We start from the raw sequence: 42,131 nt of genomic DNA, 5'->3' as shown, positions 1-42,131 counted from the left end.
CAATGTCGTTAAGTTAAGGTTATAAGGGTTTATAATTCATATAATATTGTTTTTTAGTTTTTTTCTTGCGTTCAACCGACCTATTTTTTCTAATGATTTCCCTTGTTTTATATACCATTTCATCAAAATAGGCTAGAAATTCATTTAGCTTCCTTTTTATAAATATTGGAATAAGCATATCAGATAAGGTTGCTAGTGCGTGGGTTTTATTTGGTTTTTGAGCATGTTTAGTTTTTCTTTTTTCTTGGTTATATTCTTCTCTTAATTTTTCTTCAATAGGGAAGGCATATGCAGAACACAATGTCATTAAAAACACTTTTGCGTGGAAATCCTGTCTAACAGCTTTTGCTGTTTTACCTGAAAATTTTTCCAACTCTATCCTGCTTTTTAGCAATTTATAGGCTTCCTCTTCATTCCATCGCAAATGGTATAATGTCTTAAATTCTTCAATTTTATATTCTAATGTGTCTGTCAATGAAGTACATAGAATTTCAATTTCTCCAGTTTCTAATTCAACCTTTACCAACCTACATTTTATTTCTTGGTCAATTATTTCAGGGTAGGCAGATAATTTTTTATAATCTTTCTTTGGAAGTTTGAAACTTACAATTCGTTCCATATCCTTCGAATTTGTAAATGTCTCCACAATTTTCCACCAGTCATTTTTCATCCTTACACAAAAATCAACACCTTTTGCCATTAACAGAAAAAATAGCCATTTACTTGGATAAAACCTGTCCAATAACAATAAATCTCCCTGCTTTACGTGTGCTAAATGTCGTTCTAGCAAATCCAATTCTGAAATATGAATGCCTTCAATTTCAGAATCTAAACACAATTGGTTTAAAACATCATATAATATTGAACCTAAAGCCATTGATTGTTCACTATCGGCTTTTGGACCATAAAAAGTTGAACCAAACTCTTCTTTAATAGTATCGTGTTTTGGAAGTAAAAGTTTTGTACCATCAGCTGACAAAAGCCTTTTTCCGTGCCAATTCAAAAATGGAGCTTGTTCATAAAAAGTATCTACAGCAACTTGATTTAAACGCTTAAACGCCCAAGGATTTAATTTTGCTCTTGCTTGAGTAAAAGCACTTTTTGATACTTCTCTAACGGAGAAATCATTACTAGTAACTGTTTTTACAAACCTGTCTAGTTCTCTTTGAGTTGCACTTTTAAAGTTCATAATAATAAAAACTAAATCCCTGATAGTCAGTTTTCTATCTCTAGTAAATACCCCTTCACTGCCGTCTTTTGAACAGCTGACGAATGCTTCGTTATTAAGCTCATAGTCAATATTTAATGTTAAATTTTCTCTATATTCTAATGTTTTTAATGCAATAGAGTTACCCCCTATATACCCTGTAAATGTAAATATAAAAATTATAACTACAAAATAAATCAAGTAATAAATTCAGAAAAAGTGCCTATTCTATTGGCTTTTTTATACATTTGCTTAACTTAACGACATTGGTTCATAATAATAAAAACTAAATCCCTGATAGTCAGTTTTCTATCTCTAGTAAATACCCCTTCACTGCCGTCTTTTGAACAGCTGACGAATGCTTCGTTATTAAGCTCATAGTCAATATTTAATGTTAAATTTTCTCTATATTCTAATGTTTTTAATGCAATAGAGTTACCCCCTATATACCCTGTAAATGTAAATATAAAAATTATAACTACAAAATAAATCAAGTAATAAATTCAGAAAAAGTGCCTATTCTATTGGCTTTTTTATACATTTGCTTAACTTAACGACATTGACTAAAATATATTAAAAAATATACAAACCAAAGCATAAACCCACAAGCGACGCAAAAAATAATTTATGATGAATGAATAAACAAAAATTTAGTTTATTATGTAAATCTTTTACTACTATTGATAAAAAAATAAGGAGTATTCAATAGTTTTTTCAGCAAAGGTATAACATTAATCATTACACACAAGAAATAGAATAAATTTTAATACAAAATAATAAATATAAAGCCACAAAAAGCATAATATTATTAAAAATAAGAACTATTGTAACTGATCAAAAAACATCAATTGATGGTTGGTCAAAAGCTCGGGATGCAAAATTTTAACCAAATCAAGCAATACCAAATCGGGTCTGTTTGGTGCCATTTCATAATACAGCACACCGCCAGTTGGGCCTTTTTTGGTGCTAAACGTATAGATTTGCTTCTTTTTATAAGCGTCAAATTGGGTATAATGTATGTTTTTTTGTGGCATATCCGCCAGTGATGTAGCATCGCCAGGGCCAATCCAAAATTGGGCTTTTTGGGCTTTTTCCAACACCGCCTCAAATGATAAAGACAAGCTACCAGTACCGTGAGTATTGCCCCACAAATATGTAGCATTGGCCTCTTTAATAAACAAACTTCCCCAAGAATCGCCTTGTGGCATAAACCATTGATTTTCGATCATGGCACCACACAAAACGGTTGGTTTTGAGGCTGCTTGTGCTGCTAGTTTTTGGGTTTTTTGATAAGATTTTTCTATTTTTTGAAACCATTCATTGGCCTTTTTTTCCTGATCAAATAACAAACCATATAATTTAAGCCACTCTGCTTTCCCCAAAGGGCTTTGTTCGTTCCAGTCGCCATTTACAATTACTTTTAAGCCACTTTTTTGTAAATTTTCCAACTCTGGATTATGCTGATCTATCCCATAAGCCATTACAATATCGGGGTTCAAATCGATAATCGTTTCTATATTTAAGGCTTGATTGTTTCCCAATTCTTTTACAAAACCCGCCTCAATTCGTTGTCTTACTTTTGGCGACGAAATATACTCTAAATGCGGAAAACCAACCAAAGCATTTTCTACATCAAGCATTTCTAAAGCCGATACAAATGTGGTAGAGGTGGCCACTAATGTTTTGATAGGAACTGGTATAGCAGTAAATTTTTTTAAAGAATCGGGTACAACAGCATTTTTTTTATAAAGTATATACTTAAATTTTTCTGTGGCGTGGGGCCAAGCGTCCTCTATGGTAACTACGGCTACATCTTTGTATTGGACTATAGAAAGTCCTTTGGCATATTTAATTATAGCATTAGGTTTATGGGGTTTTGATGGTTTGCTATCGGTTTTGCTTTGACAACACAGCAACAAAAATAGACCTAAATACAACAGTACTTTTTCAATAAATAATTTCATGGACTCATTTTTATGAATTTGCAAATATAAAAGTTATTTGGCTTTAAAAATAAAAAAAAAGTTATAGCTTTGCACCCGAATTGAGGTTGTTGTTATTTCTTACGAAAAAAAATAACAATATTAAAAGGGAATCAGGTGCAATGCCTGAGCTGTACCCGCAACTGTATGCTAAAAAGCTTGTTGTAATCTACAAAACCACTATCAAAAAAATGATGGGAAGGTACACAACAAGACGCAAGCCAGGAGACCTGCCCATTTCAAAACGAGTATCAAACTTTCGGGAAAAAAGGTTTGGGTATGGGTAAATTCCGTGCTTTTCTCCCATTTTTATGATTTAAAAATGTTTAAAAAAATGAACAAAAAAAAGGTTCAAATCAGTGTAATTACTGCATTGATGAGTGTTTGCGTGTGGTCGCAAGAAAAAAAAATTGAAAACACCACAACGTTAGACGAAGTAGTAGTATTGGATTCAAAATTTGCCCTATCTAAAGAAAAATCGGGTAAAGTGATTACAAAAATTTCGAGTGAAGCACTTCAAAATTTTGCTGGGCAGTCTGTTGCCACGGTGCTCAATACCGTTGCTGGTATCGAAATGAATGGCAATCAAAGTGGCAATGGCAAAAACTTGGGGTACTACATTAGAGGAGGCAAAAACAATCAAGTTTTGATCTTGATAGACGGGCAACCCGTTGTGGATGCCTCTGGAATTAGTATGGAATTTGATTTAAGATTATTAAGCACAGAGGCCGTAGAAAGTATCGAAATCATGAAAGGGTCCGCCAGTACCTTGTACGGATCGGGTGCTGCAACAGGAGTAATTCATATTACTTTGAAAAAAACAGGAAATCAAAAAATACAAGCCAAAGCTTATTTAAATGGCGGTACAAACAATACCGCTTGGACAAAAAAAAGCAGCCCAGAAGACATCAACGCTGGTTTTTCTTTACAAGGTAAATACCAAAAAATCAACTATTTAGCCATGATAAATAGTACGGAAACAAAAGGTATTTCGCAAATTGCCGAACCCGAAAAAGGAATAGTTTATGAAAGCGATCGGTTGTCTAAATTGAATTATTTAGGTAAAATAAACTACAAATTAAATGCCGCATTACAAGTGGATTTTTTAGGACAGTTTGACAAAGTAACTTCTTATTTTGATGGTACCTACAACCATTCTAATACCAATGATACCGATAAAAACGTATCTAAATCAGAGCAAATTCGGTTTGGTATCAGTCCAAAATGGCAATATACAAAAGGTGCACTAACCTTACAAACGGGCTTTACTACAATCAAAAGGGATTATCAAACGTATTATAGCTTTTTAAATGATGTATCACAAGATGCTTATGCTTCTAAAAATGTAAATGTAGATGCGTTTAATAAATATGTTTTTTCTAAAAGTTTTTTCCTAATAACAGGTACTCAATTCCAGTTCAATAATATGAACTATACCAGCTCGTATAGCAACATCATGGCCGAAAATGCTAAATTTAACATGGCCGACCCCTATTTTTCTGGGGTTTACAACAGTATTTTTGGATTAAATGTCAATGTGGGGGCTAGACTCAACCATCATAGTCAATATGGTAATCAATGGGTGTATCATATCAATCCGTCTTATACTTTCAAAAAAACACCCATCAAACTCATCAGTTCTATCTCAACCGCTTTTCTTACGCCAAGTTTGTACCAACTGTATTCTGAATATGGCAACAAAAACTTGACTCCAGAACGAAACAAAACTGTTGAAATGGGTTTTGAAACTACTTTTTTGAAAAACAAAGGGCAAGTAAATTTAGTAGGTTTTTACAGAGAACAAGAAAATTTTATAGGTTTTTATACCAACCCTGTAACTTATGAAGGAATGTATGTAAATATTGATGGCAACAACAAAGCTCGAGGCATCGAAACCGAATGGGCATATCGCTTCAACCATCAGTGGTCTTGCCAAGCTAATTATACTTATATTCATGTAGATGAAGCCCTCAACCGATTGATTCCAAAACATAAAGTAAATGTTGCATTAGATTATCAAATTCAAAAACGTACCCATATCAATCTGAATTATCAATATGTGGACAGCAAAAACGATTTTTATTTTGATGAAAATTATCAAAAAGTGGATGCCGTTTTAGCTTCCTATCAATGGGTAAATGGTTCCATTAGGTACCAATTGATAAAAGATCGTTTGGATGTATTTAGTAATATTACAAACATTTTTAATGAAAAATTTGTAGAAAATATCGGATACAATACCAGAGGCCGCAATTTTAGATTTGGTTTAATGATAAAGTTATAATGTATCATTTGTTTTTTTTAATCAATAAAAATGTTTTTTTAAAAATTTTATTATTTATATTTGCTAATAAAATAAAAATTTAATTATAAAACTCAATTACTTGACTATGCAAACTCATTTTTTTGATACCAACCATTACTTTATCGATGAAAAAGTACAATTTTTCAAATTTGAAAACAGCTATAAAATATACAACGAACACGGCGACCAAATTGGAATAATCAAACAAAAATTAAGTTTTGGACAAAAAATGTTACAATTAATCATCAATAAAGCCATGATGCCTTTTGAGTTAGAAATTACAGACAACCAAGGGCAAATTGTAGCTTCAATTAGTAGAGGTTGGACTTTTTGGATGTCGAAAATCATGATCAAAAACCAACAAGGGAATGAAATTGGCATGATAAAACAAAAATTCAAACTTTTTAAACCAAAATTCATGATAACAGACCTTCAGGATACTTTAATTGCAGAAATTTCTGGCGATTGGAAAGCCTGGGAATTTAATATAACCGATCCAAACAATGAAAATATTGGCAGTATTTCAAAAAAATGGAACGGCATGGTAAAAGAATTATTTACATCGGCAGACAAATATAAAGTCGAAATCAACCCCAATTTGAACCATCTGGATCATAAAGTTGCTATTATTGCCAGTGCCATTACAATTGATATGGTGTTGAAAGAACGTAAATAAAAAGATTTTTTTATTTTAAAAAAAAGTAATTCTAAAACTTTTAAAGAAAAATCATATTTTACTATACAAAAATCCCATAAAATATGGTGATTTTTAATAAAAAAAACAGCTTCTTCTTAATAAATTTAAGTTGAAGCTTTTTTTTAATCAGGAAATGAAATTTTACCCATAGAAACCGAAGGAACACCTTGCTTGTTACCAAAATTTGTTGTGCCTCCTACAAGGGTTTCATTGGCCAAAATGGCAAACAAAATCGCTTCTTTAGCATCGCCATTTATGCCTAAATCATCTGTTTTTTGAAAGGCAATAGAAGGCAATAACGAGGCTAAATGCTGCATCAACAATGGATTGTGCATGCCGCCTCCAGACACATATACAGTGTATTTTTCGTTTGAATCATGCTGTTGGTTTATACAATATTCAATGGCCTCTGCAGCTGTTTCGGCACTAAATCGGGTTAGGGTTGCCAACACATCTTCTGTAGCAAGCTGTTGTGTTTGGCTTTTGCTTAATGCCTCCTGAACATATTGTATATTAAATAGTTCCGGCCCTGTTGATTTTGGAAACGGACTTTCAAAAAAAGGATGGTTTTTTAAGGCCTCTAACAGCAAAATATTTACAGTTCCTTTTTGAGCCAATTGAGCATCTTGGTCAAAATTCAAGCCGGGAAAACATCGCTTAACCCAAGCATCTATAAGGGTGTTGCCCGTTCCAGTATCTGTAACAAACACTTGTTCTGGATTTTGATTTTGGGGCAAAAAAGTAAAATTACCAATTCCGCCAAGGTTGAGCATGATGCGGTTTTCTGTAGATGTTCCAAACAAAAAATAATCGCCATACACTGCCAGTGGTGCCCCTTCGCCTCCTGCGGCCACATGTTTTTGCCTAAAATCCGAGAGGGTTATGATACCCGTTTGAACCGCAATATGATCGCCATCGCCAATTTGCAAAGTGGCATTTGGACTATTTTCTATTTGATGTAAATGACTAGGCGAGTGCATCACGGTTTGCCCGTGCGAGGCTATTAAATCGACAGTGTTTGGGGCTCTATTCCATTTTTTTAAACAATCTAAAATCAGGTTGGCATGCCACAAGCCAATCTGCTCATTAAGTATTGCTAAATAGGGAAAATCAATTTGCTTTTTCGCAAAAACCTTCCGAATCGCTTCTTTTGTCTGCTCTGTATAAGGTAGGGTTTCAAATTCTATCAAAGTTACTTTGGTATTCTGGCCAGAACCCGTTATTTCACACAAAGCCACATCTAGTCCGTCGAGCGAAGTTCCAGACATCAGTCCAATAATCGTTCTAATCGGTTTTTGTGCTATTTCATATAACGAAAGTATATTTTTGTTCATATTGATTTACATTTATAAATACATCTATTTAAAACTTAGTGTATTAAAATTAAAAAAATATTATATTTTTTGAATTATATATAATAAAATTACCAACAAATAAAAAAGTAGCATCGCTCTATTTGGGCGTTCCCCAAAGGTCGGGCGATCCGTTTCAAACGACGTTCATTGAACTCCAAAAGAAATGAAATATTGTGAAATAATTTTTTTTGAGGCAAAAAAAGCCTCAAAAAAGGATTTCTACTACTATCCCAAATGCAACAAGTCTTTCTGAATAACAGCGGCACTACATACAATTATAACCTTTTATCTATAAAACATCAGTATAAAAAAAGTCCTTTGAGTTTTAATTGTATTTCCAACTATAAATGGCAATACAAATATAATGCAAAAAATGGTTTTATTAAAAAAATAATATATTTTTGTAACCACAATATATGCCAATCAATACAAAAAAAGGGGGTTTAACCCGAAAATGTGTTGTTTAAAACAAATAGGAACACCTTACAAAAAACTAATGAAAACAAAACTTATCATAATAACAACGCTGTTGTCCTATATGGCAATCGGACAAACAATACAAGTCGAACAAAACAATTCCAATCCAAATTATAATAAAATTTTAGCCGAAAAACTAGGTGCCAATCAATATGGAATGAAAGGATATTATTTTGTGATACTTAAAACGGGGCAAACTCAAATTGCAGATCAAAAATTAATCCATGATATTTTCAAAGGTCACATGACCAACATCAATAAATTAGTCAACGAAGGTAAACTCATAGTGGCTGGCCCTTTTGAAAAAAATGATAAAAATTATAGAGGTATCTTTATATTACACAATATACAATCCATTGAGGCAGCAAAAGACCTCCTACAATCCGATCCTGCAATAAAAAACGGTTTGTTAGATTATGATGTTTTGTATTGGTACGGCTCGGCTGCTTTGCCAGAATACCTTCCAATTTCAGATCAAATTTGGAAAGAAAAACCTTAAAATAATAAACATGAAAAATGTAAAAATTGAAATGAAATGGGCATTGCTCTTTAATTGTATCGTGGTGCTTTGGATGCTATTGGAAAAACTTTTGGGCTTTCATGATAAATACATAGATTATCAAATGTATGTTACAAACTTTTTTGCAATACCAGCTATTATTACAATGGTATTTGCAATAAACAACAAAAAAAAGCAATATTACAATGGAATTATGAAATACAAACAAGGTTTGAAATCCGGAGTAATATTATCAGTATTTATAGCTATTTTAACCCCAATTTCACAATGGGTAACTACTTATATAATTTCTCCATCTTATTTTCCTAATATGATCAAACGGTCTGTTGCGTTGGGTTATTATCCGTCTGAAATAGATGCAAAAGCCTATTTTAATTATTATAATTATACAATACAAGGCACCATTGGAGCTTTGGTTATGGGGATTGTTACAACTGCCATTGCAGTAATTTTTTTACATTCAAAAAAGAAAAAACAAACTAATATTTAAAATTACAAATAAAAATCTATCTCATAATGTTATTTTAAATGAGATACAAATTAAGTCAAACATTGTACTATTTTTATACATTCTATGGCTTCTTTTACATCGTGCACACGCAAAATTTTAGCCTGTTTTTGTAAGCCTATTGTATGCAAAACTGTTGTCCCATTTAAGGCTTGGGTTGGGGTAGTTTCTAGCAATTTATAGATCATTGATTTTCTGGAAATCCCAACTAAAATAGGCAAATCATGAATATTTAAAAGCGATAAATGCTGCATCAAATGGTAATTTTGTTGTAAGGTTTTGGCAAATCCAAATCCAGGGTCGATGACAATATCAGTAATACCGTGTTGTTTGGCTTTACTTATTTTTTCAGAAAAATATTCATTTATTTCTTTAATTAAATGATTATAATGTGTTAAATTTTGCATGTTTTGAGGTGTACCCCGTGTGTGCATCATAATATAAGGTACTTGCAAATGAGCCATCGTTTCAAACATTTTTTCGTCTAATGTCCCTGCGGCAATATCATTAACCATACAAGCCCCATTTTCTACTGCAAATTGTGCAACACGACTACGAAAAGTATCTATAGAAACCAATATTCCCGGAAATTCTTTAATAATATGCTTAAGGAAAGGCTTTAGTCGGTTTATTTCATCCATTTCAGAAACAAATTCGGCGTTTGGTTTACTCGAATAAGCCCCAATATCTATAAAAGTAGCCCCTTCTTGAAGCATTTTTTCCACTTGATGCAACACTTGATTGTGGTTTGTAAAATGTCCTCCATCGTAGAAAGAATTGGGCGTGAGGTTTAAAATGCCCATAACTTTTGGGATAGACAAATCAATTAATGTACCGTTACAATTCAAGGATTGTGAAGTTTGTAATGTGTTGTTTTGAAAATTCATTTTATAATATCAAAAAAATGATTAATTTTGACACAAATATACAAAATAAAAATGAAGGATACCTCAAAAGAATATGATGCTGTAATAGACATTTGTAAGTCGTTGTATATCAATAAATTGAAGGATTATGGTTGTGCATGGCGGATTTTAAGATTGCCTTCGCTAACAGATCAAATATACATTAAAGCACAAAGAATCAGGAGTTTACAAGAAAATCAATCCAGAAAAATTGACGAAGATGAAACGGGCGAATTTATAGGCATTATCAACTATGCCGTAATGGCATTGATACAATTAGAATTGGGAGTGGCCACACAACCCGATTTAGAATTGGCCACTTCGATACAACTATATGAAGCCAAAATACATTGGACAAAAAATTTGATGGAAGCCAAAAATCACGATTATGGCGAAGCTTGGCGAGACATGAGGGTGAGCTCCTTAACCGATTTAATTTTGCAAAAACTACTAAGAGTCAAACAGATAGAAGATAATTTTGGAAAAACAATCGTATCCGAAGGCATTGATGCTAATTATCAGGACATGATAAATTATGCTGTTTTCGCTTTAATTTTAATGAATTTTAACTTACAAAAATAAAAAATATGAATGCAAATAAAAATTATATTACATGGGCAATTCGTATTGTAGTTGCCTTATTGTTTTTACTTTCGGCAGTGGCCAAATTATACCCATCGCCTTATTTTGCCATTTCAACATTTGAGGTCAAACAGTTGTATAGTTTGGGATTTTCAGAACAAGTAGCCCCTTATTTTTCTAGAATCCTCATTGGAATAGAATTTGCTTTAGGTTTTTTGTTGCTTCAAAAAAATTACCTTAAAACAATTATTATACCAGCTACAATCCTTTTGCTTGTAGTTTTTGTAGGACATTTAAGCTACGTAACCTTTTTAACTGGTGGTAATTCTGGTAATTGTGGTTGTTTTGGAGAATTATTACCTATGACTCCTATCGAAGCCATCATCAAAAACATAGTAGCTATAGGATTGTTGGGGTATTTGTATAAAATTTATGAAAATTTAAGTTTTTCAAAAGGCAATTTTTGGGTTTTAACTACCGTGTTGCTGGGCTGTATTTTGGGACTATTCATGCTGGCTCCTATACAACCTGTTGCATCAAAATACAGCGTAAGCCCCATAGAACCAACTGAAATTGATAGTGTTAGCATAGAAGTACCAACTAAAAAAACCGTTACGCTAGACAGTACAATAGCTGCAATAAAACCAACTGTAAAAGCAAAAGACAGTGTAACAAAAGTTGAAGAAAAAACACAAAACGAACCTAAAAAAGTTAAATCAGGGTTTAAATCCTATTTTTCGCACATAGATCAAGGTAAAAAAATAATGTGTTTGTTTGTACCTGGTTGCGAGCATTGTAGAGCCGCTGCAAAAGAACTTACGGCCATGAGGCTAAAAAACCCTTCGATGCCGCCTTTGTCGGTAATATTTATGAATGAAGAGGCCGATTTGATACCTGACTTTTTTAAAGAAGCGGGAGCAAGCTATCCTTATAAAATTGTAGAAATCATTCCGTTTTGGAAAATTTTAGGCATGGGCAAAGACACGCCTGGCATCAAATATTTATGGAATGGCAACGATATTAAATTTTATTATGGCATTGGCGATCAAAAATTCAATGGAGAGGAGCTAACCACTATAATAAACCAATCCTACGAAGAATTAAAGAAACACAATAAAAACCTTTAATCCATTATTCTAACGTATTTATGAATAAAGAAATAGCTGTAATTATTGGAGGGCCAGGAACTGGTAAAACATCGCTAATCAACCATTTAACCCAACAAGGGCATTGTTGTTATCCTGAAATTTCCAGACAAGTAACCTTAGAAGCACAACAAAATGGCATTGCCCAACTTTTTTTAGAACAGCCTTTGCTTTTTAGCGAAATGCTATTAGAAGGTCGTAAAAAACAATTCGAAAATGCCCAAAATGAGACAGCCCATTTGGTGTTTATAGACCGAGGTTTGCCCGATGTTTTGGCTTATATGCACTACATTGGCGACAGTTATCCTAAACATTTTATAGAGGTTTGCCAAAAATATCAATATACCAAGATATTTATTTTACCCCCTTGGGAGCATATCTATGTGAGCGACAATGAAAGATACGAAAATTTTGAACAATCTCAATTAATTCACAAGCATTTGGTAGCAACATATCAAGATTATGGCTACCAATTGATAGAAGTACCCAAAGATACTGTAGCAAAAAGAACAGCATTTATTTTAAATCATTTTTAAATATTAATAAAAAAATTAAAATATTAACGTATAAAATGTAGATGACATCAATTGAAATATTACAAAAATATTGGAAGCACGATGCCTTTCGTGAACCCCAAGAAGCGATTATAAATTCGGTTGTTTCAGGACAAGATACGTTAGCCATTTTACCTACAGGAGGGGGAAAATCGATTTGTTTTCAAATTCCAGCTTTACTGCAAGAAGGATTGTGCCTTGTAATTTCGCCATTAATAGCATTAATGAAAAATCAAGTAGAAAACTTACAAAAAATAGGCCTCAATGCCATCGCATTAACAGGGGGCATTTCTGAAAATGATACCCTCATTTTGTTAGATAATTGTAGATTTGGAAATTATAAATTTTTATACATTTCGCCAGAAAAATTACAAATCGACTGGCTTTTTGATAATATTAAAACACTCAATATCAACACAATAGCCATAGACGAAGCCCATTGTGTATCGCAATGGGGGCATGATTTTAGACCTGCTTATTTAAAAATTGCAAAACTCAAAACATTTTTTCCAAAAATTCCATTTATAGCCTTAACAGCATCGGCTACATCGAGGGTAATATCTGATATTTTGGTTCAGTTAGGCATAGAAAAAGCTACGGTTTTTCAAAAATCTTTTGCCAGACCTACTTTGGCTTATATGACTTTTGAAATAGAGGACAAACTGTTTAGAATTCAACAAATATTAAATAAAAACAAAGAATCGTCAATAATATATGTTAGAAATAGAAAATCATGCCATGATTACTTAAATAAATTAACACAAATGGGGTTTACAGCTTGTATTTATCATGGTGGCCTGCATCCTAGTGAAAAACAAAAAAACATGTCGCTTTGGATGACGGACAAAGTGCAAGTAATGATAGCTACCAACGCCTTTGGAATGGGAATTGATAAACCAAATGTAAGAACAGTTATACATGTACAAATCCCTGATAATTTAGAAAATTATTATCAAGAAGTGGGACGAGCAGGCAGAGATGGCCAAAAAGCGTATGGCATTTTGCTATTTCATCATGCTGATTTTTTACAATCAAGAGCGCAAGTAATAGACATTTTGCCCGACAAAATATTTTTGACAGAAGTTTATATAAAACTATGCAATCATTTACAAATACCTTATAGCGAAGGTTTTAATGAAAGCTATTCGTTCAATTTGAATCAGTTTTGCACCAAATATCAATTTCCAATTACAAAAACATATCAGGCAATACAATTTTTAGACAGACAAGGCATTATCACATTATCCCATGAATATTCAGAAAAAACTGCTATTCATTTTATTATTTCTTCCAAAGAAGTCATTCGATACCGCAGTTTAAACCCAGAGGAAGATGCCTTGATTGTTCAAATTTTGAGGAACTATCCTGGTGTTTATGAAGGTTTAACCTATATCAATACCCATTATTTAGCACAAAAACTCCAAATCGAAGAAGCTAAATTAAAATTGATTTTAACCAAATTACATCAAAAAGGAGTTATTGCATTGGCACATAAAAATAATGATGCCCAATTGATCATGAATGAAATTAGAGAAGATAAACTTACAATAAATAAAATTTCAAAACATTTAGCCACACAAAATCAACTTAAAATAGCACAATTTGAAGCTGTTTTACAATTTATAACCAACAAAACCGATTGTAAAAACAAATTGATTTTGAATTATTTTGGCGAAAACACCGAAACAAATTGTGGCATTTGTTCCAACTGTATCTCGAAACAACAAAAAGCAACACCCAATCAAAATTCAATAAATAAAATAATCAAATTATTACAAGTTCAAGAGATGGATTCGAGAGAATTAGAAATTTATAGCAAACTCAATTCGAATGATCTTATAAATGGATTGAAAGTTTTATTAGATTGTAATCAAATATCACTATTAAAAAACAATAAATACAGTATAAAATGACAGAAAAATTAAGAATCGTTTTTATGGGTACACCAAACTTTGCAGTAGGAGTTTTGGATCGTATCCTATCAGAAGGTTATGATGTGGTTGGTGTAATTACTGCTGCAGATAAACCAGCAGGGCGAGGTAAAAAAATTAAATTTTCGGAAGTTAAAGAATATGCTTTGCAAAAAAATCTTAATATTTTGCAACCAACAAATTTAAAAGACAGCATTTTTCTTGAACAATTGAAAAACCTACAAGCCAATTTACAAATAGTTGTAGCCTTTCGAATGCTGCCAGACGTTGTTTGGAAAATGCCAAAATTTGGTACTTTTAACTTGCATGCATCCTTGTTGCCGAATTATAGAGGAGCCGCACCAATAAACTGGGCCATCATCAATGGAGACACTACTACTGGAGTAACTACCTTTTTTATAGATGAAAAAATTGATACAGGAGCAATAATTAGGAGTAAAGAAATAAATATCCATTCAAACGAAAATGCCGGAAGCTTGCATGATAAATTACAAACAATTGGAGCTGAAACAGTTATAGAAACTTTAAAATTAATAGAATCAGGAAGCGTTCAAACTACAATTCAAACAGAACAAGAATCCTTAAAAACGGCCAACAAACTAAACAAAGAAAATTGTAAAATCAATTGGCAAGATACAGGTATCAATATTTACAATAAAATTAGAGGTTTAAGTCCTTATCCTGGAGCATGGTGCCAGTTTGAAGATGACATCCATCAATTTGACATCAAAATTTTAGAAACCGTTTTTATCAAAACGACGCATGATTTTCGTATTGGGCAAATAATTTGTACAAAAAAAGACATAAAAGTAGCCGTCGTAGATGGATTTATACATCTGAACGTACTTCAAATGCCTGGAAAAAAACAAATGAAAGCATTTGAAATATTAAATGGGATGAAAATTAGTGATAAAGCAAAGGTTTTTTAATGAAATAAAGAAAAAAAAGAAGTCTTTGCGAAATGTTATTAACAAAACGAACAAGTTATTAACAAAATGAATAAAATTTTACAAAGATACTTGCAAAGAACTTTTAAAAAACTAAATTTGTTTTTTATATCATAAAATATTTTACCAACAATTAATAACAATTATTTATGAACAAAACAGAATTAATCGATGCAATTGCTGCAGATGCAGGAATTACTAAAGCAGCTGCTAAATTAGCATTGGAGTCGTTTCTAGGAAATGTAGGAAAAACTCTTAAAAATGGAGATAAAGTCTCTTTAGTAGGATTCGGATCTTGGTCGGTTACAAAAAGAGAAGCTAGAGAAGGTAGAAATCCACAATCAGGTGCTACGATTCAAATTGCAGCTAAAAATGTAGTGAAGTTTAAGGCTGGTGCAGAATTAGAAAATGCAGTAAACTAAATTTGTAATAAAAACATCAAAAAAACCTTTCACAAAATGAAAGGTTTTTTTTTGACAACTAGTAATATGGGTTTAAAACACTTCAAAAAAGGTTGTTTATTAATAGCCGAGCCTTCGCTTATTGGCGACAATATTTTCAATCGAGCCATTATCCTTTTGGCCGAAAACAATGCCAATGGTGCTTTGGGATTTATTTTAAATAAACCATTAGACTTAACCGTTCAAGATTTTATTCCTCAAATAGATACATCATTTAAAATATATAATGGCGGACCTGTCGAACAAGATAATTTGTATTTTATACATACAAAACCTGAATTAATTCCAGATAGTCAAGAAATTTCAGACGGTATTTATTGGGGTGGGCAATTTGAATTGGTCATTAATTTAATCAATCAAAAATTAATTCAAAAAGACGACATCCGATTTTTTTTAGGTTACACGGGATGGAGCAAAAATCAACTGGAGGATGAAATTAAAGAAAAATCATGGTTGATTACAAACAATTCAAATCAAAAAAATATTTTAAGCATCAAAAGTAAAAACATGTGGAAACAAAAAATAACTGAAATTGGAGGTAATTATTTGATATGGAGCAATTTACCCGAAGATCCTTTGCTAAATTAAATAAAAAAACCGTTAATTATTGCTAATTAACGGTTTGTTTTCGTGACCTTGATAGGATTCAAACCTATAACCTTCTGAGCCGTAATCAGATGCGCTATTCAGTTGCGCCACAAGGCCTTATTGCGGGTGCAAAGTTAATCGATTTTTTTGATTAAACAAGCATTTTAATTCCTTTTTTAAATAAAATATTCGCAACAAATATAACCAGCTGTTTTTCAATAATTTACTTATTTCAAACTATTTTTAGTTACATAAAATCGCCATCCTATAATCAAAAGTTGCCATTTTTGAGCTTTTGCAAGATCTAATTTTTGTTTTGTAAAACTAGGTAAAAGTATTTTGTTTATTTTTGCTAAAATTTGAAACATATTTTTTTTTCAAAAATACAATTTTAATGTATTCTGTTCAAATAAAGTTTTAAAACCGTTTCTTATATAGTAAAAACAATAATCAAATTACAAAAAATACATATTTTGACATCTAAAATCAATACAAATGAATAAAATTTTAGTTATTTTCTTATTTAGTGTAGTCCAAATGGCTTTTGCACAAAATCAAATTGAAATAGCTCAAAAGGCACAAACAGCTTTAAATCTCTTCTATAAAAACCCAACAACTAGTCCGCTTCAAAAAGCAGATTTGAAAACCTTCAACCATTTGGACTTTTATCCTATAAGCGACAAATATATTGTGGAAGCCCGTTTTGTAAGAGCCCAAAAAGACTGCATTTTTGAAATGAAAACATCAGGCAGTCGTTTACCAAAATATACAATATATGGTAGTTTGTATTTTGAAATCGAAGGAAAATCATTCAAATTAAACGTATATCAAAACAAAGATGCCAACAGAAAAGCCGAATATAGCAATTATTTGTTTTTGCCATTTTCAGACAGTACATGTGGACAAACAAGTTATATTGGCGGGCGATACATGGATTTGCAACTCCCTCTAAAAGAAACAGTTATCCTTAATTTCAATACAGCATACAACCCGTATTGTGCCTACAACCACCAATATTCTTGCCCCATAATTCCGCTCGAAAACGATTTGCCTATTGCCATATTGGCAGGTGTTAAAAAATACCACGATTAATGCAATTAATCAACATCCATACACATTATCATAACAATGAAGCAGATGTAATAGCTGTTGTCAATCAGTATCCTATGTCGTTTGACTCAACAATTTCTAATTTTACAATAGGAATTCATCCATGGTATATTATAAAAGACCGTTTAGAGCAAGAATTAACAATATTAGAAAAAAATATTAACCATAAAAATTGTATTGCAATTGGAGAATGTGGACTAGATAAAAAAACAAACATTCCGTTTGATTTGCAGCAAATGGTGTTTGAAAAACAAATTTTATTAGCAAAAAAATATCATAAACCCTTAATTTTGCATTGTGTAAAATCGTTTGATGAAATTATAAGATATAAAAAATTATTACAAATAGAGGTTCCAATGATTGTGCATGGATTTTCAAAAAACAAAACTGTGGCTCAAACTTTGATAAAACATGGATTTTATTTGTCGTTTGGACATCATTTGTTAGTAAAAAAAGATTTAGAAAATGTACTACAAAATATAGCTTTAGAAAAAATATTTTTTGAAACAGATGATCAAAAAATTTCAATTGAAAGTATTTATGACAAAGCAGCCACCGTGTTAGGCATCAAAAATACCGATTTAAAAGAAAAAATATATACTAATTTTAATACAATAATTAATACTTAAATTTTAATAAAAATGAAAGTTTGGCAAGAAAGAGCAGCTTTATTATTTAAAGAAGAAGGTTTACAAAATTTAAAAAAAGCACATGTTTTAGTAGTAGGACTAGGTGGTGTTGGGTCGTTTGCTGCAGAGTTTTTAGCACGAGCGGGTGTTGGCAACATGACCATTGTTGATGGTGACGTGGTAGATATTACCAATATCAACAGACAATTGCCTGCATTACATTCTACCGTTGGAATACCAAAAATAGAAGTAGTGGGCAGCAGACTTTTAGACATTAATCCTGATTTAAACCTTATAAAAATACAAGAATTTCTTTCGCCAGAAAAAGCATTTGACATTATTTCTGCTGAATATGATTATGTATTAGATTGTATAGACAGTATAACTCCAAAACTCAATTTGATTATTGGCGCCAAACGAAAAAAAGTTAAAATCATATCGAGTATGGGAGCAGGTGGCAAAATGGAGGCAGCAAAAGTAAAAGTGGCCGATATTAGCAAAACCCAAAATTGTTATTTAGCAAAAGCCATCAAAAAAAGGCTAAGAGGTGTAAGGATAGACAAAGGAGTAAAAGTTGTTTTTTCTTCTGAAATTCAGGACGAATCTAGTCTTAAAATTACAGATGGTACAAATTATAAAAAATCTTTTTACGGAACAAACAGTTATATGCCAGGCCTTTTTGGCTTATATGCTGCCGAAACCGTGATAAGGTATTTGGTTCAAAAAGAAGATTCAAATATATAGCTGCTTTACCTAAATTTATTCTATTTTTGCATTAAATTCAAAACAAAATGAAAAACCTTTCTTGGTTCAACAAAATCATGTTTTTTTTAAATATAGTGCTTACTATACTTACATTTCTTGCTTATGTTTTACCTTTTTTGGCTCCAAAATTATTTCCATTATTATCTGTACTTACATTAATATTGCCTTTTTTTCTGATTATTAATGCTATTTATTTTATATATTGGTTCATTCAATTCAAAAATCAAATGATCCTTTCGGGTTTGGTGCTTTTGTTAGGCATTACATTTATCAACAAATTTTATAAAATTTCAGGTTTAGACCTTCCAAAATCTGACAATGATTTTAAAGTTATGAGTTATAATGTACGTCTTTTTAATTTATTCAAATGGAAAAACGACGATAACATACCTCAAAATATACGTAATTTTATTAATGATCAAAATGCCGATATTGTTTGTATTCAGGAATATTCTGCGGCGTCAAAAGTCAATTTAAGAGTGTATAAATACAATTATATTTTGATGCTTGGCAAAAACATTAAAACGGCACAAGCTATTTTTTCTAAATATCCCATTGTTGAAAGTGGTAATATTGAGTTTCCAAATTCTGACAATAATGCCGTATTTGCCGACATCAAAAAAGGAAAAGATACTATTAGGGTATATAATATTCATTTAGAATCTATCAAAATAACGCCTGATGTAAATGAATTAAACGAAGGAAAACATCAGATAAGCGAAAAAAAATCTTTACAAATTTTCAACAGAATAAGTAATGCCTTTAAGGAACAACAACGGCAAGCAGAGTTGATTATGAACCATAAAAAAAATTGCCCCTACCCCATTTTGATTTGTGGCGACATGAATAACAGTCCGTATTCGTATGTGTATAGAGGCATTAGAGGCGATATGAATGATGCGTTTGAAGAAGCAGGAACCCATTTTGGAGAAACTTATCATTTCAAATATTACCCTGTTCGAATTGATTATATTTTTGTTGATAAAAGAATTAAAATTAAAAATTTCAACCATTTTTCCGACTTTAAAAATTCCGATCATTACCCTATCATGGCACGATTGGAAATGAAATAAATATCTAATTACTTCCTACAACGTATACTGGTTTAATATTTATATTTTTTTTAAAATTCAAAAAAATCTACTTTTATCTATAAACTTAATTTTTTGATCCAGATTTTAATCTATCAATCTCTTCTTCAAGTTTTTTTATATACTTTTCTGTATATTCACTAGTTGTATTGTTAATTGTTTGCATTTTTTGACCTAAACCAACTTGATTATTATTAGAAACATTAAATATTGTAGTAGCATCAAAGTTTAAAATTTGAGAAGGAGAAACTTCTAAAATTTTTGCTATTTTATCGAGTTTTGAAATTGTAATGTCGATTTCACCTCTTTCAATTTTACTGAATCCACTTACACTCATGTCTAGCTGACTTGCTATTCTTTCACGTGTAATATTTTTTAATTCTCTGAATTTTTTTATGTTTTCAGAAACTTGCTTAATATCCATAATTTTATAAATTAAAATCTGCCTCAAAAGTAGTAAAAAAACCGTTATAGTTGTAAAATACAATTTAAAAATAATTTATTTTATAGATTTTGTCAATATTTTTGTGAAATAAAAACAAATAAAATGTCAAATAAAAAATTAATTGCAGAAAGTATTTATCTTTTGTTGATTTTCTTTTTCAGTTATACTTCCATTAATAAATTAATGAATTTAGATTCTTTCAGAACTAATTTGATTAAAACAACTCTTTTTAGTGAAGAATTCGCAAATATTTTTTCTGTAATTATAATCATAATTGAGATTTCAATTATTTTGCTATTGATAATAAGTAAAATGAAAGGATTGCTAGTTTTTTGTTTTTTAATTTTATCATTTACTTTATACATATCATTTTTAAGATATAAAGGATTATATGAAATTTGTGGTTGCGGAGGAATTCTTAACGGTTTATCATATAAATATCATATTCTCATAAATATTAGGCTAATAATATCGTCATTATATTCCTTTTATATTTTTAATTATATTTCAGATGAAAAATAAAGTGCTAATTGGTACAGTTACTGTTTTTTTAGGTATTACATTTAGTGTAGTTATGCTTAATTTATTTGAACCTACAAAATCCAATTATTTTTTTAATCGTAAGTATTCAAATAAAAATATATTAAATTTTGAAAATAAATTTGATAGAATGAACAAAGGTGAATATGTCATGTATATAAGATCTAATAATTTAATAGTTGAAAGAGATATAATTTACAATGACAAAAATAGCATAATGTACAATCTATATATTTCAGATTTAGATTTTAAAAAAAAGAAAAGGAAAAAAGTGAAACTCCCTAAATTAAGTAATATTATTTATAGTGATTCAACTAAACTTTTTTACAATATGAAATTTAAATTGTTTCAATATGATTTTAAAACAATGAAAAATACAGAAGTTGGAATGAATCATATAAAAATTTTTTCATTAATACCAATAATGGATTCACAAAATTATTATTTATGTTTTGGTGAACTATTTAATGATAATATTTTTAATACCGGATTTTTTGTTATTAACATTTCAACTAAAAGAATAATTAAATCAATGATTTTAGAACCGAGTAAAGAATCGTCTATGCCTAAAAATGACCTTGTATATTCTGGTTTTTTTACTGAAACTTATGACAAAAGAAATTTAATTTATTGCTGTGACAAATATTCAAAAATATTTTTTTTTAATTCTAAAGGGATTTATACAAAAGTATTAACTACAAATGATAAAACACCTTTACCAAAAATATTGAAAAATAGCAACGGTGATAGTTTTTACAGTAGAGGTGGAACTTGGACGAGTAATATGGGAATATTTGTAAAAAATAATAAGATATTTGTTTTTTCTTCACGGTCTGATTTGAAAACTTCAATTATGATTGATGAATATTCATTAGAGACTATGAAATACAAACAAAGTTTTGTTCTGAAACATAATAATTTAAGTTCAAGTTCAATTAGAAATATTTTTATTGATAGCAATAAAATTATTATAGGATTTGAATTCAACTACGCATCTTTTACGTTCTCGAGAAATATATGATGAATTTAACTATTTTATTAACTTAATTTAAAAAAAATGAAGAATTATTTAAAGTTTGTAGTTGCTGTATTTGGTGTAACCATTGCAACTTTTGGAAGTACTAATGTGAAAGCGAAAGCACAAGAAAACGTTACTTGTAGTGGGGCGGGGCATTGTGGTTGGACACCTGACTGTCGTGAAATTACTGGTACTGCTTCCTAAATTATTAATCTTACAATCTAAATAAAATGAGAAATTATTTAAAATTTGTTTTTGCAATTTTTGGAATAACTATTGCAACTTTTAGCAGTTTAAATGCAAATGCAAAAAAAATTGAAAGTGGAGGTAGTTGTAAATCTTATGGAACTTGTGGTACAACCGATAGTGGTCAGGTCATTAATGGACAATACTCAGAATAAGATAATTAATTAAGATGGATTTTAAAAAACTATCGATTTACTTAATTATGTTAATAAATTGTATTGTTTTTTAAAATAATTGTTAACTATTTTATTAAAAAATACTTTCCTAACATTTTATTGTTAGGAAAGTTTTAATTAATTTTACAGCTCAATTTTTTTTATGAGAACAAAACAACTTTTTTATGTTTTTTTATTAATGTCAATAAATGTATTTTCTCAACAAAAAATAAACATTATTGGTAAAATTACAGCAGAAAATAAATCTCTTTCTGATGCTATAGTTGAATTTCATATAAATAATATATCAAAATTTGCTATTACAAACAATAATGGTATTTATAAATTTTCAGATATTACACTTTTACAAAATGACAGTTTAGAGTTAAGAGTTAAATTTTTAGGATATAAGATTTTTATCCAAAAAATATATAATTTAAAAGAAAACAACACAATAGATATCAACTTAACTGTACCAGAGATTGAAAATTTAAAAGAAGTTGTTATTAATTCAAAGGAAAAAGAGACGGTTACAGCAAAGAAAAGTTCTTATAAAATTGCCCACAAGGAATTTATTGAGAATACTAAAGGATTAGAAGTTTTGGCAACAGTGCCTAATTTATATGTAGATAAACAATTCAATACCATAACGGTAGATGGAAAATTACAAGGTAAACTTTTTATTGATGGTGTTGAGGCAATGGCAAATGAATTAAAAACACTAGATATTAATGATTTTGATAAAGTAGAGGTAGTCAATAATCCTACTGGTTCTTATGGTTCAGACTTTTTGGGAGCAATTGTTAATATTATTACAAAAAAGAAAAAAGAAGAGTTTATTAAAGGTATTTTTGGAGTAACTGCGGGTATTAAAAACCAATATTATTCATTTGATCCTTCAATTTCTTATAAAAAAGGTAGATTTATTATTAAAACAAATTATAACTATTTAAATTCCAATAATTTAATTGATTATAATCTTTATAGAATCAATGGGTTTGATATTTTTAATAGCAACACGACAACCAATTCTGATAATAATAGACAATATTCAGATTTAAAAATAAATGTAAAATTATCAGAAAAGTCTAATTTTACATTAACAAATTATTATCATCACAATAATTATAATTCAACTGGAAATGGTTTTACAGAATTAAACCATGCTCCAAATAATAGATTCAGTAAAAGTGGTTTTAATATTGATTCCAATTGGAAATTAGGAACAGTTTATGATTATAAAATATCTGAAAATAAACATTTTTATTTAAAAAATTCGTTATTTATATACAAAAAAAAAGATACAGATAATTATTTTTATAGTGATAATACAAATGCAAACTTTAATATAGAAACTCAAAATAAAGAGTTTACATTTAATGCCGATTATGAGGCGGAAGATTTTAAAATGTTTAAAAAATCATCCTCTTTTTACATGGATTTGAAATACATTAATCGAAAATACAGTTTTTCTGATACATTATTTTTTATTAACCAAAAAGTTATAAATGCAACAACTGAATTAGATAATCAATGGACAGATCAATTTTCGACAGAAATGGCCTTATCTCTTGAAAATACAAGCAATAAAAATATCAGTAAAACACAAGTCTATAATTTAGTTTTACCAACATTCAACGCTTTATATCATTTTAAAAATAAATATGATTTGAAATTTGGATATTCACGCAAAGTATTACGACCAAGTGTAGGAGATTTGAATGATAATGTCATTATCATAAATTCTGGAATTGCAAAACAAGGAAACTCTAATCTCGATCCTCAAATAAGAAATTATTATGTACTAACTTTGAGTAAGTCATTCAAAATAGATCATATTTCGATAAGATTTTATAACGAATCCATTAACAATTCCATAGAGGAAGTTTACAAAACACAAGAAAATCTTATAGTCCAAACGCTTGAAAATGCTGCTAAATTCAGTTCTACAGGAATAAGTGTTGGTTATCGAACAAAAATATTAAAAAAAATCAATACAAACATCAATTCAGGTTTTAATTATAGTCATTTTGAAGACACTAGTTTAAATGCTGTTATAAAAACAAATGGAGGTTATGCTTTTACGGGCAATATCAATTTGAGTTCAAAACTGTTCAATGATAAAGTATCTGTTTCATTTTCTGGAAGACATAACAATCCAAATTACTCCTTATTATCTAAAAAAATAACACTTCCTTATTTAGATTTTTCATGCAACACAAATTTATTGAAAGGCAATTTAAACCTTAGCCTATATGCTCAAAATTTATTAGGTCGAAATGCAGCAGGTTTTACAGATATTAGTAGTTATAATAATTTTTATCAAAAAATTGAAGCAAGAAATAATTTTACAAACTTATTATTCACATTAACATATTATTTTGGCAAATCTTTTAACGATAAAATTATTGATAAAACAATAAATAATAACGATGTAAGGAGATAAAATTGTATAAATATATTTGTTTTATGATTTTTACAATTGGATAAACCCTATACAAAACATCAAATACATCATTTCAATTTTATTTTTTTTATTACAAATATAGATTACTTTATAATATTAAATTACCGTTATTGCCGCTTCAAATAATCTAATGCTAATCGGCCTTCGTTAAAAAGTAAGTCTAGGATGCTTAAATTATTTAAAAAACCGTGTTTGTCTCCAAAAACTTGAGTATAAGGTTCAAATGTTGAAGTGTCTTTTTTGCCATTGGCCAAATAACGCAAATCAGCTACATGGGGTACTTCATGAAAATATTCGATGGTTGTTTCAAATTGAAAAGGTAAACCCAAACATTTTGATACTATTTGCATGGCCTCAAGGTTTAAATCCATCAAAAACACAGGTTTTTTTGTAAATATTGGCATCAAAGCATCCTCAAAATATTCAAAAAAAGGCGAGGTTCTGTAAGCCGCTTCCAAGGATTTGAAATGTTGTTTTTGCCAATCAAAAGCCCATTCAATCCTTACGTCTTTGGTTTTTTGATGGCGACTTTCTATAGCATGTTTTACAGGAATATTTAACAATTGCAACCCATTTGGACTATAAATATAAGTCCTATTTCTATTGGTTTGTTTTTGAAAATGATCCTCTGTTTCTAGGATTATGGTGTCATTTTGAGCCATTGCCACATAATGACTTATTGAAGGAAAATAAGTTGGGTATAGTAAAATTTTATTCATTACTTTCATATATTTAACAAAAAAATGTTTAAAAGTAAAAGTTTTTAACCTATTCTTTTAAACATTTTTATGAGCATTACATTTTTTTAGGATTAAGAAATTATTCTTTGTCAGCTTTTCTTTTTTTCCAAAAATAGTCACCAACAAAATAAATGGCCAATAATACAAGAAAATATTTAAAATAAGATTGTGGTTGCCCGGTGCCGCTTACTGTTGTAAACATACGCTCCCATCGAATTTTATGCAACCCTTTTTGGTTTGGATCCAAACTCAACCAAATAAACACAGGTTTTCCAACAACATGGTCTTCGGGAACATAGCCCCAAAACCTACTGTCTTCAGAGTTGTGGCGGTTGTCTCCCATCATCCAAAAATAATCTTGTTTGAAAGTATATTTTGTAGCAATTTGTCCATTAATTCTAATTTCGTTGCCGTTTACTTTTAAATCATTTCCTTCATAAACGCCAATTATTCGTTTATAAAACGGTAATGTAGCGCTATTTAATGCTACTGTTGCACCTTTTTTTGGTATGTATATTGGCCCATAATTATCTACATTCCATTTGTGTATTTGAGGAAAAACTTCTGGTTTTTCTACATCTTTTGCAATAATTCTTGTTACTGATTTAATTCCAGGCAAATTTTTCAATCGTGCAGCAGCAGCGGAAGTCATGGCCTTTATATAAATGGTGTCGCGATTTTCAGTCGTAAATCCTGCACCATCAGTAATATCCAATTCTTGAAAAACAGACTCAAATTCCAATGGTGTTTTGTTGTCAATCGCCACCAAGTAAGAAAATTGTGGTTTTGCTCGTTCTGGCAAATTCAATTCTTTGTTGTTGATATATATAACACCGTTTTTGATTGACAAACTGTCGCCAGGCAGCCCCACACAACGTTTTACATAATTGGATTTTTTGTCTATGGGTTTCATGACTCCTTTTCTGCCCGATTGGTCAAAAAATTTGTAAACAGTATCTACGGGCCAATTAAAGACTACAATATCGCAATGTTCAATTTTTTGAAAACCTGGCAACCTAAAATAAGGATATTGCGGTGTGTTCAAATACGATTTTACATTAACAATCGGAAGGGTATCGTGCAACATAGGAGCCGCCACAGCAGTCATTTGAGGTCTGGCGCCGTAGTTTAATTTACTTACAAACAAAAAATCCCCTACAAGCAATGATTTTTCTAAAGAAGAAGTAGGAATTTGAAACGGTTGCAATACATAAGTATGCACCACAGTAGCAACAATTAATGCAAAAACCAACGAACTCACTGTATCTGCAACCATGTTGGTTGGCTTTAAACTTCGGTCTGCAATATAGGTTAGTTGTTGGGTATAATTGATGTAATACAAATAAAAACCAAACGTTAAAATGGCTAACCAAGTATCTTTGGTGCTGTTTTTTCCAAAACTTCTAATAGTTTCAACCCAAAGAACGGGAAACATCATCAAATTTACAACTGGTACAAACAACAACAAGGTGTACCAAGTAGGTCTATTAATTATTTTCATCAACACGATGGCATTATACACTGGAATGGCAGCTTCCCAAGCTTTTCTACCTGCAGCCACATACATTTTCCAAGTTCCAAAAAAATGGATTACTTGTATTATTATAAAAAAAACAAACCATTGAAACATTGTCATATTACAGTATTTTTAAATTGATAAATGAAATTTTTTAATCATTATTTTAGTTCCAATACATCTCGCATAGAAAACACCCCTTGTTTACCAACGAGCCATTCTGCAGCCAAAACCGCTCCTAAAGCAAACCCCTCACGATTGTGTGCATGGTGCTTGATTTCGATTAAATCTACCTCAGAATTATAAAAAACAAGGTGTGTTCCTGGTACATTCTCTATCCGTTTGGCATCAATTTTAATTTCATGCTCCGCTGGATTTTCCAATGTCCAATTTTGATACCTGCTGTTTTCTATAACTCCTTTTGCTAACGATATGGCAGTTCCGCTGGGTGCATCAAGCTTTTGGGTATGATGAATTTCTTCCATCGAAACTTTATATTGGTCAAATTTCGACATGATTTTAGCTAAATATTCATTTAATTCAAAAAAAATATTGACTCCCAAACTAAAATTGGAACTCGATATCAAAGCTCCTTTTTGTTGGTTGCACAAAGCTACCATGTCGTCATATTGGTCTAGCCAACCTGTTGTTCCTGAAACTACTGGTATATTAGTGTGCAAACATTCCGAAATGTTACAAACCGCTGCTGAAGGAATACTAAAATCTATTGCAACATCAGCTGTTTGCAATCCATCAAATGTATTAAACTCATCTTTTTTCAATACAATTTTATGTCCTCTTTCCAAAGCAATTCTTTCAATTACTTTTCCCATTTTGCCATATCCCAAAAGTGCTATTTTCATGTATATAATGATTTTGTGTTGTGTTGTTGCTATGTTATTTTATCAATATTGTAACTCTAAAAATGATAATTCAAAGTAAGTGCAAACTGATTTTGTTTGTTCAAATCGTTTTGTTGAATATCTGGTTTTATGGATAAATTATCGTTTACATTAAACTGCATCAAATGAGCATCTACATTTGCATCGACTATATTCAATACATAAAAGCCAATGATGAAAAAAGCAGACAAATCACGATTTCGTTGGTAGAATTTCTGACCCGCCAAGAGCCTCGAACTGTCCAAATAGCTCAAACTATCATCAGAATATCCTTCTAATCGGCGTTTATATGCGTCTCTAAACGTATGGTACTTGGTGTTGCTCGTAATGTACGAATATACAGAAATCCCAATGGCAGTATAAACCAATGGGATTTTCCAATATTTTTTATTATAAGCCTGACCTAAACCAGGCACTAATGCCGAGTAAAATGCAGCTTTAGTTGGAGCTAACGGATTAATATCATCTGTTTTTTTTATAGAATCTTTTGCTATCAAAGGAATTTCTTTAACGTCTTGAGATAAAACAATAGTTTGCTTCATACTCAAAACCAACAATAGGATGTAATAATACTTGCCCACTTAAGATTGAATAAGACTTAATATTCTTTGAAAATCCGCTTCAGACCGAAAAGGTATTGTAATTTTTCCCTTACCATTAGAGGCTACTTTTACATCTACCTTGGTACCAAAAAAATTATTTATTTCTCTTTTCTTAGTGTCATCAATATCAAACCCAGATACTTTTGGTAACTCTGGCTTTGGTTTCAACCCCTCTTGATAATTTTTTACCAACGATTCTGTATCTCTAACAGACAAATTCTGACTCACAATTTTTTGATAAATTTGTGCCTGAATATCCAAATCCTCAATATTGATGATGGCCCTACCGTGTCCCATTGATATAAATCCGTCTCTAATTCCTGTCTGAATAATCGGATCTAATTTCAATAACCGCAAGTAATTAGCAATAGTAGAACGTTTTTTTCCCACTCTTTCGCTCATTTGTTCTTGTGTCAATTGAATTTCGTCCATCAATCTTTGATATGAAATCGCAATTTCTATAGGATCCAAATCGTGTCTTTGAATATTTTCTACCAAAGCCATCGTTAACGATTCGTGGTCGTTTGCAATTCTTATATATGCCGGAACGGTGGTTAAACCCGTCAATACAGAGGCCCGCAAACGACGTTCTCCCGAAATCAATTGGTATTTGTTAAACTCTATTTTACGTACCGTTATGGGCTGAATTACCCCCAATTCCCGTATAGATGTTGCCAGTTCCTGAAGTGTTTCTTCGTTAAAATTACTTCTTGGCTGAAAAGGATTGATATCAATAGCCGCTATTTCTAGTTCAATGATATTGCCCACTACTTTATCTGCATTTTTATCCTCTACAGATTGTATATTATTCTCGGGATCTTTCAATAATGCAGATAACCCTCTTCCTAAAGCTTGCTTTTTTATTGCTTTCGACATAAAAACTATTTACTTGTATTTCTTTTGATTATTTCTTCGGCCAAACTCAAATAATTCGAAGCACCTTTGCTCGTGGCATCAAAATTAATGATACTTTCACCAAAACTTGGTGCCTCACTCAACTTAATATTGCGTTGAATAATCGTTTTAAAAACCATTTCGCTAAAATGCTTCTGCACCTCATCCACCACTTGATTAGACAAACGCAGTCGGGCATCATACATCGTGAGTAACAATCCTTCTATATCCAACTCAGGATTGTGTATTTTCTGAACACTTTTTATCGTATTCAATAATTTACCCAAACCCTCCAATGCAAAATACTCACACTGAATAGGAATTACAACAGAATCTGCACAAGTCAAAGCATTTAACGTAAGCAAACCCAACGAAGGAGCACAATCTATCAAAATATAATCATAATTATCTCTAACAAGGTCCAAGGCTTGCTTCATCATATACTCTCGGTTTTCCTTATCAACCAACTCAATTTCAATAGCCACAAGGTCTATATGTGCCGGTATCAAATCCACATTTGGAGCACTACAACTCACAATAGCCTCTTGTGCCGTATTGCTATGTTCCAACAATTGATAAGTACCCACTTCTACATTTTCAACATCAATCCCTAGTCCAGAGCTTGCATTTGCCTGTGGGTCTGCATCTATAAGTAATACTTTTTTCTCTAAAACACCAAGTGCTGCAGCAAGATTGATAGAGGTTGTGGTTTTTCCAACACCACCTTTTTGATTTGCAATTGCAATAATTTTGCCCATTTTTTAATATGATTTTTGAAGCGTAAAAATACAAAATAATATCGTTTATAAAAGTCAAATTTATTAACATTTCTGTTTTTTTTTAAAAACCAACCCTCAAACCCCATTTTTCAAGGGATATTTATTTTTTTCTTGGAGCCAATACCTGCTTTTCGTTGCAATCTTTTTGTTTTTAAAGAAAAAACAAAAAGGATTTCCACTACAATCAGGGCTAAAAATGCCCAATGGTTCTCGAATTGTACCTCCCATGTTCCTAAAAAAAACCTTTCATAGTGCCGCAGCTCATTATCAAATAAAAACCTCGTTCACTATCCAATAAACAACCATTTCCTAAAATACTATTAATCAACACATACCATTCGTATTGCCTAAAAGTAGTTCCTTACAATAGCCCTTTTTTCAAAAAAATATCAAAAAAAACACTCTATTATTTTGAACTCATCATATATAAATTGTATTTTTGAAATCCAATTACAATAACATAACAAAACAATCCTTATGAAACTACAAAAAAATCTATTCCTTTTAGGTACATTACTTTTAGGCCTCAAGGCTACAACCCTATTGGCACAAGGCTGTAGCGATGCCGGTTTTTGTACCCTCAATAGCTTCAAACCACACGAAACCACCAATACACCTCAAAACCAACTCAAAATAGGGGCTTTTTTTGGTGGTGCAGACCACAATATAGCCGTGTGGGGTAATTACATAGAATACAACAGGCAACTCGATGCCAGCTGGAGCCTCGATGCCAAACTGACATCCTTATCTCAAAATGGCAACGGCATAGCCACTTTTGGCTTAGGCGATTTGTTTTTGAATGCCAATCGAATCATCAATCCAAAACTTACCGCTACCTTTGGGGTCAAATTGCCATTACAAAACGGAAATGCTACAAACAACAACAATCCATTGCCAATGGATTATCAATCTAGCCTTGGAACCCTTGACTTAGTAGCAGGATTGGGCTACAAAATAAACAAATTGCAACTTGTAGCAGCAGTACAACTCCCAATTTCTCAAAACAAAAACCAATTTTTGGCCGAAGTTTATCCAACAAATGCCAATTTACGATTATTTCAATCTACCAATAATTTCAAACGTAGTGGCGATGTATTGCTTCGTATAGCATACCCATTTGAACTAACCCAAAAACTCCAATTTACAGCCAGTGCCTTACCAATTTACCATCTAAAAAACGACCAATATACAGACCTATTGGGTAACTCCAAAACCATTTCAGGTTCACAAGGTATTACACTCAATGCCAACATGTATTTTGATTACAAAATCAACGAAAAAAATGCTTTACAACTCAATATAGGAAGCCCTTTAAAAGTAAGAGAAGCCCGTCCTGATGGTTTAACCCGAAGTTTTGTTGCAAACCTCGAATATAAATACCAATTTTAAAAATGGCAAATTATTGGGTATTTGAAGATGTCAATTTATTTTCATTGATTTGTCCTCACAAATTCAAAGCATATTCATCCGAACATGAATATATTTATTATACAAAAGGCGATTACATTTATTTTCAGGGCGATGTTTCGAGTACCATTTATTTAGTAAATGAGGGCAAAGTAAAAATAGGTTTCATAGACGATGCTGGTGAAGAATATGTAACTGCATACTTAAAAAAAGGTGATATTTTTGGCGAAAATATTTTATTAAACGAAACTCACCGAAAAGAATTTGCACAAGCCGTGGACAAAACAACCTCGCTATGCTCTGTTACCCTACATCAGGCCGAAGATTTGGTGCGAGGCAACAGGTCATTTAGTACAAGTATTTATAAATTTATTGGTTTGAAACTAAAAAAAATAGAACGTCGGTATCAAATCATGCTTTTTAGAGATACCCGAACAAGAATCATAGAGTTTATCAAAGAATTAAAAGAAGACCAACCCAGTACGGTACTTGCAAATAGCGAAATTTTGATACAAAACCCATATTCACAAAGCGAAATAGCTAAACTCGTTGGTACCTCTAGGCCAACTTTTAATATCATTATCAATGAATTGGAAAAAGAAGGTTTTTTGCATTATCAAAAAAATAAAATTCTTTTAAAAAATAAGTTATTTAATGTTGATTGATACCAAAATACAGGGATAAAATAATCCCAAGCAGCGTTCCGAGCGATAGTGAAAGGCAAAGTAAGTTATTTTTTAGAAAAAAAAATTTCAAAAAAAGGGTTGCATAATCGGACAATGGAATTATTTCGATCTTAATTTTTACATAAATAGCCAATTAAAATAAGAATAACAACAAACCTCAAAGTTTTATAACCTTTGAGGTGGGGTGTAAATTATAAATGATTTTAAAGAAATTTTCTTCGGACGTTTTAGAGTATTTTATTTTGTTCTATTTTCGGTTAATGTTACACCCTCCTTTGGAGGGGGACGGGGGGAGGATTAGTAATATATAGTCCCCTCCCAACCCTCCCCAAAGGAGAGGGAGACGAAGCTACAATAACTAATCAAAAAAAGAGAAGGAATAAATTTTATTGTTTTCTTTCAAAATTTATCCTCCACCTTTGAGGTTTGTTATTTTCTTCTTTTCTCTTTCCTCTTTTCTCTTTTCTCTTTTCTCTTTTCTCTTTTCTCTTTTCTCTTTTCTCTTTTCTCTTTCCTCTTTTCTCTTTCCTCTTAAAAAAAACATAGGTTACACAGACTGCAGCTGCCATATAGCCCCGACTGGAGTGGAAATCCTTTTTGTTTTTTCTTTAAAAACAAAAAGATTGTAGCGTAAGGCGGAAACTGTCCCTGCGTGAAAATGCCAAATGTAGCGGCTTCAAATATTGCTATACAATAAAACCATTTTTTGTAATACAATATTTAAATTTAAAATACTTGGCTACATTGTAGGCTGTTTTATTTTGGGATGCTTTTAGTGGCATTTACTTTATTTTGAACAGAAAATCTTTTTCGTCTTGCGACAGGCTGTCGTAGCCCGATAAGCTAATTTTGTCTAAAATGGCATCTACTTGTTGTTGGTGTTGGTCTTTGATTACAATAGTAGGATTCTTTTTTTGTACAGTGCTTGTAGTGTTGTAATTGCGTTCTATTTTTCGGAAAGGGTTGGGTTTAGACTTGCCCAAAAGGATGTTCAATTGGTTTGATAAAAGGCTATACCAACGGCTCAAATCGGTGCCATTTTGAATGAATTTGACAAATAGAAATCCCAAAAATGCACCTACTAAATGAGACAAATGTCCTCCCATATTGTCTGATTTTAGGGCTAGTAGGTCAAACAAAATAATGGTGGCTGTGATCATCCAAAGTTTTAATTTGCCGATAAAAAAAACAGGTATGGGCACTAACGGTGCATATACGGTTGCGGCCATTAATATGGTCATGATGGCGGCAGAGGCACCAACCATTTGAAAATAAATACCTTGAAAATAGAACCACAAAATAAAAAAGGCTCCAGAACATACGATTCCTAAGAAATACAACCCTTGAAGTTGTTTTTCGTTAAAAAAAGTGGTAAACCACCTGCAAGCAAATTGTAACAAAAGCATATTGACAATTAAATCGAATATTTGGTGATGGAAAAATCCATAACTCACTATTGTCCAAGGCTTTGTGATTAAATTTTTGGGATTGGAACTTAGGGCAAAAATGTTTTCAAAAAAATTAGATTGTATAAAAAACAACGAAATAATAAAAATACCGATGTTCCAAAATATCAATCGTTGGGCAAAACCACCCACATTGTATTGGTGTTTCAAATCGTTTAATATTGAACTCATGCTGTTGATTATTAGGTGAAATTCTAATTTTTGTATTGATTTTTTTTCCAAAAACTCATCATGATAAATCCTACTAAAGCCCCTCCAATATGTTCAAACCTACCATCGCCATGGATGATGGGGCCTAGTCCGAAGGAAAAAACCAAATCGAGCGCAATAATACCTGGAATAAAATATTTCGCTTTTATGGGATATGGAATAAAAAAGAACATCAAACCCGCTTCGGGAAACATGAATCCGAAGGCAATTAACAATCCAAAAATAGCACCTGTAGATCCATATACAAACGAGATGGGATTGATTTGAAAGACTTGATTGATGACATTGCTAATAAGTCCTGCTCCTATGCCACATGAAATATAGAAAAACATGAATTTGTGTTGTCCCCAAAAATGTTCTAGGGTTGAACCTAAGGAATACAAAGCGTACATATTGAATAATATTTGTAATATATTGCCGTTTACAAACATATTGGTAAACAACTGAAACCACCTAAAATTGGGGTCTTGAAATCCATATAAACCAAATACTTCCAAAGCTTGTGGATAGATGGACAAGAGCATACAGAGAAAAATCAATACATTGATGATGATCAAATGTTTAACGGTTTCGGTAATTGGCATCATAGTTTTTTAAAATTTTTTATCAATATCTTCCACTCTCATGGTAATATATGTTGGTTTATTAAAAGGAGACATGTTGGGCTCTTTGCAAGCAAATAACATATTGATGATATTTTCTTGTTCTTTTTCTGTTAAATATTTTCCTGTTTTGATGCCCAAGCTTTTGGACATTGATTTTGCAATCATATCGTTTTGACTGAAACTATTTTCGGGTATTTCGTTTTGCATGTCTTGCAATAATTGTTCCAAAACGATGGAGGCTTCGGATTCGGAAACATTGACAGGCAATCCTAAAATGACCACGCTGTCTGTTACGTTTTCATCAAAAAGAAAACCTGAATGTTGCAATGCAAGTTTTACTTCGGACAAAATGGTCAATTCATTTGTAGAATAAAATAAATTTAAAGGAAATAGCAACTGTTGGCTAGCTGCTTGATTTACAGTCATATTAGACAGAAATTCTTCGTATAATATTCTTTGATGGGCCCTTTGCTGATCTACAATTACCATACCTGATTTTAGAGGGCTGATGATGTATTTTTTATTTAATTGATAAGTGAGTTGCAAAGATTTTTCGGCAATATCCTCGTCAAACAACGAGGCTGCTACTTCTTCTTCTTCATATAGCATTGCATGACTATCAAAAGCTTGCTCTGTTGTACCAATGTATAAACTTTCCCAATTGGCAGCCACTTGCCTTTTTAGGGGCAAAAGAGGTTGTGTTTTATTGCTGTTTTGAAAAGGGTTATAATTGCTATCTATTTCAACCGTAGGGATTTGAGCTTCCAAATCTTTGTAATGATAAGGCGTGTCCAAATTGGCATCCCTTTCAAAATCTAAAATGGGCGACACATTAAATTGTCCTAAACTGTGCTTGATTGCCGATCGCAAAATGGCATATAATGCCTTTTCGTCGTCAAATTTGATTTCGGTTTTTGTTGGATGGATATTGATATCAATAGAATGTGGGGGTACCTCCAAATATATGAAATAACTTGGTTGAGCCCCATTGGGCAAAAGTCCATCAAAAGCCGACATGACTGCATGGTGCAAATAACCACTTTTGATATATCGGTTGTTCACAAAGAAAAATTGTTCGTTTTTCGATTTTTTGGCATATTCTGGTTTAGCAACAAATCCTTGCAAACACACAATTTCTGTATCTTCAATAATAGGAACTAATTTTTCGTTTGTTTTTCCTGCAAAAATATTAACAATTCGTTGTCGTAAATTTGATTTTGGTAAATTGTACAATTCACTACCGTTATGAAAAAAACTAAAATGAATATTGGGATGGGCCATAGCAACCCGCTGAAACTCATCTACAATATGACGGTGTTCTATAACATCTGATTTTAAAAAATTTCTTCGAGCAGGTATGTTAAAGAATAAATTTTTTACTGCAAATGAAGTGCCAATAGGCAAAACCGCCGATTCTTGTGCTATAAATTTACTGCCTTCGATAATAATATGTGTACCCAGTTCGTTTTGGTCTGGTTTTGTTTTTAACTCTACATGAGCAATGGCTGCTATAGAGGCCAAAGCTTCGCCCCGAAACCCCTTGGTATGCAAGGAAAATAAATCTTCTGCCAATCGAATTTTAGATGTTGCATGTCTTTCAAAACACATTCTTGCATCGGTAACATTCATTCCTTGTCCGTTGTCCACCACTTGAATTAATGTTTTTCCAGCCTCTTTGATGATCAGTTTGATGTCTGAGGCTTTGGCATCTACAGCATTTTCTAAAAGTTCTTTTACAACCGAAGCAGGCCGTTGCACAACCTCTCCAGCAGCAATTTGATTGGCCACATGATCTGGAAGTAATTGAATAACGCTCGACATGATTTATGTTTTTTGTTTTTAGAATGGCAAATTTAGTACAATTTATCGAAAAAAAGCTTGAAGCTATTAGAGAAACTATGGAATAAATTTACACGTCTTTTGATGGTGTTTGAACATGGTTGTTTAGCATTTCTATTAGCCTGATTGCTAACGAATTTCCAAAAGTTTTTTTCCTATAATGTGTGATAGGTTGGATGCCCTGAACTACGTTTGTGATGAAAATTTCATCAGCTTTTTGCAATTCAAAAGGAGATATTGGCGATTCTTCTATAGGTAGCAATTGATTTTTTTGAAGCAATGAAATGATATTTTTTCGCATCACACCATTCAAACAGCCTTCGGACAATGGAGGTGTTTTCAAAACTTGGTTTATATATACAAAAACATTACCTTGAAGTGCCTCTGTAACCTGTTTAGATTCGTTGAGCAATAAGCAATTATCCAAATCGTTTTCTTTTGCAAAAATACTGCCTGTAATATGGATGATTTTATTGGTTGTTTTTAAATTTGAAATCAATTGCTTAGATATATAAAAATCTTTATACAAATCTACTTCATATTTGGACGAATTCCATTGGTATTGACTATGCGGTATTTCGGCCACTTGAATGACAAAACCAACATCATTTGTTTCGGGCAAATAAAAACCAGGAGACGCTCTATAAACCGTGATTCTGGCTCTTGCTGCATTAGTAATGTTTTTAGCCTGAACAAGACTTAAAATTTGATTTTCAAGATATTCCATGGTAAAATTCATTGGAATTTCCATCCTAACAATCCGCATGGTGGCCATTAGTCTAAAATAATGATCTTCCCAAAATAATATACTATGATTGACTATTTTTAAGGTTTCAAATACGGCATCTCCATACAAAAAAGCCCTGTTTTGATGCAACAATTCGCTGTTTGAAGCCACAATATTTCCATTACTATTGACCATAAAATTCCTTTCTTAATTAAAAATTAAGGCAAAGGTACTATAAAAAAAGCAACTATCAAACCGAACCTATCACATGTTTGAGGTCGGCAATTTGATTTTGCCACAATTGTTTAGAGGCTTCAATTTCGTCTTCAAAAGCAAAATCGGTTACTAAAATGGATACATCTTTGGTAATTTCGTCTTCCAAAATTTTCAATTCAAAAAACAAATCGGTGTCTTTGTTTTGTTCGTCGAGCCATTTGAATTTTACTCTTTCGCCTGTTTTTTTGGAGGCCAATCGGGCTTTTTCTTCGGAACTATCCCATATAAATGTATAGTATTCGCCTCTAGAATGCACATTATCTGCAAACCATTCAGACAAACCCGAAGGTGTTGAAATGTATTGGTAGAGCAATTGTGGCGAAGCATTAATAGACAATTCTAATTCGTAACGTAGTTTTGGGTTCATTGTAATCAAATAATTTTGGGCGAAATATAAATATTTTTTTTCAAAAAAAAGCCTTTTTCAAAAAATATTTTTTTTGTTGCAAATTTATTTGTATCATACAAAAAAAATAGTATCTTTGCACTCGAATTAAAACAATATAGTGTTTTAATAGTCCAGGCGAGGTAGCTCAGTTGGTTAGAGCGCAGGATTCATAACCCTGAGGTCACGGGTTCAACTCCCGTCCTCGCTACAAATGTAAAAAGTCAATGTTTATGCGGTTTAAACCTAGTTTTAAACCGTTTTTTTATGGCTTCTTTGTCCCTTAAAATTAAAAATGAATACGGAAAAGCATACGTTTTTGAAAATGTGAGAAAAACAAATCTCTTGAACATTACGAAATAAAATCAAAAAGGCTGTCCCAAAACAATTGGAACAGCCTTTTATTTTGAATAGTTCAATATTCTATTTAATCAATTCAAAACTACGTTTTACAAAAGCTGTCAAAGCTTCGCCTTTTAATAAGTTTTGAGACAGTTTGGCCAAGTCAAGGGCTTGATTGACAAGGATTTGCTGTTTTTCTTGATCTGTTGTATGTAATATCACATTGGCCAAATCGGCATTGGTATTGACAACTAAATTATACATTTCAGGAAAGTTGCCCATTCCAAACATACCGCCACCACCTGTTTGACTCATTTCTTTCATGCGTCGCATAAACTCGGGTTGTGTAATGATAAAAGGAGCCGCTTGGCTATCTAATGCCTCCAATTGAACGGTATAAGTTTGTTTGGGTACAATGGCTTCGAGGGCAGTTTTAAGAGTTTCTTTTTCGGTGTCGCTCAATTTTGAAATACTTGTTTCGTCTTTTTTGATTAAATTGTCGATATGATCGGCATCAACACGAACAAAAGAAAGGTCTTTGTTATCGTTTTCTAATTTTTGAATTAAGTGAGAAATAATAGGCGAATCGAGCAATAGCACCTCGTAACCTTTGTCTTTTGCAGTTGCTATATAAGAATGTTGAGCTTCTTTGTTGGCCGCATACAACACAATGAGTTTACCGTCTTTGTCGGTTTGTTTTTCCTTTAGGTTTTCTTTCAGTTCGTCCAAGGTAAAATAAGTGTCATCTACGGTAGGATACAATACAAAGGCACCCGATTTTTCATAAAACTTATCTTCAGAAAGCATACCATATTCCAAAACAATTTTTATATCGTTCCATTTTTGTTCAAAATCGGCTCTGTTTTCATTGAATAACGATTTGAGTTTGTCGGCCACTTTGCGGGTAATATAGTTTGCTATTTTTTTAACAGCACCGTCGGCTTGAAGTCCCGAACGAGACACATTTAAAGGAATATCTGGCGAATCTACAACCCCTCTAAGCATCATTAAAAATTCAGGAACTATACCTTCCACGTTATCCGTTACATAAACTTGGTTTTGATATAGCTGGATTTTATCTTTTTGAATTTGCAAATCGGCACCCAACTTTGGAAAAAACAGTATTCCTGTAAGATTAAACGGATAATCAACATTCAAATGAATATTGAACAAAGGGTCTTCAAATTGCATAGGATACAATTCTCTGTAGAAATTTTTATAATCTTCGTCTTTCAAATCAGCAGGCGACTTGGTCCAAGCTGGATTTGGATTGTTGATAAAGTTATCTACCTCAACAAATTCGGTTTTGTAATCTTCAGGAGCGTCATCTGGTTTTGGGAGTGCTTCTTTTTTAGTTCCAAATTTAATTGGAATAGGCATAAATTTATTGTATTTGTTCAATAAACCTGCAATTTTGGCATCATCTAAAAACTCCAAAGCATCTTCGGCTACGTGCAAAACAATTTCTGTACCTCTTGTGTTTTTATCGTGTGGAACAAGGGTAAATTCTGGGCTTCCATCGCAAGTCCAGTGAGCGGCAGGTTCGTCTTTGTATGATTTAGTAAAAATTTCAACTTTTTCGGCAACCATAAAAGCAGAGTAAAATCCTAAACCAAAATGGCCAATAATACCAGAGTCTTTTGCAGCATCTTTGTATTTGTCCAAAAACTCTTCGGCACCCGAAAAAGCCACTTGGTTGATGTATTTTTCTACTTCGCTGGCGGTCATACCAATACCTTGGTCGATAATATGGATTTTTTTGGCCTCTTTATCTACTTTTATTTCGATAATAGGGTTGCCATATTCCACTTTTGCTTCGCCAATACTGGTTAAATGCTTTAATTTTAAGGTAGCATCTGTTCCGTTTGAAATCAGCTCTCTCAAAAATATTTCGTGGTCGCTGTATAGAAATTTTTTGATCAATGGGAAGATGTTTTCTACCGAAACATTAATTTTTCCTGTTGTCATAGTACTATTTTTTTTAAGTTAAATTGTTTATTTGAAACTGGTATTTCAAATTAAGTACCAAAATAATATTTATGACAAAATGACAGAAAAGTGTTTGTTCCAAGATACTCCCCTACTCTATGATGATGGATTTGATGTTCATAAATTCTTTGATGCCAATGCTTGCTAGTTCTTTGCCATATCCTGATTTTTTGATGCCTCCAAAAGGTATTCTTGAATCTGAACGAACCATTGAATTGACAAAAACATTTCCTGCTTCCATTTTTCGGGCCAAATTATAAGCTTTTTCTGTATCTTTTGTCCATATTGAGGCAGCCAATCCGTAGCGGTGGTTGTTGGCTAAATCGATAGCATTTTGTTCGTTTGTGGCTCTAATAATTGTGGCTAAAGGGCCAAAAGTTTCTTGCTGAAAAGCTATGTTTGAGTCGGTTACGTTGTCTAACAATGTGGGTTGAAAATGACAAGAATCGCTGTTGCCTCCCGTAATTAATTGAGCACCTTGTTGCAGCGATTCTTGGAGTTGAAAACGCAGATTATTGGCAATATCCAATCGGGCTAATGGACCTATTGAGGTGTTTTCGAGTAAGGGGTTTCCTTGCGTGAGTTGTTTGATTTTTATAGCAAATAGATGAGCAAAATCATCTGCAATTTCGGGCACTACAATACATCTTTTGGCACAAATACAGGCCTGCCCGGCATTGATCATTCGGGATTGGGTGGCAATTGTGGCTGCTTTTTCCAAATCGGCATCTTTTAGTACAATAAACGCATCAGACCCCCCCATTTCTAGTACGGTTTTTTTGAGGTGTTTTGCTGCCAAAGTTGCTACTGCAACCCCCGCCCTTTCGCTGCCTGTAAAAGTAACACCTTGTACAATATTTGAAGCCATGACATTTTCTATTTGTGGGACATCTATGGTTAGTTGCTGGAAAACTCCTTTTGGAAAACCCGCTTCCAAAAAAATATTTTCAATAGCTTTTGCACACCCAATGACATTTGGTGCATGTTTGAGAAGCGTTACGTTTCCTGACATTATTGCAGGAGCTGCATATCGAAAAACTTGCCAAAAAGGATAATTCCATGGCATAATGGCAAAAACTGCACCTGTTGGGTCATACACCGATCGGCTGTAGAAAGGGGTGTTATAGGGTTTGTCTTTTAGCATTTGTTCTGCATTTTCAGCATAAAAATCGCAATTGGTGGCAGATTTTTCTATTTCGGCTTTGGATTCTGACAAAATTTTGCCCATTTCGTTGGTTATCAATAAGGACCATTCGTTTATATTGGCTCTAAGTATTTCGGCAACTTTTTTCATTTTGTAAGCCCTTTCATCAAAAGTAGTGTTTTTCCAAGCATCAAAAGCCTTTGTGGCCCATAGAAGGTGTTGTTGCAACTGGTTTTGGGTTAGTATTTCATGTTCGGAAATGGTGGTGTTTGTATAAGGATTGGTAGATTTAAAAGTCATTGCAAAAGGTTTTGTTTGATTTTTGAAAGGGTACAATATTATAAAAAAAAAGGATAGTATCAAGAGACTTGATTAAAATAATGGTTGCTAATTGCAGTTGTTTTGCGTGAGGGATAGCAGTGGAAATCCTTTTTTGGGGTTGTTGCGGGTTTTTTTTTACCCCGCAAAAACCCCAAAAAAGATTGGAACGAATAGCCAGACCCGTAGCTTGCGGAGGGGCACGCCCTTATATAGAAAATTGTAGTTGTAAAAAAAATAAACATTCTTTGTAAGTTGAAAAGTATTTGTTTCAAATGAAATTTATTCAAAACTGATTTGAAGTTAAATTATCTTATGAGTTACTCTAATTGAATCTGTATGAATTGATTATTCCTGTTTAACCCAAATTAAGCATTAGAAATTTATTGCAATCTAAAACTATTTAAAAAATAAGTACTTTATTCACTCTTTAATATTGTTTTTGGTGTTTATCAATATACGATGTCTTCTTTTTAAAATATTCTAAAATGTTAAAAAGTACGTGAGCACTTATTTTTATTACTTTATTTTATTTTTTAGTTGTGATCGGTGATATGCTTCGCAGATGTATTTTTATACCAAATATACATATAAAATAGTCCAATATACTTGTTCATTTTTGCTAAAATTATTCAAAAAAAATAGTTCCGTAGCCCAGCTATGCAACGATTTTT

At 32.0% G+C, this 42,131-nt stretch carries 41 protein-coding genes, 2 tRNA genes and 1 riboswitch; of the genes, 23 read left to right on the top strand and 20 right to left on the bottom strand.

What is annotated here, in order from left to right; translation table 11 throughout:
- Window positions 1–19: 19 nt before the first annotated feature.
- Window positions 20–1,408: an IS4 family transposase gene (locus tag B0A58_RS02740; protein WP_089079778.1), complete on the bottom strand. Its 1,389-nt coding sequence runs from the start codon at window positions 1,406–1,408 to the stop codon at window positions 20–22.
- Window positions 1,409–2,028: 620 nt separating this feature from the next.
- Window positions 2,029–3,171, bottom strand: coding sequence for an ABC transporter substrate-binding protein (locus B0A58_RS02735; protein WP_089079777.1), 1,143 nt, complete (start codon window positions 3,169–3,171; stop codon window positions 2,029–2,031).
- Between the two features lie 65 nt (window positions 3,172–3,236).
- Window positions 3,237–3,441: riboswitch (cobalamin riboswitch) on the top strand.
- An 82-nt stretch (window positions 3,442–3,523) separates the two neighbouring features.
- On the opposite strand from B0A58_RS02735, the gene B0A58_RS02730 reads away from it, so the two are divergent.
- Together B0A58_RS02730 and B0A58_RS02725 are read left to right on the top strand one after the other, a co-directional pair.
- The gene (locus tag B0A58_RS02730; protein WP_089079786.1) at window positions 3,524–5,473 is read left to right on the top strand and encodes a TonB-dependent receptor plug domain-containing protein; all 1,950 of its coding nucleotides are present in this window, start codon (window positions 3,524–3,526) and stop codon (window positions 5,471–5,473) included.
- A gap of 106 nt (window positions 5,474–5,579) precedes the next feature.
- Entirely contained in the window at window positions 5,580–6,170 is a 591-nt protein-coding gene (locus B0A58_RS02725) for an LURP-one-related/scramblase family protein (protein ID WP_089079776.1), read from the top strand.
- Between the two features lie 143 nt (window positions 6,171–6,313).
- Here the strand turns inward: B0A58_RS02725 and B0A58_RS02720 are convergent, their stop codons facing one another.
- Window positions 6,314–7,525 (bottom strand): anhydro-N-acetylmuramic acid kinase, encoded by a 1,212-nt coding sequence (locus B0A58_RS02720; RefSeq protein WP_089079775.1) that lies wholly within the window; start codon window positions 7,523–7,525, stop codon window positions 6,314–6,316.
- Window positions 7,526–8,042: 517 nt separating this feature from the next.
- Here B0A58_RS02720 and B0A58_RS02715 point away from each other — a divergent pair.
- Window positions 8,043–8,522: a YciI family protein gene (locus B0A58_RS02715; RefSeq protein ID WP_089079785.1), complete on the top strand. Its 480-nt coding sequence runs from the start codon at window positions 8,043–8,045 to the stop codon at window positions 8,520–8,522.
- A 10-nt stretch (window positions 8,523–8,532) separates the two neighbouring features.
- Window positions 8,533–9,033: a DUF4199 domain-containing protein gene (locus tag B0A58_RS02710; protein WP_089079774.1), complete on the top strand. Its 501-nt coding sequence runs from the start codon at window positions 8,533–8,535 to the stop codon at window positions 9,031–9,033.
- A gap of 50 nt (window positions 9,034–9,083) precedes the next feature.
- Here the strand turns inward: B0A58_RS02710 and folP are convergent, their stop codons facing one another.
- A complete protein-coding gene (gene folP, locus B0A58_RS02705) occupies window positions 9,084–9,938 on the bottom strand; it encodes a dihydropteroate synthase (protein ID WP_089079773.1) in 855 nt (284 codons plus the stop codon).
- A gap of 51 nt (window positions 9,939–9,989) precedes the next feature.
- Here folP and B0A58_RS02700 point away from each other — a divergent pair, with 51 nt between their 5' ends.
- The 7 genes from B0A58_RS02700 to B0A58_RS02670 all read left to right on the top strand — a co-directional run bounded on the left by B0A58_RS02700 (window position 9,990) and on the right by B0A58_RS02670 (window position 16,164).
- Window positions 9,990–10,538 (top strand): DUF1599 domain-containing protein, encoded by a 549-nt coding sequence (locus tag B0A58_RS02700; protein ID WP_089079772.1) that lies wholly within the window; start codon window positions 9,990–9,992, stop codon window positions 10,536–10,538.
- A 5-nt stretch (window positions 10,539–10,543) separates the two neighbouring features.
- Complete coding sequence (locus tag B0A58_RS02695; RefSeq protein WP_089079771.1) at window positions 10,544–11,665, top strand: MauE/DoxX family redox-associated membrane protein; 1,122 nt, start codon at window positions 10,544–10,546, stop codon at window positions 11,663–11,665.
- Window positions 11,666–11,685: 20 nt separating this feature from the next.
- Window positions 11,686–12,219: an AAA family ATPase gene (locus B0A58_RS02690; RefSeq protein WP_089079770.1), complete on the top strand. Its 534-nt coding sequence runs from the start codon at window positions 11,686–11,688 to the stop codon at window positions 12,217–12,219.
- Between the two features lie 41 nt (window positions 12,220–12,260).
- Window positions 12,261–14,150: a RecQ family ATP-dependent DNA helicase gene (locus B0A58_RS02685; RefSeq protein WP_089079769.1), complete on the top strand. Its 1,890-nt coding sequence runs from the start codon at window positions 12,261–12,263 to the stop codon at window positions 14,148–14,150.
- On the top strand, window positions 14,147–15,097 hold the full coding sequence (gene fmt, locus B0A58_RS02680; RefSeq protein WP_089079768.1) for a methionyl-tRNA formyltransferase: 951 nt from the start codon (window positions 14,147–14,149) through the stop codon (window positions 15,095–15,097). Before B0A58_RS02685 ends, fmt begins: the two co-directional genes overlap by 4 nt.
- Window positions 15,098–15,264: 167 nt before the next feature.
- Window positions 15,265–15,537 (top strand): HU family DNA-binding protein, encoded by a 273-nt coding sequence (locus tag B0A58_RS02675; protein WP_014083647.1) that lies wholly within the window; start codon window positions 15,265–15,267, stop codon window positions 15,535–15,537.
- A gap of 36 nt (window positions 15,538–15,573) precedes the next feature.
- A complete protein-coding gene (locus B0A58_RS02670; protein WP_185740248.1) occupies window positions 15,574–16,164 on the top strand; it encodes a YqgE/AlgH family protein in 591 nt (196 codons plus the stop codon).
- 43 nt (window positions 16,165–16,207) lie between these two features.
- On the opposite strand, the gene B0A58_RS02665 is transcribed toward B0A58_RS02670, so the two are convergent.
- Window positions 16,208–16,281: transfer RNA gene (locus tag B0A58_RS02665), tRNA-Arg, on the bottom strand.
- A 378-nt stretch (window positions 16,282–16,659) separates the two neighbouring features.
- Here B0A58_RS02665 and B0A58_RS02655 point away from each other — a divergent pair.
- Genes B0A58_RS02655 through B0A58_RS02640 form a run of 4 tightly spaced genes read left to right on the top strand, consistent with a single transcriptional unit; the run spans window position 16,660 to window position 19,741 of the window.
- A complete protein-coding gene (locus B0A58_RS02655) occupies window positions 16,660–17,256 on the top strand; it encodes a DUF1684 domain-containing protein (protein WP_089079766.1) in 597 nt (198 codons plus the stop codon).
- Window positions 17,256–17,903, top strand: coding sequence for a TatD family hydrolase (locus tag B0A58_RS02650; RefSeq protein ID WP_089079765.1), 648 nt, complete (start codon window positions 17,256–17,258; stop codon window positions 17,901–17,903). The genes B0A58_RS02655 and B0A58_RS02650 overlap by 1 nt, the downstream gene beginning before the upstream one ends.
- A 12-nt stretch (window positions 17,904–17,915) precedes the next feature.
- Window positions 17,916–18,647: a tRNA threonylcarbamoyladenosine dehydratase gene (locus B0A58_RS02645; RefSeq protein ID WP_089079764.1), complete on the top strand. Its 732-nt coding sequence runs from the start codon at window positions 17,916–17,918 to the stop codon at window positions 18,645–18,647.
- A 47-nt stretch (window positions 18,648–18,694) separates the two neighbouring features.
- Window positions 18,695–19,741 (top strand): endonuclease/exonuclease/phosphatase family protein, encoded by a 1,047-nt coding sequence (locus B0A58_RS02640; RefSeq protein WP_089079763.1) that lies wholly within the window; start codon window positions 18,695–18,697, stop codon window positions 19,739–19,741.
- A gap of 85 nt (window positions 19,742–19,826) precedes the next feature.
- Here B0A58_RS02640 and B0A58_RS02635 read toward each other — a convergent pair whose 3' ends face one another.
- Window positions 19,827–20,183: a helix-turn-helix domain-containing protein gene (locus B0A58_RS02635; RefSeq protein ID WP_089079762.1), complete on the bottom strand. Its 357-nt coding sequence runs from the start codon at window positions 20,181–20,183 to the stop codon at window positions 19,827–19,829.
- A 123-nt stretch (window positions 20,184–20,306) separates the two neighbouring features.
- On the opposite strand from B0A58_RS02635, the gene B0A58_RS17060 reads away from it, so the two are divergent.
- The 5 genes from B0A58_RS17060 to B0A58_RS02620 all read left to right on the top strand — a co-directional run bounded on the left by B0A58_RS17060 (window position 20,307) and on the right by B0A58_RS02620 (window position 24,609).
- A complete protein-coding gene (locus B0A58_RS17060; protein ID WP_089079761.1) occupies window positions 20,307–20,726 on the top strand; it encodes a MauE/DoxX family redox-associated membrane protein in 420 nt (139 codons plus the stop codon).
- Window positions 20,716–21,765, top strand: coding sequence for a hypothetical protein (locus B0A58_RS02625; RefSeq protein WP_089079760.1), 1,050 nt, complete (start codon window positions 20,716–20,718; stop codon window positions 21,763–21,765). The genes B0A58_RS17060 and B0A58_RS02625 overlap by 11 nt, the downstream gene beginning before the upstream one ends.
- A 36-nt stretch (window positions 21,766–21,801) precedes the next feature.
- Complete coding sequence (locus B0A58_RS16370; protein ID WP_165766280.1) at window positions 21,802–21,966, top strand: hypothetical protein; 165 nt, start codon at window positions 21,802–21,804, stop codon at window positions 21,964–21,966.
- Between the two features lie 26 nt (window positions 21,967–21,992).
- Window positions 21,993–22,163 carry a hypothetical protein gene (locus B0A58_RS16365; protein ID WP_165766279.1) on the top strand — a complete coding sequence of 57 codons (171 nt, stop codon included), beginning with the start codon at window positions 21,993–21,995 and terminating at the stop codon, window positions 22,161–22,163.
- Window positions 22,164–22,326: 163 nt separating this feature from the next.
- The gene (locus B0A58_RS02620; protein ID WP_089079759.1) at window positions 22,327–24,609 is read left to right on the top strand and encodes a TonB-dependent receptor; all 2,283 of its coding nucleotides are present in this window, start codon (window positions 22,327–22,329) and stop codon (window positions 24,607–24,609) included.
- A gap of 128 nt (window positions 24,610–24,737) precedes the next feature.
- Here B0A58_RS02620 and B0A58_RS02615 read toward each other — a convergent pair whose 3' ends face one another.
- From B0A58_RS02615 to B0A58_RS02590, 6 genes are all read right to left on the bottom strand, one after another.
- Entirely contained in the window at window positions 24,738–25,349 is a 612-nt protein-coding gene (locus tag B0A58_RS02615) for a WbqC family protein (RefSeq protein ID WP_089079783.1), read from the bottom strand.
- Between the two features lie 100 nt (window positions 25,350–25,449).
- Window positions 25,450–27,006, bottom strand: a complete 1,557-nt coding sequence (gene lepB / locus B0A58_RS02610) for a signal peptidase I (RefSeq protein WP_089079758.1) — start codon at window positions 27,004–27,006, stop codon at window positions 25,450–25,452.
- Between the two features lie 41 nt (window positions 27,007–27,047).
- Window positions 27,048–27,749: a 4-hydroxy-tetrahydrodipicolinate reductase gene (gene dapB / locus B0A58_RS02605; protein ID WP_089079757.1), complete on the bottom strand. Its 702-nt coding sequence runs from the start codon at window positions 27,747–27,749 to the stop codon at window positions 27,048–27,050.
- 56 nt (window positions 27,750–27,805) lie between these two features.
- The gene (locus B0A58_RS02600; protein ID WP_050881273.1) at window positions 27,806–28,330 is read right to left on the bottom strand and encodes a DUF5683 domain-containing protein; all 525 of its coding nucleotides are present in this window, start codon (window positions 28,328–28,330) and stop codon (window positions 27,806–27,808) included.
- A 39-nt stretch (window positions 28,331–28,369) separates the two neighbouring features.
- Window positions 28,370–29,266: a ParB/RepB/Spo0J family partition protein gene (locus B0A58_RS02595; protein WP_089079755.1), complete on the bottom strand. Its 897-nt coding sequence runs from the start codon at window positions 29,264–29,266 to the stop codon at window positions 28,370–28,372.
- Window positions 29,267–29,271: 5 nt separating this feature from the next.
- The gene (locus tag B0A58_RS02590) at window positions 29,272–30,042 is read right to left on the bottom strand and encodes a ParA family protein (protein WP_014083636.1); all 771 of its coding nucleotides are present in this window, start codon (window positions 30,040–30,042) and stop codon (window positions 29,272–29,274) included.
- 498 nt (window positions 30,043–30,540) lie between these two features.
- Between B0A58_RS02590 and B0A58_RS02585 the strand changes: the two genes are divergently transcribed.
- Window positions 30,541–31,452, top strand: a complete 912-nt coding sequence (locus tag B0A58_RS02585; protein WP_089079754.1) for a hypothetical protein — start codon at window positions 30,541–30,543, stop codon at window positions 31,450–31,452.
- 2 nt (window positions 31,453–31,454) lie between these two features.
- Complete coding sequence (locus B0A58_RS02580) at window positions 31,455–32,135, top strand: Crp/Fnr family transcriptional regulator (RefSeq protein WP_089079753.1); 681 nt, start codon at window positions 31,455–31,457, stop codon at window positions 32,133–32,135.
- Between the two features lie 407 nt (window positions 32,136–32,542).
- Here B0A58_RS02580 and B0A58_RS02575 read toward each other — a convergent pair whose 3' ends face one another.
- The 6 genes from B0A58_RS02575 to B0A58_RS02550 all read right to left on the bottom strand — a co-directional run bounded on the left by B0A58_RS02575 (window position 32,543) and on the right by B0A58_RS02550 (window position 37,646).
- Window positions 32,543–32,725, bottom strand: a complete 183-nt coding sequence (locus B0A58_RS02575; RefSeq protein WP_089079752.1) for a hypothetical protein — start codon at window positions 32,723–32,725, stop codon at window positions 32,543–32,545.
- A gap of 213 nt (window positions 32,726–32,938) precedes the next feature.
- Entirely contained in the window at window positions 32,939–33,793 is an 855-nt protein-coding gene (locus B0A58_RS02570; RefSeq protein WP_089079782.1) for a rhomboid family intramembrane serine protease, read from the bottom strand.
- Window positions 33,794–33,816: 23 nt separating this feature from the next.
- Window positions 33,817–34,419, bottom strand: a complete 603-nt coding sequence (locus B0A58_RS02565; protein WP_014083632.1) for a rhomboid family intramembrane serine protease — start codon at window positions 34,417–34,419, stop codon at window positions 33,817–33,819.
- A 6-nt stretch (window positions 34,420–34,425) separates the two neighbouring features.
- Window positions 34,426–36,258 carry a DNA mismatch repair endonuclease MutL gene (gene mutL, locus B0A58_RS02560; protein ID WP_089079751.1) on the bottom strand — a complete coding sequence of 611 codons (1,833 nt, stop codon included), beginning with the start codon at window positions 36,256–36,258 and terminating at the stop codon, window positions 34,426–34,428.
- Window positions 36,259–36,346: 88 nt separating this feature from the next.
- A complete protein-coding gene (locus B0A58_RS02555; RefSeq protein WP_089079750.1) occupies window positions 36,347–37,198 on the bottom strand; it encodes an aminotransferase class IV in 852 nt (283 codons plus the stop codon).
- A gap of 55 nt (window positions 37,199–37,253) precedes the next feature.
- Entirely contained in the window at window positions 37,254–37,646 is a 393-nt protein-coding gene (locus B0A58_RS02550; protein ID WP_089079781.1) for an START-like domain-containing protein, read from the bottom strand.
- A 155-nt stretch (window positions 37,647–37,801) separates the two neighbouring features.
- Here B0A58_RS02550 and B0A58_RS02545 point away from each other — a divergent pair.
- Window positions 37,802–37,875 (top strand) — tRNA-Met (locus tag B0A58_RS02545).
- Window positions 37,876–38,087: 212 nt separating this feature from the next.
- Here B0A58_RS02545 and htpG read toward each other — a convergent pair.
- Window positions 38,088–39,974 carry a molecular chaperone HtpG gene (gene htpG / locus B0A58_RS02540; RefSeq protein ID WP_089079749.1) on the bottom strand — a complete coding sequence of 629 codons (1,887 nt, stop codon included), beginning with the start codon at window positions 39,972–39,974 and terminating at the stop codon, window positions 38,088–38,090.
- A 112-nt stretch (window positions 39,975–40,086) separates the two neighbouring features.
- On the bottom strand, window positions 40,087–41,439 hold the full coding sequence (locus B0A58_RS02535) for an NAD-dependent succinate-semialdehyde dehydrogenase (protein WP_089079780.1): 1,353 nt from the start codon (window positions 41,437–41,439) through the stop codon (window positions 40,087–40,089).
- Window positions 41,440–42,131 lie beyond the last annotated feature (692 nt).

This window comes from Flavobacterium branchiophilum NBRC 15030 = ATCC 35035 (genome assembly GCF_002217205.1).
Taxonomy (GTDB): domain Bacteria; phylum Bacteroidota; class Bacteroidia; order Flavobacteriales; family Flavobacteriaceae; genus Flavobacterium; species Flavobacterium branchiophilum.
Note: the sequence above shows the minus strand (reverse complement) of the source record. Positions and strands in the feature narration are given on the sequence as shown.

Coding starts and splice junctions, on each gene's coding strand:
- B0A58_RS02735 (WP_089079777.1), bottom strand. CDS start 3,171: ATGAAATTATTTATTGAAAAAGTACTGTTGTATTTAGGTCTATTTTTG.
- B0A58_RS02730 (WP_089079786.1), top strand. CDS start 3,524: ATGAACAAAAAAAAGGTTCAAATCAGTGTAATTACTGCATTGATGAGT.
- B0A58_RS02725 (WP_089079776.1), top strand. CDS start 5,580: ATGCAAACTCATTTTTTTGATACCAACCATTACTTTATCGATGAAAAA.
- B0A58_RS02720 (WP_089079775.1), bottom strand. CDS start 7,525: ATGAACAAAAATATACTTTCGTTATATGAAATAGCACAAAAACCGATT.
- B0A58_RS02715 (WP_089079785.1), top strand. CDS start 8,043: ATGAAAACAAAACTTATCATAATAACAACGCTGTTGTCCTATATGGCA.
- B0A58_RS02710 (WP_089079774.1), top strand. CDS start 8,533: ATGAAAAATGTAAAAATTGAAATGAAATGGGCATTGCTCTTTAATTGT.
- folP (WP_089079773.1), bottom strand. CDS start 9,938: ATGAATTTTCAAAACAACACATTACAAACTTCACAATCCTTGAATTGT.
- B0A58_RS02700 (WP_089079772.1), top strand. CDS start 9,990: ATGAAGGATACCTCAAAAGAATATGATGCTGTAATAGACATTTGTAAG.
- B0A58_RS02695 (WP_089079771.1), top strand. CDS start 10,544: ATGAATGCAAATAAAAATTATATTACATGGGCAATTCGTATTGTAGTT.
- B0A58_RS02690 (WP_089079770.1), top strand. CDS start 11,686: ATGAATAAAGAAATAGCTGTAATTATTGGAGGGCCAGGAACTGGTAAA.
- B0A58_RS02685 (WP_089079769.1), top strand. CDS start 12,261: ATGACATCAATTGAAATATTACAAAAATATTGGAAGCACGATGCCTTT.
- fmt (WP_089079768.1), top strand. CDS start 14,147: ATGACAGAAAAATTAAGAATCGTTTTTATGGGTACACCAAACTTTGCA.
- B0A58_RS02675 (WP_014083647.1), top strand. CDS start 15,265: ATGAACAAAACAGAATTAATCGATGCAATTGCTGCAGATGCAGGAATT.
- B0A58_RS02670 (WP_185740248.1), top strand. CDS start 15,574: ATGAAAGGTTTTTTTTTGACAACTAGTAATATGGGTTTAAAACACTTC.
- B0A58_RS02655 (WP_089079766.1), top strand. CDS start 16,660: ATGAATAAAATTTTAGTTATTTTCTTATTTAGTGTAGTCCAAATGGCT.
- B0A58_RS02650 (WP_089079765.1), top strand. CDS start 17,256: ATGCAATTAATCAACATCCATACACATTATCATAACAATGAAGCAGAT.
- B0A58_RS02645 (WP_089079764.1), top strand. CDS start 17,916: ATGAAAGTTTGGCAAGAAAGAGCAGCTTTATTATTTAAAGAAGAAGGT.
- B0A58_RS02640 (WP_089079763.1), top strand. CDS start 18,695: ATGAAAAACCTTTCTTGGTTCAACAAAATCATGTTTTTTTTAAATATA.
- B0A58_RS02635 (WP_089079762.1), bottom strand. CDS start 20,183: ATGGATATTAAGCAAGTTTCTGAAAACATAAAAAAATTCAGAGAATTA.
- B0A58_RS17060 (WP_089079761.1), top strand. CDS start 20,307: ATGTCAAATAAAAAATTAATTGCAGAAAGTATTTATCTTTTGTTGATT.
- B0A58_RS02625 (WP_089079760.1), top strand. CDS start 20,716: ATGAAAAATAAAGTGCTAATTGGTACAGTTACTGTTTTTTTAGGTATT.
- B0A58_RS16370 (WP_165766280.1), top strand. CDS start 21,802: ATGAAGAATTATTTAAAGTTTGTAGTTGCTGTATTTGGTGTAACCATT.
- B0A58_RS16365 (WP_165766279.1), top strand. CDS start 21,993: ATGAGAAATTATTTAAAATTTGTTTTTGCAATTTTTGGAATAACTATT.
- B0A58_RS02620 (WP_089079759.1), top strand. CDS start 22,327: ATGAGAACAAAACAACTTTTTTATGTTTTTTTATTAATGTCAATAAAT.
- B0A58_RS02615 (WP_089079783.1), bottom strand. CDS start 25,349: ATGAATAAAATTTTACTATACCCAACTTATTTTCCTTCAATAAGTCAT.
- lepB (WP_089079758.1), bottom strand. CDS start 27,006: ATGACAATGTTTCAATGGTTTGTTTTTTTTATAATAATACAAGTAATC.
- dapB (WP_089079757.1), bottom strand. CDS start 27,749: ATGAAAATAGCACTTTTGGGATATGGCAAAATGGGAAAAGTAATTGAA.
- B0A58_RS02600 (WP_050881273.1), bottom strand. CDS start 28,330: ATGAAGCAAACTATTGTTTTATCTCAAGACGTTAAAGAAATTCCTTTG.
- B0A58_RS02595 (WP_089079755.1), bottom strand. CDS start 29,266: ATGTCGAAAGCAATAAAAAAGCAAGCTTTAGGAAGAGGGTTATCTGCA.
- B0A58_RS02590 (WP_014083636.1), bottom strand. CDS start 30,042: ATGGGCAAAATTATTGCAATTGCAAATCAAAAAGGTGGTGTTGGAAAA.
- B0A58_RS02585 (WP_089079754.1), top strand. CDS start 30,541: ATGAAACTACAAAAAAATCTATTCCTTTTAGGTACATTACTTTTAGGC.
- B0A58_RS02580 (WP_089079753.1), top strand. CDS start 31,455: ATGGCAAATTATTGGGTATTTGAAGATGTCAATTTATTTTCATTGATT.
- B0A58_RS02575 (WP_089079752.1), bottom strand. CDS start 32,725: ATGGCAGCTGCAGTCTGTGTAACCTATGTTTTTTTTAAGAGGAAAGAG.
- B0A58_RS02570 (WP_089079782.1), bottom strand. CDS start 33,793: ATGAGTTCAATATTAAACGATTTGAAACACCAATACAATGTGGGTGGT.
- B0A58_RS02565 (WP_014083632.1), bottom strand. CDS start 34,419: ATGATGCCAATTACCGAAACCGTTAAACATTTGATCATCATCAATGTA.
- mutL (WP_089079751.1), bottom strand. CDS start 36,258: ATGTCGAGCGTTATTCAATTACTTCCAGATCATGTGGCCAATCAAATT.
- B0A58_RS02555 (WP_089079750.1), bottom strand. CDS start 37,198: ATGGTCAATAGTAATGGAAATATTGTGGCTTCAAACAGCGAATTGTTG.
- B0A58_RS02550 (WP_089079781.1), bottom strand. CDS start 37,646: ATGAACCCAAAACTACGTTACGAATTAGAATTGTCTATTAATGCTTCG.
- htpG (WP_089079749.1), bottom strand. CDS start 39,974: ATGACAACAGGAAAAATTAATGTTTCGGTAGAAAACATCTTCCCATTG.
- B0A58_RS02535 (WP_089079780.1), bottom strand. CDS start 41,439: ATGACTTTTAAATCTACCAATCCTTATACAAACACCACCATTTCCGAA.